At 72.2% G+C, this 55873-nt stretch carries 62 protein-coding genes and 1 tRNA gene (1 of these 63 cut by a window edge); 30 read left to right on the top strand and 33 right to left on the bottom strand.

Going from position 1 to position 55873, the window contains the following annotated elements; all coding sequences use genetic code 11:
• Positions 1-174 precede the first annotated feature (174 nt).
• The 3 genes from AB0A74_RS11775 to AB0A74_RS11785 form a co-directional block, all read right to left on the bottom strand.
• The gene (locus AB0A74_RS11775) at positions 175-1200 is read right to left on the bottom strand and encodes a glycerophosphodiester phosphodiesterase (protein ID WP_358248796.1); all 1026 of its coding nucleotides are present in this window, start codon (positions 1198-1200) and stop codon (positions 175-177) included.
• A gap of 79 nt (positions 1201-1279) precedes the next feature.
• Complete coding sequence (locus AB0A74_RS11780; RefSeq protein ID WP_358248797.1) at positions 1280-1465, bottom strand: DUF397 domain-containing protein; 186 nt, start codon at positions 1463-1465, stop codon at positions 1280-1282.
• Positions 1466-1487: 22 nt separating this feature from the next.
• Positions 1488-2354, bottom strand: coding sequence for a helix-turn-helix transcriptional regulator (locus AB0A74_RS11785; RefSeq protein ID WP_358248798.1), 867 nt, complete (start codon positions 2352-2354; stop codon positions 1488-1490).
• 100 nt (positions 2355-2454) lie between these two features.
• Here AB0A74_RS11785 and AB0A74_RS11790 point away from each other — a divergent pair, with 100 nt between their 5' ends.
• Together AB0A74_RS11790 and AB0A74_RS11795 are read left to right on the top strand one after the other, a co-directional pair.
• Positions 2455-2955 carry a SigE family RNA polymerase sigma factor gene (locus AB0A74_RS11790; protein WP_343933702.1) on the top strand — a complete coding sequence of 167 codons (501 nt, stop codon included), beginning with the start codon at positions 2455-2457 and terminating at the stop codon, positions 2953-2955.
• Positions 2948-3355, top strand: a complete 408-nt coding sequence (locus AB0A74_RS11795) for a hypothetical protein (protein WP_358248799.1) — start codon at positions 2948-2950, stop codon at positions 3353-3355. The genes AB0A74_RS11790 and AB0A74_RS11795 overlap by 8 nt, the downstream gene beginning before the upstream one ends.
• Positions 3356-3388: 33 nt before the next feature.
• Here AB0A74_RS11795 and AB0A74_RS11800 read toward each other — a convergent pair whose 3' ends face one another.
• From AB0A74_RS11800 to AB0A74_RS11820, 5 genes are all read right to left on the bottom strand, one after another.
• Positions 3389-3823: a hypothetical protein gene (locus AB0A74_RS11800; RefSeq protein WP_358248800.1), complete on the bottom strand. Its 435-nt coding sequence runs from the start codon at positions 3821-3823 to the stop codon at positions 3389-3391.
• Positions 3824-3894: 71 nt separating this feature from the next.
• Positions 3895-4797 (bottom strand): DUF4328 domain-containing protein, encoded by a 903-nt coding sequence (locus AB0A74_RS11805; RefSeq protein ID WP_358248801.1) that lies wholly within the window; start codon positions 4795-4797, stop codon positions 3895-3897.
• 1 nt (position 4798) lies between these two features.
• Positions 4799-5140, bottom strand: coding sequence for a rhodanese-like domain-containing protein (locus AB0A74_RS11810; RefSeq protein WP_358248802.1), 342 nt, complete (start codon positions 5138-5140; stop codon positions 4799-4801).
• Positions 5141-5225: 85 nt separating this feature from the next.
• Positions 5226-6815 (bottom strand): cation acetate symporter, encoded by a 1590-nt coding sequence (locus AB0A74_RS11815; protein ID WP_358248803.1) that lies wholly within the window; start codon positions 6813-6815, stop codon positions 5226-5228.
• Positions 6812-7168: a DUF485 domain-containing protein gene (locus AB0A74_RS11820; RefSeq protein WP_358248804.1), complete on the bottom strand. Its 357-nt coding sequence runs from the start codon at positions 7166-7168 to the stop codon at positions 6812-6814. The genes AB0A74_RS11815 and AB0A74_RS11820 overlap by 4 nt, the downstream gene beginning before the upstream one ends.
• A 506-nt stretch (positions 7169-7674) precedes the next feature.
• On the opposite strand from AB0A74_RS11820, the gene AB0A74_RS11825 reads away from it, so the two are divergent.
• From AB0A74_RS11825 to AB0A74_RS11840, 4 genes are all read left to right on the top strand, one after another.
• On the top strand, positions 7675-8598 hold the full coding sequence (locus AB0A74_RS11825) for an Lrp/AsnC family transcriptional regulator (RefSeq protein ID WP_358248805.1): 924 nt from the start codon (positions 7675-7677) through the stop codon (positions 8596-8598).
• Between the two features lie 238 nt (positions 8599-8836).
• Entirely contained in the window at positions 8837-9727 is an 891-nt protein-coding gene (locus tag AB0A74_RS11830) for a hypothetical protein (RefSeq protein WP_358248806.1), read from the top strand.
• A 13-nt stretch (positions 9728-9740) separates the two neighbouring features.
• On the top strand, positions 9741-10112 hold the full coding sequence (locus tag AB0A74_RS11835) for a roadblock/LC7 domain-containing protein (protein ID WP_358248807.1): 372 nt from the start codon (positions 9741-9743) through the stop codon (positions 10110-10112).
• A gap of 27 nt (positions 10113-10139) precedes the next feature.
• Positions 10140-10565, top strand: a complete 426-nt coding sequence (locus AB0A74_RS11840; RefSeq protein WP_343933712.1) for a hypothetical protein — start codon at positions 10140-10142, stop codon at positions 10563-10565.
• A gap of 49 nt (positions 10566-10614) precedes the next feature.
• Here the strand turns inward: AB0A74_RS11840 and AB0A74_RS11845 are convergent, their stop codons facing one another.
• The 4 genes from AB0A74_RS11845 to AB0A74_RS11860 form a co-directional block, all read right to left on the bottom strand.
• Positions 10615-12390: a cation acetate symporter gene (locus AB0A74_RS11845; protein ID WP_358248808.1), complete on the bottom strand. Its 1776-nt coding sequence runs from the start codon at positions 12388-12390 to the stop codon at positions 10615-10617.
• The gene (locus tag AB0A74_RS11850) at positions 12387-12827 is read right to left on the bottom strand and encodes a hypothetical protein (RefSeq protein ID WP_358248809.1); all 441 of its coding nucleotides are present in this window, start codon (positions 12825-12827) and stop codon (positions 12387-12389) included. Before AB0A74_RS11850 ends, AB0A74_RS11845 begins: the two co-directional genes overlap by 4 nt.
• Positions 12824-13669 (bottom strand): LytTR family DNA-binding domain-containing protein, encoded by an 846-nt coding sequence (locus AB0A74_RS11855; protein WP_343933716.1) that lies wholly within the window; start codon positions 13667-13669, stop codon positions 12824-12826. Before AB0A74_RS11855 ends, AB0A74_RS11850 begins: the two co-directional genes overlap by 4 nt.
• Positions 13670-13741: 72 nt before the next feature.
• Positions 13742-14605 (bottom strand): S49 family peptidase, encoded by an 864-nt coding sequence (locus tag AB0A74_RS11860; RefSeq protein ID WP_358248810.1) that lies wholly within the window; start codon positions 14603-14605, stop codon positions 13742-13744.
• Positions 14606-14659: 54 nt separating this feature from the next.
• On the opposite strand from AB0A74_RS11860, the gene AB0A74_RS11865 reads away from it, so the two are divergent.
• On the top strand, positions 14660-14827 hold the full coding sequence (locus AB0A74_RS11865) for a hypothetical protein (RefSeq protein ID WP_343933718.1): 168 nt from the start codon (positions 14660-14662) through the stop codon (positions 14825-14827).
• A 24-nt stretch (positions 14828-14851) separates the two neighbouring features.
• On the opposite strand, the gene AB0A74_RS11870 is transcribed toward AB0A74_RS11865, so the two are convergent.
• Positions 14852-16111 carry a histidine kinase gene (locus AB0A74_RS11870; protein WP_358248811.1) on the bottom strand — a complete coding sequence of 420 codons (1260 nt, stop codon included), beginning with the start codon at positions 16109-16111 and terminating at the stop codon, positions 14852-14854.
• Between the two features lie 85 nt (positions 16112-16196).
• On the opposite strand from AB0A74_RS11870, the gene AB0A74_RS11875 reads away from it, so the two are divergent.
• Genes AB0A74_RS11875 through AB0A74_RS11885 form a run of 3 tightly spaced genes read left to right on the top strand, consistent with a single transcriptional unit; the run spans position 16197 to position 18890 of the window.
• Positions 16197-16916, top strand: a complete 720-nt coding sequence (locus AB0A74_RS11875; protein WP_358248812.1) for a (Fe-S)-binding protein — start codon at positions 16197-16199, stop codon at positions 16914-16916.
• The gene (locus AB0A74_RS11880; protein ID WP_358248813.1) at positions 16895-18313 is read left to right on the top strand and encodes a LutB/LldF family L-lactate oxidation iron-sulfur protein; all 1419 of its coding nucleotides are present in this window, start codon (positions 16895-16897) and stop codon (positions 18311-18313) included. Before AB0A74_RS11875 ends, AB0A74_RS11880 begins: the two co-directional genes overlap by 22 nt.
• Positions 18303-18890: a lactate utilization protein C gene (locus AB0A74_RS11885; RefSeq protein ID WP_358248814.1), complete on the top strand. Its 588-nt coding sequence runs from the start codon at positions 18303-18305 to the stop codon at positions 18888-18890. The genes AB0A74_RS11880 and AB0A74_RS11885 overlap by 11 nt, the downstream gene beginning before the upstream one ends.
• On the opposite strand, the gene AB0A74_RS11890 is transcribed toward AB0A74_RS11885, so the two are convergent.
• From AB0A74_RS11890 to AB0A74_RS11900, 3 genes are all read right to left on the bottom strand, one after another.
• Positions 18883-19746 carry a DNA-formamidopyrimidine glycosylase family protein gene (locus AB0A74_RS11890; RefSeq protein WP_358248815.1) on the bottom strand — a complete coding sequence of 288 codons (864 nt, stop codon included), beginning with the start codon at positions 19744-19746 and terminating at the stop codon, positions 18883-18885. The genes AB0A74_RS11885 and AB0A74_RS11890 overlap by 8 nt on opposite strands.
• Before the next feature lie 27 nt (positions 19747-19773).
• Complete coding sequence (locus AB0A74_RS11895) at positions 19774-20208, bottom strand: DUF983 domain-containing protein (RefSeq protein WP_358248816.1); 435 nt, start codon at positions 20206-20208, stop codon at positions 19774-19776.
• A 93-nt stretch (positions 20209-20301) separates the two neighbouring features.
• The gene (locus tag AB0A74_RS11900) at positions 20302-21609 is read right to left on the bottom strand and encodes a sigma-70 family RNA polymerase sigma factor (protein WP_358248817.1); all 1308 of its coding nucleotides are present in this window, start codon (positions 21607-21609) and stop codon (positions 20302-20304) included.
• Positions 21610-21847: 238 nt separating this feature from the next.
• On the opposite strand from AB0A74_RS11900, the gene AB0A74_RS11905 reads away from it, so the two are divergent.
• The 3 genes from AB0A74_RS11905 to AB0A74_RS11915 all read left to right on the top strand — a co-directional run bounded on the left by AB0A74_RS11905 (position 21848) and on the right by AB0A74_RS11915 (position 22900).
• Positions 21848-22243: a hypothetical protein gene (locus tag AB0A74_RS11905; protein ID WP_358248818.1), complete on the top strand. Its 396-nt coding sequence runs from the start codon at positions 21848-21850 to the stop codon at positions 22241-22243.
• A gap of 26 nt (positions 22244-22269) precedes the next feature.
• A tRNA-Gly gene (locus AB0A74_RS11910) sits at positions 22270-22342 on the top strand.
• Between the two features lie 129 nt (positions 22343-22471).
• The gene (locus AB0A74_RS11915) at positions 22472-22900 is read left to right on the top strand and encodes an OsmC family protein (protein ID WP_358248819.1); all 429 of its coding nucleotides are present in this window, start codon (positions 22472-22474) and stop codon (positions 22898-22900) included.
• A 22-nt stretch (positions 22901-22922) separates the two neighbouring features.
• Here AB0A74_RS11915 and AB0A74_RS11920 read toward each other — a convergent pair whose 3' ends face one another.
• Positions 22923-23411, bottom strand: a complete 489-nt coding sequence (locus tag AB0A74_RS11920) for a hypothetical protein (RefSeq protein ID WP_358248820.1) — start codon at positions 23409-23411, stop codon at positions 22923-22925.
• A 26-nt stretch (positions 23412-23437) separates the two neighbouring features.
• On the opposite strand from AB0A74_RS11920, the gene AB0A74_RS11925 reads away from it, so the two are divergent.
• Positions 23438-23623 (top strand): hypothetical protein, encoded by a 186-nt coding sequence (locus AB0A74_RS11925; RefSeq protein ID WP_358248821.1) that lies wholly within the window; start codon positions 23438-23440, stop codon positions 23621-23623.
• 134 nt (positions 23624-23757) lie between these two features.
• Positions 23758-24600, top strand: a complete 843-nt coding sequence (locus AB0A74_RS11930; protein ID WP_358248822.1) for a hypothetical protein — start codon at positions 23758-23760, stop codon at positions 24598-24600.
• On the opposite strand, the gene AB0A74_RS11935 is transcribed toward AB0A74_RS11930, so the two are convergent.
• A complete protein-coding gene (locus AB0A74_RS11935; RefSeq protein ID WP_358248823.1) occupies positions 24554-25696 on the bottom strand; it encodes an acyltransferase in 1143 nt (380 codons plus the stop codon). The two genes, AB0A74_RS11930 and AB0A74_RS11935, sit on opposite strands and share 47 nt — an antisense overlap.
• A 115-nt stretch (positions 25697-25811) precedes the next feature.
• Between AB0A74_RS11935 and AB0A74_RS11940 the strand changes: the two genes are divergently transcribed.
• Genes AB0A74_RS11940 through AB0A74_RS11950 form a run of 3 tightly spaced genes read left to right on the top strand, consistent with a single transcriptional unit; the run spans position 25812 to position 29615 of the window.
• Positions 25812-26972, top strand: coding sequence for an SHOCT domain-containing protein (locus AB0A74_RS11940; RefSeq protein WP_358248824.1), 1161 nt, complete (start codon positions 25812-25814; stop codon positions 26970-26972).
• On the top strand, positions 26969-27886 hold the full coding sequence (locus AB0A74_RS11945) for a hypothetical protein (RefSeq protein WP_358248825.1): 918 nt from the start codon (positions 26969-26971) through the stop codon (positions 27884-27886). Before AB0A74_RS11940 ends, AB0A74_RS11945 begins: the two co-directional genes overlap by 4 nt.
• A gap of 25 nt (positions 27887-27911) precedes the next feature.
• Positions 27912-29615: a methyltransferase domain-containing protein gene (locus AB0A74_RS11950; protein WP_358248826.1), complete on the top strand. Its 1704-nt coding sequence runs from the start codon at positions 27912-27914 to the stop codon at positions 29613-29615.
• Here the strand turns inward: AB0A74_RS11950 and AB0A74_RS11955 are convergent, their stop codons facing one another.
• Positions 29616-30923 carry a hypothetical protein gene (locus AB0A74_RS11955; protein WP_358248827.1) on the bottom strand — a complete coding sequence of 436 codons (1308 nt, stop codon included), beginning with the start codon at positions 30921-30923 and terminating at the stop codon, positions 29616-29618.
• A gap of 52 nt (positions 30924-30975) precedes the next feature.
• Positions 30976-31965 carry a GDP-mannose 4,6-dehydratase gene (gene gmd, locus AB0A74_RS11960; protein WP_358248828.1) on the bottom strand — a complete coding sequence of 330 codons (990 nt, stop codon included), beginning with the start codon at positions 31963-31965 and terminating at the stop codon, positions 30976-30978.
• 390 nt (positions 31966-32355) lie between these two features.
• Between gmd and AB0A74_RS11965 the strand changes: the two genes are divergently transcribed.
• Positions 32356-32730 (top strand): hypothetical protein, encoded by a 375-nt coding sequence (locus AB0A74_RS11965; protein ID WP_121001064.1) that lies wholly within the window; start codon positions 32356-32358, stop codon positions 32728-32730.
• Between the two features lie 198 nt (positions 32731-32928).
• Here AB0A74_RS11965 and AB0A74_RS11970 read toward each other — a convergent pair whose 3' ends face one another.
• Together AB0A74_RS11970 and AB0A74_RS11975 are read right to left on the bottom strand one after the other, a co-directional pair.
• A complete protein-coding gene (locus AB0A74_RS11970) occupies positions 32929-33573 on the bottom strand; it encodes a response regulator transcription factor (protein WP_343934210.1) in 645 nt (214 codons plus the stop codon).
• Complete coding sequence (locus AB0A74_RS11975) at positions 33455-34387, bottom strand: histidine kinase (protein WP_358248829.1); 933 nt, start codon at positions 34385-34387, stop codon at positions 33455-33457. Before AB0A74_RS11975 ends, AB0A74_RS11970 begins: the two co-directional genes overlap by 119 nt.
• A 161-nt stretch (positions 34388-34548) precedes the next feature.
• Between AB0A74_RS11975 and AB0A74_RS11980 the strand changes: the two genes are divergently transcribed.
• Positions 34549-34875 (top strand): hypothetical protein, encoded by a 327-nt coding sequence (locus tag AB0A74_RS11980; protein ID WP_358248830.1) that lies wholly within the window; start codon positions 34549-34551, stop codon positions 34873-34875.
• A gap of 85 nt (positions 34876-34960) precedes the next feature.
• Here the strand turns inward: AB0A74_RS11980 and AB0A74_RS11985 are convergent, their stop codons facing one another.
• Positions 34961-36757, bottom strand: coding sequence for a gamma-glutamyltransferase (locus AB0A74_RS11985; protein ID WP_358248831.1), 1797 nt, complete (start codon positions 36755-36757; stop codon positions 34961-34963).
• A gap of 76 nt (positions 36758-36833) precedes the next feature.
• Positions 36834-38129, bottom strand: coding sequence for a UDP-glucose/GDP-mannose dehydrogenase family protein (locus AB0A74_RS11990; RefSeq protein WP_358248832.1), 1296 nt, complete (start codon positions 38127-38129; stop codon positions 36834-36836).
• A gap of 294 nt (positions 38130-38423) precedes the next feature.
• On the opposite strand from AB0A74_RS11990, the gene AB0A74_RS11995 reads away from it, so the two are divergent.
• The gene (locus AB0A74_RS11995) at positions 38424-39176 is read left to right on the top strand and encodes an SDR family NAD(P)-dependent oxidoreductase (protein WP_343933742.1); all 753 of its coding nucleotides are present in this window, start codon (positions 38424-38426) and stop codon (positions 39174-39176) included.
• Positions 39177-39520: 344 nt separating this feature from the next.
• Here the strand turns inward: AB0A74_RS11995 and AB0A74_RS12000 are convergent, their stop codons facing one another.
• Positions 39521-41158 (bottom strand): TM0106 family RecB-like putative nuclease, encoded by a 1638-nt coding sequence (locus tag AB0A74_RS12000; protein WP_358248833.1) that lies wholly within the window; start codon positions 41156-41158, stop codon positions 39521-39523.
• A 127-nt stretch (positions 41159-41285) separates the two neighbouring features.
• On the opposite strand from AB0A74_RS12000, the gene AB0A74_RS12005 reads away from it, so the two are divergent.
• On the top strand, positions 41286-41717 hold the full coding sequence (locus tag AB0A74_RS12005) for a DUF6474 family protein (protein WP_358248834.1): 432 nt from the start codon (positions 41286-41288) through the stop codon (positions 41715-41717).
• On the opposite strand, the gene AB0A74_RS12010 is transcribed toward AB0A74_RS12005, so the two are convergent.
• Positions 41698-43365, bottom strand: a complete 1668-nt coding sequence (locus AB0A74_RS12010; protein WP_358248835.1) for a BCCT family transporter — start codon at positions 43363-43365, stop codon at positions 41698-41700. The genes AB0A74_RS12005 and AB0A74_RS12010 overlap by 20 nt on opposite strands.
• A 91-nt stretch (positions 43366-43456) precedes the next feature.
• Between AB0A74_RS12010 and AB0A74_RS12015 the strand changes: the two genes are divergently transcribed.
• Genes AB0A74_RS12015 through AB0A74_RS12035 form a run of 5 tightly spaced genes read left to right on the top strand, consistent with a single transcriptional unit; the run spans position 43457 to position 47177 of the window.
• Entirely contained in the window at positions 43457-43978 is a 522-nt protein-coding gene (locus AB0A74_RS12015; RefSeq protein ID WP_358248836.1) for a hypothetical protein, read from the top strand.
• 45 nt (positions 43979-44023) lie between these two features.
• Entirely contained in the window at positions 44024-44776 is a 753-nt protein-coding gene (locus AB0A74_RS12020) for a YcnI family protein (protein WP_358248837.1), read from the top strand.
• On the top strand, positions 44773-45318 hold the full coding sequence (locus AB0A74_RS12025; protein WP_358248838.1) for a copper resistance CopC family protein: 546 nt from the start codon (positions 44773-44775) through the stop codon (positions 45316-45318). Before AB0A74_RS12020 ends, AB0A74_RS12025 begins: the two co-directional genes overlap by 4 nt.
• Positions 45315-46337 (top strand): CopD family protein, encoded by a 1023-nt coding sequence (locus tag AB0A74_RS12030; RefSeq protein WP_358248839.1) that lies wholly within the window; start codon positions 45315-45317, stop codon positions 46335-46337. Before AB0A74_RS12025 ends, AB0A74_RS12030 begins: the two co-directional genes overlap by 4 nt.
• A gap of 51 nt (positions 46338-46388) precedes the next feature.
• Positions 46389-47177 (top strand): NAD(P)H-binding protein, encoded by a 789-nt coding sequence (locus tag AB0A74_RS12035; protein WP_358248840.1) that lies wholly within the window; start codon positions 46389-46391, stop codon positions 47175-47177.
• A 73-nt stretch (positions 47178-47250) separates the two neighbouring features.
• Here the strand turns inward: AB0A74_RS12035 and AB0A74_RS12040 are convergent, their stop codons facing one another.
• The 3 genes from AB0A74_RS12040 to AB0A74_RS12050 all read right to left on the bottom strand — a co-directional run bounded on the left by AB0A74_RS12040 (position 47251) and on the right by AB0A74_RS12050 (position 49893).
• Positions 47251-47568, bottom strand: coding sequence for a hypothetical protein (locus tag AB0A74_RS12040; protein WP_309110056.1), 318 nt, complete (start codon positions 47566-47568; stop codon positions 47251-47253).
• A 93-nt stretch (positions 47569-47661) separates the two neighbouring features.
• Positions 47662-48552, bottom strand: a complete 891-nt coding sequence (locus AB0A74_RS12045; protein WP_358248895.1) for an aminoglycoside phosphotransferase family protein — start codon at positions 48550-48552, stop codon at positions 47662-47664.
• A 15-nt stretch (positions 48553-48567) separates the two neighbouring features.
• On the bottom strand, positions 48568-49893 hold the full coding sequence (locus AB0A74_RS12050) for a helix-turn-helix transcriptional regulator (protein WP_358248896.1): 1326 nt from the start codon (positions 49891-49893) through the stop codon (positions 48568-48570).
• Positions 49894-50169: 276 nt separating this feature from the next.
• Here AB0A74_RS12050 and AB0A74_RS12055 point away from each other — a divergent pair, with 276 nt between their 5' ends.
• Together AB0A74_RS12055 and AB0A74_RS12060 are read left to right on the top strand one after the other, a co-directional pair.
• Positions 50170-50490 carry a hypothetical protein gene (locus AB0A74_RS12055; RefSeq protein ID WP_343933752.1) on the top strand — a complete coding sequence of 107 codons (321 nt, stop codon included), beginning with the start codon at positions 50170-50172 and terminating at the stop codon, positions 50488-50490.
• 13 nt (positions 50491-50503) lie between these two features.
• A complete protein-coding gene (locus tag AB0A74_RS12060; protein ID WP_121223852.1) occupies positions 50504-50863 on the top strand; it encodes a hypothetical protein in 360 nt (119 codons plus the stop codon).
• Between the two features lie 255 nt (positions 50864-51118).
• Here the strand turns inward: AB0A74_RS12060 and AB0A74_RS12065 are convergent, their stop codons facing one another.
• The 3 genes from AB0A74_RS12065 to AB0A74_RS12075 are packed head-to-tail and all read right to left on the bottom strand — an operon-like array spanning position 51119 to position 54359.
• On the bottom strand, positions 51119-51910 hold the full coding sequence (locus AB0A74_RS12065) for an SDR family NAD(P)-dependent oxidoreductase (RefSeq protein WP_358248841.1): 792 nt from the start codon (positions 51908-51910) through the stop codon (positions 51119-51121).
• An 11-nt stretch (positions 51911-51921) separates the two neighbouring features.
• Positions 51922-53088, bottom strand: a complete 1167-nt coding sequence (locus AB0A74_RS12070) for an MFS transporter (protein WP_358248897.1) — start codon at positions 53086-53088, stop codon at positions 51922-51924.
• A gap of 50 nt (positions 53089-53138) precedes the next feature.
• Positions 53139-54359 carry a family 1 glycosylhydrolase gene (locus AB0A74_RS12075; protein WP_358248842.1) on the bottom strand — a complete coding sequence of 407 codons (1221 nt, stop codon included), beginning with the start codon at positions 54357-54359 and terminating at the stop codon, positions 53139-53141.
• Positions 54360-54478: 119 nt separating this feature from the next.
• Here AB0A74_RS12075 and AB0A74_RS12080 point away from each other — a divergent pair, with 119 nt between their 5' ends.
• Positions 54479-55093: a TetR family transcriptional regulator gene (locus AB0A74_RS12080; RefSeq protein ID WP_343933755.1), complete on the top strand. Its 615-nt coding sequence runs from the start codon at positions 54479-54481 to the stop codon at positions 55091-55093.
• Between the two features lie 4 nt (positions 55094-55097).
• Here AB0A74_RS12080 and AB0A74_RS12085 read toward each other — a convergent pair whose 3' ends face one another.
• Positions 55098-55873 carry the 3' portion of an amino acid deaminase/aldolase gene (locus AB0A74_RS12085; RefSeq protein WP_358248843.1) on the bottom strand. 412 nt of this gene lie beyond the right edge of the window, so only the last 776 of its 1188 coding nucleotides appear in the window; its start codon lies off the right edge, out of view; the stop codon is at positions 55098-55100.

A 55873-nucleotide genomic window follows, 5' to 3' on the forward strand; every position in this document is an offset into this window, starting at 1 on the left:
GAGGCGCGCGGCCGGCGAGGCGCGCGGTCGGCGAGGCGCGCGGCCGGCGAGGCGCGCGGCCGGCGAGGCGCGCGGTCGGCGAGGCGCGCGGTCGGCGGCCTCCGGCCCCCGCTCCAGGGTCTCACGGGCCACCGACAGATTGCGGCGGTGGCGGGAGGTGGGGCTGTGGGTGGGTTAGTGGCGCTTGAAGGGCTTGGGCAGTTTGAAGCCGCGGTCGGACATGACGTCGCGGAGGCGGTTGGGGTAGTCGGTGATGATGCCGTCCACGCCGTCGTCGATGAGCTTGTGCATGGTGGCCGGGTCGTTGATGGTCCAGGGCACGACCTTCAGACCGTGCGCGTGGGCCTCGTCCACCAGGGCCTTCGTCGTGAACGGCACGTAGTTCGGGTCGCCGACCTTGCCGTTCTGCGGGTTGCCGTGCACCGGGGACAGGGCGGTCGCGCCGAACGACTTGACCGCCTTCACCACGCTGCCGCCGAAGTCCGCCAGGTCCAGGCCGCCGGTCCACGGGGAGCCGGGACGCAGGAACTCCGGTTGGGTCAGCGCCACCAGCGGCAGGCCCGGTTCGGCCTTGCGCCACAGCATGAGCGTGCCCCAGTCGAACGACTGGATGGTCACGTTGCGGGAGAAGCCCGACTTGCGGATCTCGCGCCGGGTCACCTCGACGAACTGCTCGCGGGGCGCGGTCTCGTGGGGAGCGGCGGCTTCGACCTTCGTCTCGATGTTGAACTTCACCGTGAACGCCCGGTACTCGCGCGCCAGCGCGAAGACCTCCGCCAGGGTGGGCATCCGCGCGCCCGGCGACAGTTCCTGGTCCGGGTACTGCGACCACCGGCGCGACCCGCAGTCCAGCGTCCGGACCTGCGCGAACGTCAGGTCCTTCACGTACTTGCCCGCGTACGGGAACGCCGGGTCGCCGGGGAACGCCGGCGCCGTGTCGACGCACTTGTTCGGGTTGGTCCGACGGTCGTGCGTGACGACCTCGCGGCCGTCCTTGGTGATCTGGACGTCCAGTTCCAGCGTGGTGACGCCGAGTTCGAGCGCCTTCGCGAACGCCGCCAGGGTGCTCTCGACGGTCAGGCCGATCCCGCCGCGGTGCGCCTGCAGGTCGAACTTCCGGTGCCCGCCGGCGTTCGCCGACCCGGGGGCCGGCAAGAGGACCAGCAACGCCGAAACGACCGCCACCACGAGTGCCCGCATGCGACCACCGTGGCACGCCGCCGCCGCGCGACCCAAGGCCGTTCGGGCGAAGTGTGCTTGAACAGCCGGGAAAACCCGGTCAGGACCGCACGCCCCGCAGGAACGCCGCCCACCGCGCCGCCGGGAAGCTCAGCGGTGTGGCGGGGTTCTTCGAGTCCCGCACCCCCACGGACCCGCCCGCGCGCGCCACCTCCACGCAGTTGGCGTTGGTGGCCGCGGTGCTGCGGCTGCTCTTGCGCCACTCGCGCGAGTCCACAGTGGACACAGCCGGCACGGTGGACACCCCCTCACTCCGCCAGGATCCGCTGGACCAGGGCCACCGACTCGTCGAGCCCCAACGCCTGCGTGGTCAAGTGCTCGAACGCGACCCTGGCCTCGATGGTCAGCCCCTCGTCCTCGATGTGCACGGCCCCGAACGGGTGCTCCACGTACAGCACCGGCGGGTCGGTCGGGTCGGCGAAGGACAGCAGCGTGAACCCGCCGCCCATCGCGCCGTGCGCCCCGCCCTCGTGGGCCAGCACGCGGAACCCCACGTTCGGCAGTTCGGCCACCTCCAGCAGGTGCTCCAACTGCGCGCGCATGACCTCCCGACCGCCCGGCCCCTTGCGCAGGGCCGCCTCGTCCACGACCACCTCCAGCCGCAGCAGGTGGTCGGGGTCGGTGAGCCGCCGCTGCCGCTCCTGCCGGGCCCGGACGTCGCGCTCGTCCTGCTCCCGGTCGCCGGTGAACGGGCGCGCGGCGCACAACGCCCTCGTGTACTCGGCGGTCTGGAGCAGGCCCGGCACCAGCAGCAGCGACACGTCGCGAACCTCGGCGGCCTCGGTCTCGACGTCGATGTAGCCCTGGTCCTCGACCCCGAGCGCCGTCCACCACCCGCGTTCCCGGGCGCGCAGGGCCTCCAGCACGATGTCCGGGTCGTAGTGGTCGTAGAGGTCCATCATCGACTTCACCAGGTGCGGGTCGACCAGGGTCTCCCCCTTCTCGATCCGGTGGAGCGCGGACTTGGTCTTGAACAGGGCGGTGGCGGCGCCGTCGAGGGTCAGTCGGGCGTCGGCGCGCATGCGGGCCAGCTTGCGGCCTAGCCTGCGCCTGCGAAACGGTGGTTGCGTACTCACAACATCGAGTATGCCGGCGAGATCGTCCGAAAACTTCACCGCAACGGGTGTATTCGACCTGGTCAGCGAGCGGTGCAACAGAATCGCGGCGGGCCGCGTATTGGTGGTGCCGGGGTGTGTCACGACAGGAACGGGGTCGGTGTTGGACGAAGGGGCGTCCTTCGACGAGTTCGTCCACGAGCACCAGCAAGGGCTGGTCCGGTACGCGGCGCTGCTGTCGGGCAGCCGCGCCGAGGCCGAGGACCTGGTGCAGGACGTGCTGGTCCGGGTCTACCAGCGCTGGGGTTCGCTGGACGGCCCGGTCTACGCGTACGTCCGGCGGGCGGTCACCAACGAGTACCTGTCGTGGCGGCGGCGCTGGCACACGCGCAACGTCCGGCCGGCGGGCGACGACCTGCCCGACCGCGCCCACCACGACCCGCCCTACCGGGAGCGGGACGAGCGGCTGTGGCGGCTGCTCCAGGGGTTGCCGCGGCAGCAACGGGCGGCCGTCGTGCTGCGCTACTACGAGGACCTGGCCGACGCGGAGATCGCCGAGGTGCTCGGGTGCCGGCTGCCGACGGTCCGCGCGCACGTCAGCCGCGGCCTGTCGGCGCTGCGGTCGGCACTGCCGGAACACGCGTGGAGGGGCCATGACTGACACCGAGGACGAGCTGCGCCGCATGCTCGCCGCCCGCGCCGGCCGGGTCCGCTCGACCCTCACCGGCCCGGCCATCCGCGCCCGCGCCGCCGCCCGCCCGCGCGCCCCGCGCCGGTTCGCGCCGCTGGTCACCGGGGTGGCCGTGGTGCTCGCGGTGGTCGTGGCGAGCCTGCTGCTGGTGCCCGGCCCGCGCGGGGAGGACCGGCCGGCGACGAGCGTGCCCGCCGGCGACCCGCGCCCGACGGTCACCACGACCACCGAGCCGCCGACCACCGAGTCGCCGACCACGACGTCCCGCCCCACGACCACCACGCCGGCCACGACCACCACGCCCGCCACGACGACGTTCCGCCCCACGACGACCTGGCCCGGCTACCCGACGATCACCACGACGCGGTGAGGTGCAACGGATCCGGGCCGGGACGCATGGAGATCACGTGGGCAGGAGGGCCCACCAGCACGAGGAGGACTCCATGCGCTTCACCTTCCGCTCCCGCCGGACCGCGGTCGCGACCGCGCTGGCGCTGGGCGTGGTGGCCGCCGGTGGCGTGACCTGGACGGCGCTCGCCTCGGGGTCGGCGGACGGGGGCGTGGTCGGCACCACGACCCGGCCGACGACCACCACCACGAGCCCGACGACCACCACCACGAGCCCGGCGTCCACGCCGCTCCCGCCGACCGTCACCACCAGCCCGCCGCTCACCACGACCCGACCGGGCGAGCCGACGACGCACTGGCCGACCACCACCCCACGCCCGACCACCACGACCGAGCTGCCGACCACCACGACCCGGCTACCGACCACCACGACCCAGTGGCCGACCACCACGACGCAACGGCCGACCACGACGACGCACTTGCCGACCACGACGACCCGCTGACCGGAAGGGCCGGCCGCGCGGGTCCGCGGGCCGGCCCCACCGGCGGGTTCGGGAAGACCTAGCGGGGCGAACCGTGCGAGCGGACGGCCCGCAGCTCGGGGGCGGGCGCGTCGCGCAGCTCCACCACCCGCATCCGGCGCAACGTCGAGGGCGCGACCGGCAGCAGCAACGTCGTGATCCGCCGCACCAGCAGCATGGTCAGCACCACCACGGCCGTGGCCAGCAGGTCCGAGACCGCGTGGAACAACACCCCGTCGGCCAGCGCCTGCACGCTCGACCGGAACGACCACGCCACCGTGAACACCGCCCACAGCCCGGCCGCCACCCACAGCCCCCACCACCAGCGCACCAGCCGGGACGGCGACGGCCGCGCCGACGCGGGCAGCCGCAGGGCGGCATGCTCCAGCTCCGCCGCGACGGACCCGGCCATCACCAGGTTCACCCCCGGCACCAGCACGCCGACCAGGACCTCGGTGTCCGACCGGGACGGCGCGTAGCCGGCGGCCGACGCGGCGGCGGCACGCGCTCGGCGCAGCCACAGGAGGGTGAACACCACCCCGCCCACGACCATGATCAACGCCAGGATCGACGCGGACCGCAGCATCGCGTCCGACACGTCGACGGTGGTCGGCGACAACGCCCCGTACCGGCTCTGCAGCAGCAGCACGTACCGCCAGACCTCGCTGCCCGCCGCCCACAGCAGGGTCAGCGCGGCCAGCCCGAGCACGTGGAACGCCGTGCGCGCCAGCCGCTGGACCTGCTCGACCGAGTCGACCTCGGCGGCGTCCCCGGCCACCGACGTCGGCCAGCGCCACGCCAGCAGCGGGAAACCCCACCGGGGCGGCACCGGGTAGGACGGCGGACCGGCGTACGGGCGGGGCGGCGGGGCCAGCCGACGGTGCGGGTAGGCGCCGGCCGGCGGGCTCGCCACCCAGTCCACGCGCATCGGCTGGAACGCCACGTCAGATGACCTCCGGCTCCGCGCCGGCCCTCTCGCTCACCAGCGGACGGCCCTCGGTGGCCCACACCTGCATGCCGCCGTCGACGTTGGTGGCGTCCCAGCCGTTGGCGTTGAGGTACTGGGTCACGCGCGCCGACCGGCCACCCGCGCGGCACACGACCAGCAGCTCCGCCTCGGGGAGCTCCTCCAGCCGGCCCGCCAGCTCGCTCATCGGGATGTGCAGCGCGCCGGGGGCGTGGCCGGCCTCCCACTCGTCGGCCTCGCGCACGTCGAGCAGGACCTTGCCGGCCGGCAGCTCGGCCGGCACCGACGACACATCAACGCTCGGGATCACGGCCACCATGCTGCCATGCGAGGGGGTAAACAGGGGATAAGCGCCGAAGGGCCGCCCCCGCGCGTGGCGGAGGCGGCCCCGGGCCGGTCGTCGATCAGTGCGAGATGGCCTTCTCCGCACCCACACCGGTGAGCGCGCGGACCTCCATCTCGGCGTACTTCGCCTTGTCGTCCTCCTTGGACAGCACGGTGCCGAGCCAGCCGAGGAAGAACGCCACCGGGATCGACACGATGCCCGGGTTGGACAGCGGGAACACGTCGAAGTCGGCGGTCGGGAACATCGCCTTGGCGTTGCCGGACACCGCCGGCGACAGCACGATCAGCGTGATCGTCACCGCGAGGCCGCCGTAGATGCTCCACAGCGCGCCGGAGGTGTTGAACCGCTTCCAGAACAGCGAGTACAGGATGGTCGGCAGGTTCGCCGACGCCGCCACCGCGAAGGCCAGCGCCACCAGGAACGCGATGTTCTGGCCGTTGGCCGCGATGCCGCCGAGGATCGACACGATGCCGATGACGATGGCGGTGATGCGGGCGACCTTGACCTCGTTCGCCTTGTCCTCGGCCTCGCCCTTCTTGATGATGTTGGCGTAGATGTCGTGCGCGAACGACGCCGACGCGGTGATCGTCAGACCGGCGACCACGGCGAGGATCGTCGCGAACGCCACCGCCGCGATCAGGCCCAGCAGCAGCGGGCCGCCGAGCGCCTCGGCCAGCAGCGGGGCCGCCGAGTTCGCGCCGCCGGGCGCGCCGGCGATCTTGTCCGGGCCCACCAGCGCCGCGGCGCCGTAGCCCAGGACCAGCGTGAACAGGTAGAACAGGCCGATCAGCCAGATCGCCCAGACCACCGAGCGGCGGGCCTCCTTGGCCGTGGGCACGGTGTAGAAGCGCATCAGGATGTGCGGCAGGCCGGCGGTGCCCAGCACCAGCGCCAGCGCCAGGGACAGGAAGTCCAGCTGGGACGTGGCGGTCTTGCCGTACTGCAGGCCCGGGCCGAGCAGCTTCTCGCCGGCCTTGGGCGCGTTGTCGACGGCCGCGCCGAGCAGGCCGGACAGGTTGAGCCCGTACTTGCCGAGCACCCAGAGCGTCATGACGCCCGCGCCGACGATCAGCAGGACGGCCTTGATGATCTGCACCCAGGTGGTGCCCTTCATGCCGCCGATCAGCACGTAGGCGATCATCAACGCGCCGACCACGGCGATCACGAGCGCCTGGCCGCCCTTGCCGGTGATGCCCAGCAGCAGCGCGACCAGACCGCCCGCGCCGGCCATCTGCGCCAGCAGGTAGAAGAAGGACACGGCCATGGTGGACGTGGCCGCCGCGGCGCGCACCGGGCGCTGGCGCATCCGGAAGCTCAGGACGTCGCCCATCGTGTACTTGCCGGTGTTGCGCAGCAGTTCGGCGACCAGCAGCAGCGCGACCAGCCAGGCGACGAGGAACCCGATGGAGTACAGGAACCCGTCGTAGCCGTTGACCGCGATGGCGCCCGCGATGCCGAGGAACGACGCGGCGGACAGGTAGTCGCCCGCGATCGCGATGCCGTTCTGGGGACCGGTGAACGCGCGGCCGGCGGCGAGGTAGTCCGCGGCGGTCTTGGTGTTGCGGCTCGCGCGGATCACCACGAACAGCGTGGCGACCACGAAGATGCCGAAGATGCCGATGTTGAGCAGGGCGTTGTTGTTGTTCACGCCTGACCCCCTTCGAGCTCCTCGCGGATCGCTTCCGCACGGGGGTCGAGGTTCTTGTTGGCGTGCCGCACGTAGAGCGTGGTGATCGCGAACGTGGACACGAACTGGAGCAGGCCCAGGATGAGGCCGACGTTGATGTTGCCGACCACCTTCTGCGACATGAAGCCGTGCGCGTAGTCGGCGAGGAGGACGTAGAGCAGGTACCAGGCCAGGAACAGGCCGGCCATGGGGAACACGAAGGAGCGCAACCTGCGGCGCAACTCCTTGAAGTCCGGGCTTTCCTGCACTGCGACCCAGTCGTGGGTCGCCCCAGCGGGGGTGGCGCCCCCTGAAGCGTTTTCAGTGGTGCTCACGTTCCCCTCCTCGCACTTGTCGGCGGTGTGAACGGCACGTAACCCCTCCTGGTGCGTTCCTGATACGCGCAGCACCGTAGGGAGACGTGGCTCACGCCTGAAAGACCCCGGACGTGGACTTGCGCTCAACAGTCGAGTGATGCGATGAGCGGTAGGAATGCTGAGACGAAGTGCCGTTGGGGTGACGGACCTCACCGATAACCGGATCGGTGGTTCCAACTTCACCCGATCGAGACCTTTTCGGACCTCTGAGTGATCAAAGCGCAGGTCCGAACGGGGTCGCGCGCACACGACAGAGGACGCCGCCGGCTTCTCGGGACCATCCGGAACCCGGCGCTCACCCCCTCCCTGGTGGCGAAGAACACACCGCCACGACCGACCGCCACGGGTGCGGCCGGACCCGTGGCGCTCGTGACCACAGGTCGCGCCCGCGCTACGGACACAATGCCATCCGGCCCAACCGATCTGCGAATTTTTTCCACCACGGCCCGCTAGGATGCGGATTTGTGCTGGACGACCTGGACCGCGCGCTGGTGCACGCGTTGCACGTCAACGGCCGCGCCCCGTTCAACTGGATCGGCGCGGTGCTGGGCGTGTCCACGCAGACCGTGATCCGCCGCTACCGCCGGCTGCGCGCGGAGGCGGGGCTGCGGGTCGTCGGCCGGACCGACCCCGCACGCACCGGCGGGAACCGGTGGCTGACCCGCCTGACCGCCGGTCCCGCGACCACCCGGGACATCGCCGAGTCGCTCGCCCGGCGCGACGACACGTCGTGGGTCAAGCTCGCCTCCGGCGGCACCGAGATCTTCGCCGTCGTCACCGGCGACTCCCTGCCGCTCCAGGACCTCCCGCACGCGGCGGGCATCACGGCGGTGTCCGCGCACCTGGTGCTCAACACCTACCTGGGCGGCCCGACGGCGTGGCACGGCCGGGCCCGCGCCCTCACCCCGGAGCAGGTCGCGGCGCTCTCGCCCCCGCGCACCGAGGCCGAGGGCCGCCCGCTCGCCGACACCGACGCGCCCCTGCTCGCCGCGCTCGCGGAGGACGGCCGCACCGGGCAGGCGGCGCTCGCCGAGGCCACCGGGTGGTCGCCGGTCACCGTCGCGCGGCGGCTCAACGCGCTCCAGGCCGCGGGCGCGGTCTTCTTCGACGTGCGGGTGGACGAGCGGCTGTTCGAGCCGAGCACGCACGCGCTGCTGTGGATGTCCGTAGCGCCCGCGCACCTCGACGCCGTGGCCCGGACCCTCGCCGGGCACGGGGAACTGGCCTTCGTCGGGGCGACCACCGGCCCGACCAACCTGTGTGCGCTGGCCCTGTGCCCGACCCCGGCCGCCCTGCACCGCTACCTGACCGAACGGCTCGGGGCGCTGGAGCACGTCCAGGGCATCGAGACCTCGCCCGTGCTGCGGACGGTCAAAGCACTCGATTGAGTGACGTCACCCCGCGGCCGTTCCCTCGTTGATCCGTGCGCCGGGATGAACGGTTTCATCACCCATGAATCGTCCATAGGGGTTCATTGTCCCGCAAAACCCGGCCCGGAAATTCTTTTTTCACTCCATCGTGTAATAGCCGAAACGATGCCTGTGCGCTTTTCGATGAACGGGCATCCCGTCGGACTGAGCCACCCCGGAGTGACTCCTGAAAGACCAGCACCGAGCCGCGTTCGACGTGCTCGCCGACACCCTCGCGCGGTGCCGCGCGCAGCACGTGTCCGGCACCCTTCACCTGGTCGGTGACCTGGGCGGACGGTGCCACCTGCGGCAGGGGGCGGTGATCGCCGCGGACAGCCCGGGAGCGCCGGGCGCGGACGCGCTGCTCATGCGGTCCGGGCGGGTCGCCGAAACCGATTGGACCGCCGCGCTGCGCGCCGCCGCGAACCGCGGGTCGCACCGCGCGGAACTCGTCGCGCGCGGGTGCACCACGTTTTCGGAACTGAATGTCACCGCTTTGATGGTCGCCCACGACAGCACGTTCGCGGCGGTCGTCGGCGGCATCGGGAAATGCGTGCTCGACCCGCGCGAAACGGACGTGGCGCTGCCGGTGGACCGCGGGATCGACCCGGACGTGCTGCTCGCCGAGACCCACCGCCGGCTGGTCGCGCTCGCCGCGCTGCGCGTGCCGGTCACCCCGCACCGCGACCGCCTGGCCCGGCTCGGCCCGCCGGAGGACGCCCACCCCGGGCGGCGGGCGATCCTCGCCGAGGCGACCGGCCGGCGCACCGCCCGCGACATCGCCTTCCTGGTGGGGCGCGGCGTGTACGCGGTCACCGTGGACGTGTCGCGGCTGATCGCCGAGGGCCTGCTGGAGATCGTCCCCGCGCACCGGCAGATGACCGGCCCACCACCACGCGGCCCCGGCGCCCGAACCCCGTCGCGGTCCACAAAGGACACCGTGACCGCCACCCCGCTCGCCCCCGACGCCGCGCCGACCGTCCCGAACACCGCCGCGGTCGCCCCGCCGTCCGACCTGCCGCGCCGGAACGCGCCGGCTCCCCGACCACCGGTCTGGCAGGCGTTGCCCCGCCTGCTCGGCCGCCGGAAGAACCCGCCCACCCCCTGAGAAAGGACCAGCAGTGGACTACGACGCGCTGACCGCGGAGCTGTGCTCGTTGCGGGAGCGGGTGTCCGGGGTGACCGACACCCTCGTGGCGGCCATCGACGGACTGCTCATCGCGGCCGACACCGCGCCGACGCTCGACCCCGAGGGCGTGTCCGCGCTCGCCGCCGCCGACCTCGGCCTCGCCCGCCGCACCACCGCCGCGATCGGCCAGGGCACGTTCCGGCAGACCGTCGTGCACAGCAGCGGCGGCTACATGGCCGTCTACGCCGTGGGCCCGATGGCGCTGATGGTCGTGCTCGGCGACGAAGGCCTCGACATCCACCGGCTGCACCTGGAGTCCCAGCCGGTGATCGAACGCATCGACTCCCTCCTGTCCACCCTCTGACCCGGGAGGAACACCGAAGTGAACGCGATGGCGAAAGGCCAACGGCACCTGTCCGACCACGTCGGGGCGGTGGTGAAGCGCCTGCGCCAGGAGGTGCCCTCCTGCGTCGCCTCCGGCGCCGTGGACATGGCCACCGGCATGCTCCTGGCCTACGAGACCACCGACAGCCACCCGTCGGAGGTGCTGGACCTGCTCGCGGGCGCGACCCTCGACCTGTTCCAGGGCCGCACGGTGACCATGATCGAGGACATCTTCAAGGAGCGCCGCGGCGTCAGCACCGCCGAGCACTACTTCCAGGAGATCCTGGTCAACAGCACCAACCTGACCCACCTGTTCATCCGCAACAACGAGGAGGACGACGTGGTCGCCGTCGTCGTCTGCCCCAAGTCGGTGAACATCGGCATGTTGTTCGCCTCCGCCCGCCGCGTGATCCGCGAGCACGGCGGCTTCTGACCGGCGTCCGCCTCCCCGCCGCACCGCGCCCGGCGGGGAGGCGCCGCCCTCAGCCGCGAGGCTGGGCGCCGTCCCGGGAGTCCTCGCCCGTCCCGAAGCGCTGCACGTCGCGGTCGCGCATGAAGCCCAACGGGTCCGGGGCGTGCAGGCGCAGCAGGATCTGGTTCACGTCGTCCGGCCGCCGCCGGCCGGTCAGCTTGCTGATCATCACCATGGTCAGGAACGCCACCGGCACGGTCACCAGCGCCGGCTGCAGCGACAGCGCCGGCGTCGACCAGCCCGACAGGGTGCACACCACGTTCACCGCGAGCGCGACCAGCACCAGCCCGCCGCCGACCAGCATGCCCGCCATCGCGCCCACCCACGTCAGGCCGCGCCACCAGATGCCCAGCAGCAGCAACGGGCAGAACGTCGACGCCGCCAAGGCGAACGACATCGCCACCGTCAGCGACGCGTCCCCGCGCGGCAGCAGCAGGGCCAGGCCGATCGCCACCGCGCCGGTCAGCACCGTCGCCCACCGGAAGTCGCGCACCTTGCCCGGCAGGATGTCCGTGGACACCACCCCCGCGACGCTCACCACGAGCCCCGACGAGGTGGACAGGAACGCCGCGAACGCGCCCGCCGCCACGACCGCGCCGAGCACCTGCCCCAGCAGGTTCGGCTGCATCGTGCCGGGCAGCAGCAGCACCGCCGCGTCGGTCTTGCCGGTCACCAGCAGCTCCGGCAGGTACTGGCGGGAGATCACGCCCAGCACCGTGGGGAACAGGTAGAACAGCCCCAGCAGGTACATCACGTGCAGCGCCGTGCGGCGGGCGGCCTTGCCGTCGGGGTTGGTGTAGAAGCGGACCAGGACGTGCGGCAGGCCCATCGTGCCCAGGAAGGTCGCCAGGATCAGCGAGTACGTCTCGAACAGCCCGCCCAGCCCGCCGGTCTGGGGGCGCAGCCACTGCTCGTTGCCGGTCGGCGCGCCCTCCACCACCGGGACCGGCGAGCCCCGCTCGAAGCGCAGTTCGGTGTTCTTGCCGATGGTGTAGGTGCCGACGTCCCAGTACGCGCGGCCGTCGGCGGGCGCGCCGTTGACCGTGCCGCGCGCCGTCAGCTCCATCGGCTCCACGACCCGGACCCGCACCGGCTCGGCGGTGGTCACCTCGACCGACTCGTGGAACCGCAGCACCCCGCCCTCGTCCACGCCCTGCGCCCCGTTGCCCGGCGCCGCCAGGAACACGGTGAACAGCACGAACGTCGGCGCGGCGATGGCGAACAGCTTGCCCCAGTACTGGAAGGCCTGCACCAGCGTGATCGCGCGCATCCCGCCGCCGAGGACGTTCACCGCGACGATCACGGTCACCGCCACCGCGCCCAGCCACGTCGGCAGGCCGGTGATCGTGTTCAGCGTCAGCCCCGCGGACTGCAACTGCGGCACCAGGTACAGCACGCCGATGCAGATCACGAAGAACGTGCAGAAGCGCCGCAGGTTCGCCGAACCCAGCCGCGCCTCGGCGAAGTCCGGCAGCGTGTAGGCGCCCGACCGGCGCAGCGGCGCGGCGACGAACAGCATCATCGCCAGGTAGCCCGCGGTGAAGCCGATCGGGTACCACAGCGCGTCGATGCCGTCCTTGAGCACCAGCCCGGCGACGCCCAGGAACGACGCGGCGGACAGGTACTCGCCGGAGATCGCGGCGGCGTTGCGGGTGGCCGGGATGGCGCGGCGGGCCACCAGGAAGTCCGGTGTCGTGTTGGCGCGGCGGGAACCCACGTAGCCCAGCAGGAAGGTCAGCGCCGCGACGACGACCACCAGCCCGAGGCTCCACAGGTTCCCGGTCACCGGTCCACCGAGCTGACGAAGTCGTGTTCGTGGCTCTCGGCCAGTCTTCGGTACGCGTACCCCACCGCGTACAGCAGCGGGAACGGCAGCAGGCCCAGCAGCACCCACGGCAGCCGCACGCCCAGCAGCTCGACCTCGGCGATGGCGGGCACGAGGTAGAACAGCACCGGCAGCGACGCCAGCAGCAGCAACGTGCCGCCGCCGAGCAGGAACGCCGTCTTGAGTTGCTGCTTGATCAGGTCGCGGATCAGCTTCTCACCGACGCTGGTCTGCTCCTCCAGCTCGATGATCGTGCGCAGCACCCGGCCGCGACCGCGCGGATCGGCGAGCACGACCCGCCGGCGGCGGTTCTTGCGCGCCGACACCGCCAACCAGGCGTCCCGCTCCCCTGGCTGCGGTTGGTCCGGCTGGCCCGGCGGCCCGGAGTGCCTGCTCATCCCCAACTGCTCTTGGGGGGTCGCACGATCCGTTCCTTCAGCTCACGGGTGTGCCGCCGGCTGACCGGCAGCTCCTTCGCGGACTCGCCCGAGCCGATCACCACCGCGTAGCCGTTGGACGTCATCCGCAGCTCGGTCACCAGCGGCAGCGCCACCAGGAACGACCGGTGGATGCGGACGAACCCCGCGTTCTCCCAGCGTTCCTCCAACTGGGCCAACGGGATGCGCACGAGGTGGCTCTGGCCGTCGTTGGTGTGCAGGCGCGCGTAGTCGCCCTGCGCTTCGACGTACCGGACGGTGGCTCGGGGCACGAGCTTGATGGTGCCACCCAGCTCGACCGGGATGACCTCTTCGTCGGCGGGTTCCTGCGGCGCGGGTTCCGGCTGGGCGGCCGGGGTCGCCGACACGCGGTCCACCACGCGCGAGATCGCCTTGTTGATGCGGTCCTCGTTGATCGGCTTGGTGACGAAGTCCAGCGCGCCGACCTCGAAGGCCACCACGGCCTCCGAGTGCTCCACGCCGGTCACGAAGACCAGCGCGGGCGGCGCGCGGAACGCGCCCAGCACCCGGGCGAGGTCGGTGCCCGACAACCCCGGCATGTTGATGTCGGCGAACACCGCGTCGACCGGTGGGCGGCCCGCGCGGGTGCGGTCCATCACCTCGACGTCGTAGTCACCCCGGAGGATGCGCAGGGCCTCGGCCGCGTCGAAGGCGGTGAGCACGCGGCGGATGTGCGGGCTGCTCTCAAGCAGGTACTTGATCTCGCTCAGACCGGGCGCCTCGTCGTCCACCGCCAGAACGAGGAGGCCGGCGTTGTCCTGGGTACTCACTGTGCCGCGCATCTTGCCCAGTCGCGCGGGGTCGTGTCTACGCGGGGTCGCGCGACACGACCCCTCAATGACCTGGGTGAACGTTCACAAGCCGAATCGCGACCAGCGCGCGCGCTCTTCCAGCGCCGCCAGGCCCTCCAGCAGGAAGTCCCCCGATCGGGTGGCGCTGCCGGCGAGTCCGAGGCGCGCGAGGAGGGGGCGGCGGGGCTCGGCGACCGACACGTCGGCGTCCGGGTAGCGCTTGGCGACGACGCCGCGGAGGGTGCCGACGCCGTCCACGAGCCCCAGTTCGGCGGCCTTGGCGCCGGTCCACACCTCGCCGGAGAACAGGTCGGCGTCCGCGCTCAGCTTGGCTCCACGGCGTTCCTTGACCCACTCGACGAACTGGCCGTGCAGGTCGGTGTGCAGCCCGCGCAGCCACTCGACGTCCTCGGGCTTCTCCGGCTTGAACGGGTCGAGCCGCACCTTGTGCTCGCCGGCGGTGTAGACGCGCCGCTCGACGCCGTGGCGCTCCAGCAGGCCGTTGAGGCCGAACCCGGCGCTCACCACGCCGATCGAGCCGACCAGGGACGTCCCGTGCGCGTAGATCTCGTCGGCCGCGCACGCCAGCCAGTACCCGCCGGAAGCGGCCACGTCCTCGCAGAACGCCAGCACCGGCACGCGCTTCTTCGCGGCCAGCTCCCGGATGCGCTCGGCGACCAGCGCGGACTGCGTGGGCGCGCCGCCGGGCGAGTTGACCAGCAGCGCGACCGCGACCAGCCGGTCGTGGTCGAAGGCCCGGGTGAGGGCGCTCTCGACGTTCTGGATGTTGATCGTGTTGCGCGCCATCGGCGTCGGCGTCGGCGTGATGACGCCGTGCAGGCGCACCGCGGCCACCACGGGGCCGCGGTCGGCCCGGTCGGCGACGATCTTCGGCAGGCGGGCAGCGATCTTGTCCGTCACGCTCATGCCTTCGACCTTACGTGTGCCCACGATCCGGGGTGGTGCGGCTAACATCGGTCGGTGACGTTCAACCCGATCCGGTGGCTGGAGCGGTACGTCGAGTGGTGGGACGAGCGCGGCAGGCGCAACGCCGACGGCCCGACACCCATGCACATCTACTGGATGTGGATCATCTGGTCGGTCGTCGCCGTGATGGTCTTCGCCTCGCTGTCCCTGGCCGCCGCCTGACGCCGGTCCGCCGCCCGGGGCCGGTCAGGCCCGGACGACGGGTTGCTCGGCGGTCTCGTCCAGCCTGGGCGGGACCAGGGGCAGGTTGGTCCGGACGCCCGGCGAGTACTTGGGGACCTTGAGGATGATCTTCATGCCGGCGTCCGGGGCGGTCTCCACGACCAGGGCGTAGGCGTCGCCGAAGACGGCCCGCATCCGGTGGTTGATGTTGCCCAGGCCCACGTGCGCGCCGGTCTGGTGGGCGTCCTTGAGGTCCTCGAACAGCCGGTCCGGGTCCATGCCGACGCCGTCGTCCTCCACCGAGATCAGCGCTTCCGCGCCGTTGTCCTCGGCGATGATCGTCAGCAGCCCGCCGCCCGGCTTCTTCGCCAGGCCGTGCCGCACGGCGTTCTCCACCAGGGGTTGCAGCACCAGGAACGGCATCACGACCTGGAGCACCTCGGGCGCGATCTTCAGCCGCACGTTCAGCCGGGGGCCGTACCGCGCCTGCTCGATGGTCAGGTAGCGGTGGATGTTGGTCAGCTCGTCGGCCAGGGTCGTGAAGAAGCCGTCCGTGCGGAACGAGTAGCGGGTGAACTCGGCGAACTCCTGCAGCAACTCCCGCGCGTGCGCGGGGTCGGTGCGGATCAACGACGAGATGGTGTTCAGGGCGTTGTAGACGAAGTGCGGCGAGATCTGCGCCCGCAGCGCCTTGACCTCGGCCTGCGCCAGGGCCTGCCGGGACTTCTGCAGGACTTCCAACTCCAGTTGCGTGGACACGAAACGCGCTGTCTCCTCGGCCATCCGGATCTGGCGCTTGTTCGCCACACCGCTGACGACGATCAGTGTGCCCGCCACGTCGTTCTCCACGATCAGGGGAACGACCACGGCCGAGTGAAGGGTGCACGGACCCGGCAGTTCGCAGTCCAGCTTGCGGTGCTCGACGTGCTCCTTGCGCACCTCGCCGATCGCGCGCTCGATGAAGGGCCGCAGGAACTCGTAGTGGTCGTTGGCGCCGCCGTCCCAGGACAGCAGGGTGCCCTCGTGGTCGGTGATGCCCACCGCCACGCACCGCAGCATCTCGCGCAGGTGCGGGGTGGCCTTGTCGGCGGCTTCCTGCGTCAGACCCTCGCGGAGGTCGGCGGACGCCTTGGACATGCGGTGCAGCATGTCCATCACGGCGTCCTCGACGGAGGTGCTCACCCTGCGGGCGCGGCACAGCATCACGAAGAGGCCCAGGACGGCCAGGGTCGCGATGACACCGAGGACCGCGCGCTCGGTCAGGAGGTCACGCACGGCGTCCATGCTGTTCCGTGTTGTGCCCTCTCGGCAAGGGGGCGTCCACCGGATCGGGTAGACATCGGATGAATATCGGGTCACAGTGGTCGGCGTGCACAAGGTCGCCCTGTTCGCCACCTGCCTGACGGACACGCTGTACCCGGCCACGGCCCGCGCGACCGTGCGGCTGCTCGAACGCCTCGGGTGCGCCGTGGACTTCCCGCTCGACCAGACGTGCTGCGGTCAGATGCACTTCAACACCGGCTACCGCGCGCACGCCGTTGACCTCGCGGTTCGGTTCGCCTCGGTGTTCTCCGGGCAGGACGCGGTGGTGGTGCCCTCCGGGTCGTGCGCGGGGATGGTGCGGCACGTCCAGCCGGGCCTGGGGGCGGCCCCGCCGCCCACCTACGAGCTGTCCGAGTTCCTGGTCGACGTGCTGGGCGTGACGGACGTGGGTGCATACTTCCCCCATCGGGTGACCTACCATCCGACGTGTCACTCTCTGCGCATGCTGGGTGTGGGCGCGAAGCCGCTCGCGCTGCTGCGGGAGGTTCGGGGTCTCGAACTCGTGGAGCTGCCGCAGGCCGAGTCGTGCTGCGGTTTCGGCGGCACGTTCGCGCTGAAGAACGCCGACACGTCCACCGCCATGCTCGCCGACAAGATGCGGTGCGTGCTCGACACCGGCGCGGAAGTGCTGACAGCCGGTGACAACTCGTGTCTCATGCACATCGGCGGCGGCCTGTCCCGGCTGCGCACCGGCGTCCGCCCGGTCCACCTGGCGGAGATCCTCGCGAGCACGGAGGAGGAGCCTTGGGCACCCGCAACCCGGTGACCTGGCTGGGCAGCCCGACGTTCCCGGAGGCGGCCCGCACCGCCCTCGCCGACACCCAGCTGCGGCGCAACCTCCGCAACGCCACCACGACCATCCGCGGCCGGCGGCTGGACGCCGTCGGCGAACTGCCCGACTGGGAGCAGTTGCGCCGCGCCGGCGAGGCGATCAAGGACGACGTGCTGCACCACCTGGACCGCTACCTGGAGCGGCTGGAGGAGTCGGTCACCGCGCGCGGCGGGGTCGTGCACTGGGCGCGGGACGCCGCCGAGGCCAACGCGATCGTGCGCGACCTGGTCGGCGACGCGCGCGAGGTGGTCAAGGTGAAGTCCATGGCCACGCAGGAGATCGGGCTCAACGAGGCGTTGGCCGAGGCCGGGACCACCGCCGTGGAGACCGACCTGGCGGAGCTGATCGTGCAGCTCGGCGACGACCGCCCGTCGCACATCCTGGTGCCCGCGATCCACCGCAACCGCAGCGAGATCCGGGAGATCTTCCGCGCCGCCGGGCTCGACCCGTCCTCCGACGACCCGCGCGTGCTCGCCGAGGCCGCCCGCGCCCACCTGCGCCGCAAGTTCCTGTCCTGCGAGGTGGCGATCTCCGGGGCCAACTTCGCCGTCGCCGACACGGGTTCGGTGGTGGTGCTGGAGTCCGAGGGCAACGGGCGGATGTGCCTGACGCTGCCGCGCCGGCTGATCACCGTGATGGGCCTGGAGAAGGTCGTGCCGACGTGGCGGGACCTGGAGGTCTTCCTGCAGCTGCTGCCCCGCTCGTCCACGGCGGAGCGGATGAACCCCTACACCTCGGTGTGGACCGGCGTGACGCCCGGCGACGGGCCGGAGGAGTTCCACCTGGTGCTGCTGGACAACGGCCGCACCGCGACCCTCGCGGACCCGGTCGGGCGGCAGGCGCTGCGGTGCATCCGGTGCTCGGCGTGCCTGAACGTGTGCCCGGTCTACGAGCGCACCGGCGGCCGGTCCTACGGGTCGGTCTACCCCGGCCCGATCGGCGCGATCCTGACGCCGCAACTGGTCGACGACCCGCACGACGAGCAGGCCGCGTCGCTGCCGTTCGCGTCCTCGTTGTGCGGCGCGTGCTTCGAGGTGTGCCCGGTGCGCATCGACATCCCGTCCGTGCTGACGCACCTGCGGGCGGAGGCCGTCGAGGCGAAGGGGCGCAGCGCGGAGTCGGTGGCGATGGCCGCCGCCGCGTGGGTGTTCGCGTCGGCGTCGCGGTACGAGAAGGCGCAGAAGCTGGGGTCCCTGGCGGGGTTGTTCGCCCGCGACGGCCGCGTGTCGTGGCTGCCGGGGCCGGGCGCGGCGTGGACGTCGTCGCGGGACGCCCCGGTGCCGGCCCGTGAGCCGTTCCGCGAGTGGTGGAGGAAGAACCGTGGCCGGTAGTCGTGCGGAGATCCTGGGACGGGTGCGGGCCGCGTTGCGCGACAGGCCCGCGACGCCGCCGGTGGTCCGTGATTACGTCCGCACCGGCGAGGCGTCCGTGGAACTGCTCGCGGAACGCATCGCGCACTACCGCGCGACAGTGCACGTCGTGACCGAACAGGAAGTGCTGCCGCTGCTGGCGAAGCTGTTGGCGGGCAAGCGGATCATCGTGCCCGAGGGTCTGCCGTGGGACGTGCCGGGCATGACGGTCCTGCGCGACCCGCTCACCGTGGAGGAGTTGGACGCGGCGGACGGCGTGCTGACGGGGTGCGCGGTGGCCATCGCGCAAACCGGCACCATCGTCCTGGACGGCGGCCCGGGCCAGGGCAGACGCGCACTGACCCTGCTCCCCGACCACCACGTGTGCGTGGTCCGGGCGACCCAGATCGCCGGCACGGTCCCGGAAGCCCTGGACCGCCTGGACCCGGTCCGCCCGCTGACCTTCATCAGCGGCCCGTCGGCGACCAGCGACATCGAACTGGACCGCGTCGAGGGCGTCCACGGCCCCCGCCGCCTGGAGGTCGTGGTCGTCACTTGAGCAGGCGCGACAACCGTCGGTCGGCGAGGGGTTTGCCGCCGGTCTGGCAGGTCGGGCAGTACTGGAACGCGCGGTCGGCGAAGGAGACCTCGCGGACCGTGTCACCGCACACCGGGCACGGCAGGCCGGTTCGCGCGTGCACCCGCAGGCCCGAGCGCTTCTCGCCCTTCAGCCGGGCCGCCGACTGGCCGACCGAGCGGGCCACGGCGTCGGTGAGCACGTCCACCATCGCGACGTGCAGGCGGTCCAGGGACTCGGCGTTCAGCTTGCCCGCCGTCGCGTAGGGCGACAGCTTCGCCGTGTGCATGATCTCGTCGGAGTAGGCGTTGCCGATGCCGGCCATGAGCGTCTGGTCGGTCAACGCGGTCTTCAGGCGCTCGGTGCGGCCCTTGAACAGCTCCTCCAGCCGTTCCCGGGACACCGACAGCGCGTCCGGACCCAGCCGCGCGACGCCCGGCACGTCCGTCGGGTCGGCCACGATCCACGCCGCCAGGCCCTTCTTGGTGCCCGCCTCGGTCAGGTCGAACCCCGGGCCCTCCCCCGGCGGACCCAGGTGGACGCGCAGCGCCAACGGTCCCTTGCCCGGCTTCGGGGGGGCCGCCGACAGGGTGTCCGACCAGCGCAGCCAGCCCGCTCGGGCCAGGTGGACGACCAGGTGCAGGCCGTCGCAGTCCAGGTCCAGGTGCTTGCCGTGCCGGCCCACGCCGGTCACGGTGCGGCCCTGCAACTCCGTCCACGGCGGGCTGAACGTCTTCAGGACCTGCAACGACGCCACGTCCAGGCGGTGGACGACGCGCCCCACGGCGTGCTCGCGCAGGTGCTCGGCCAACGCCTCGACCTCGGGTAGTTCCGGCACCCGACCAGTGTCACCCGGGATCGGCGATCAGTCGACCGGTTGCAGCGGGCCGTCCAGGTCGGGCAGCGAGTACATCTCGATCTTGCGCGCCACGTTCGCCATCTCGTTGCGCACGGTCAGGTAGCCCCGCACGGTGCCCACCCAGCGCTCCGGCGGCAGCTCGTCGGTCTTCTTCGACTCCGCCGCCACCAGCCACGGCCGGCGCACCGCCCAGCGGGCCGGGAAGAACAGGAACAGCAGCACCAGCGCGAAGATCAGCCAGCCGGGCACGACGACCTGCTCGGGCGTCCACGCGACCAGGACCACGGCCATGACGATGACGATCGCGAGCATGAGCACGCCCGGCCCCTGGCCGCCGCTGACGTCGTGCTCGAAGTCGGCGTCCTTCGCCGGGTTGCGCCACTCGATCTGGCTGCGCACCGTCCACATCCGGCCGTCCGCACCGCGCACCAGCCGCGTCATCACCGTCTCCTCGCGAGCGCCTGCCTGAACGATCTCAACGCTACCGGCAAACCCCTGCATCCAGTGGGTGAACCGGGCGGTCGCGGTTCGTGGTCAGGTGGCCTTGAGGCTCGGCGAGGTGGGTACCAGCGTCACCGTGGTGGGTGTCACCGTCGGCGTGGACGAGGTGGTGCTGACGAACGCCGTCCGCGTCGGCTCGGCGGTGGTCGTGGTGGTCTCCGCCGGCTCGCTGGGCGGGTCCTGGAACAGCCGGATGTCGCTGGACGTCGTGGGCGCGCCGGTCGGCAGCGGTACGGCCAGGACCTGCTCGGACGTGGTGGTCGCCGGCGGGAGCGCGACGGTCTCGGTCACCACGCCGGTCATCGTCCGGGTGTGGTCGACCCGGTGGACCCGGGGGGCGGACGGCGACGGCGCGCTGGTCGGCGCGCCGGTCACCGTCGCGGCGGTCGAGCACAGGGCCAGCACGTTCTCGCCGTCGGCGCCGTTGGGGCCGGGCTCGACCAGCGCCGGGCCGGGACCGCCGGTGAACGCGCCCGCCAGCGCCCCGAACAGGCCCACGGCGGCGGCCGACGCGGCGGCGGCCAGCACCAGCTTCACGCGTCCGGTGAGCCACGCCGCCTTGCCCAGCAGGACCGGCGCGACCAGGGCGGTCGCCGCGACCGGCACCGCGATCGAGGCCGCGTGCGCCCGCAGCGACGAGCACACCTCGGTCAGCTCGGCGTGCAGGGCGTTGCAGGAGGAGCAGGTCTGGAGGTGCTTGCGGATGCGCCGCTGCTCGGCGCCCTGCACCCCGCCCGCGGTGTACGTGCCCAGCTTGGACAGCACCGAGCTGCACGCGCGCGGCCCGGAGTCCTCGGCCAGGTGCGCCTGGAGGTAGGCGGCGCGCAGCCCCTCCCGGGCCCGGCGGGCCAGCGCGGCCATCGCGTTCGGGCTCAGACCGAAGCTCGGGGCGACCGCGGCCGGCCGCGCGCCCTCCACCTCGACCTGCCACAGGACGCTGCGCCACCGCTCGGGCAGGCTGGTGAACGCGCGCGAGATCAGCGTGTGCTCGGCGCGCGCGGCGGTCGCGTCGGGGAACGGCTCGACCCGGCGGGACAGCTCCTCGTCCTCCACCGGCACGTCCCGGCGGCGCCCGCTCCACTCCCACGCCACCCGGCGCGCGACGGTCAGCAGGTAGGTCCGCACGTGGTCGGTCGGTCCGGTGCCGCGGCGGATCGCCTGCAGCACCCGGAAGAACGCCTCGGCGGTCAGGTCGTCGGCCTCGGCGTGTTCACGGACGTGCCGGAGGGCGAACCGACGAACGGCGTCGGCGTGCCGGCTGAACAACTCCCCGAAGGCCGCGTCGTCGCCCGCCCTGACCCTGGCGAGCAGTTCCCGGTCGAAATCGGCATCTCCGGCCATCCCGCCCGGCACCTCCCGCCCACCGCAGTCGTACCCGGTCAAGATGCCACAGCTGGATCGAACCGCCCCGAAGCGATAGCGACCCGATACCGAAGACCAGCCGACCGGCGTGGGCCGTTCGGAGCAACGCGACCCGCCGGGCACCGGATCGCGGTCGGTGACGACCCGGTCACGGGAAGGCGTCAGCTGGCTGCGGAACCCGCCCCGCGCGCGGCGGCGGCGAGTAGTCTCCTGCCGCGTGGTCGATTGGCGCGCAAGGGCTTCCGCCCTCCTCCCCGAGCTGGGCGCCGTCATCGAGCGCGAGTCCTGGTCGTGCCACGTGTTCCTGTCGGAGCTGTGGCAGCTCGCCCTGGAGGCGCACCGGGACGACGACCGGGACACGTTGACCCGGGTGTACGGGTTCGCGCACTGGTGCTTCCAGCAGGAGCAGTTCCTGTCCAACGCGTCGGTGGTCAGCTTCTACGAGCACGTGTTCGACGAGTGGGAGCTGCGGCACCTGGTCGCGCCGTGGCTGCCGGGCGAGGTCGTGGACCGGGTCCGGCCGCTGTGGGAGTGGCGGTGGCCGGCGGAGCGGTTGTCCGAGGTCGACCGGCTGTTGGAGGAGGTCCGACCCCCCGGTCGAAACGCGGTTTGAGGCTCCTGTATAGTTCTTCGTGTCAGGCGGATGTAGCGCAGTTGGTAGCGCATCACCTTGCCAAGGTGAGGGTCGCGAGTTCGAGTCTCGTCATCCGCTCGCTGGAGAAGGCGGTCACCCACGGGTGGTCGCCTTCTTCCTTTTCCCCTCCCGCGACGGCGCGCGGGAGCGGCCGGTCACCGATAGGTTGGCCGGGTCCACCGCTTCCGCTTCGGATGGAGTCGCAGCATGCCCAGCACGCGCAAGGCGAGCACCCACTGGGAGGGCAACCTCCTCCAGGGCAACGGCACCGTGGCGCTGGAGTCGTCGGGCCTCGGCTCGTACGCGGTGTCGTGGCCGGCCCGGACCGAGCAGGACGCCGACGGCCGGACCAGCCCCGAGGAGCTGATCGCCGCCGCGCACTCGTCGTGCTTCTCGATGGCGTTCTCGCACGCGCTGGACCAGGCCGGCACGCCGCCCACCCGGCTCGACACGACCGCCGAGGTCACCTTCCAGCCGGGCAAGGGCATCACCGGCGTCCACCTGACCGTGCGGGGCGAGGTGCCGGGACTGGACCAGGACCAGTTCGCCGCGGCGGCCGAGGACGCCAAGAAGAACTGCCCGGTGAGCCAGGCGCTCGCGGGCACGACGATCACCCTTTCGGCCGAGCTGGCCTGAGGCGTTCGCCGGTACCGGGTCGCTACCACGCGTACCGACCCGGTACCAACTCATGCGAACGATTTGACCCGGTTGAGTGAGGCCGGTAGTCAAGGTCAATGCTCACCGCTGCGGGTGGCCCGGCGCGACTCGCCGTCGGGGCCTTGATCGGCGTCGTGATGGCCGCCCTCTTCGCGAACGGCACCACCGACGACCCGCTGCCGCCCTCGGGCCTGCCCGCGGACGGAGCGGACATCGTCGTGGTCACCGGCGCCTCGCAGCCCGGCCGCACCACCACGACCACCGCCGCCACCACGCGGACGTCGTCGAGCGGCACGTCGTCCAGCACGACCACCTCGACGACGTCCACGACGACCACCACCGAGTCGTCCACCACGACCACCGCGGCCCCGACGACCACCACGACGAAGCCGCCGACGACGACGAGACCGCCGACCACGTCCCGGACCACGACCACCACGACGACGAAGCCGTGCGGGTTGATCTTCTGCTGATCCGCCCTGCCGCTCACGCAGCGTGGTTTGGCAGGATCGCCGCGTGACGTTCAGCCAGGATCCCCTCCAGTCCCAGCCAGGCAACGACGCACCGACCCTCCGCATCAGCCCCGTCACCACCACCCCGCCCCCCGCGAAGCAGCTACCCACCCCGCCGCAGTCGAAGAAGAGCACCCTGCGCCGCCTCGCGCGGCGGATCGTCGGTCCGACGATCCTGACCAAGAAGTGACCCCCGGGGCGGCGTCATCCCCCGGCGCCGCCCCTCCGCCCGCCCTCGGTGCGTCCGCAAGGTGGGACCGCGATGGCCCGCCGTAGGCGAGAATCCCTGCGATCACACTTCCGGGGCTCGCGGAGGACCACCCGATGGAATGGCAAGACGCTCTGCGTCGCCTCGACCAGGACCTGGCGGCGGGTCGGATCGGCCGACCCGAGCACACGAAGCGCCGCGACGAGATCCTCGCCGCGGCGGCGGGTCCCCGCCCGCACAGCCGCCTGGGCACCAGCCCGCTGGACACCGAGGCGACGCAGGTGATCCGACCGGTCCCGGCGCCGTACCCGTCGATGGCCCCGCCGGTCGACGGGCACGTCGTGTTCGCGACCGCGAGGAAGCGCAAGGGCCGCTGGACCGGCCTCCTGCTGATCGCGCTGCTCGGCGTGACCGCGGCTGGCGTCTGGTGGTTCGTCGGCCGCGACAGCGGCACCGCCGGCGCGGCCGCGACCACCACCGTGACCACCACCACTGGCACCACCACGGCCGCCACACCCGCCGCCGCGGGCCTCCCGGCGCTGCCGGGCGCCGCGACCGTGCCCGACCGGACCATGACCGTCGACGAGGCCGTCGCCGCGAAGCTGCTCTCGCTGACCGAGTCGGACGTGTTGCGCGCCGGCGGGGTGGACGAGGTCCGCTACGCGGCGTCCACCGCCGGCAAGACGTCCTACGCGGTCGTCGTCGCGCGCACGAGCGGTCCCGACCAGGCGCGGAAGGTCGCCGCGGGGCTGGCCCGGCACCTCAAGAACTCCGGCTACGCCGAGACGCCCGAAGGCCACCTGCGCAAGGCCGAGCCGACCACGGTGGTGCGCGGCGTCTACACGTCGGGCGACCACGTCGTCCGCGTCGGCGTCGCCGAAGCCACGCCCGACGCGGACCTCACCGCACCGGTCACGGACGTGCTGGGGACGGTTCGGCGGGCTTTTCCACCGGACTAGGAGCGGGCGGCTCGGGCGCGCGGCGCTTCAGGAGGAACCGGCGCAGCTTCATCCCGGGGCTCTCGACGACGTGCCAGGACAACAGACCCAGCACCAGGGCGACCGGCACCGAGATCAGCGCGACCGTCCACTTGGAGTCCGCGCCCAGGGCCACGACGGTCTGCTCGGTCGGGAAGCCGTAGAGGTAGACGCCGTAGCTCGACATCGTCAGCCAGGACGGCAGCCACAACCGCTGCGGCAGCAGGGTTCCGATCGCCAGCACGACGTAGGGCACCGTCACCAGGCGGGTGACCTCCGTCATCGCCGAGGCGTGCATCACGTACTCGACGCCGACGCACACCAGCACGCCGAACCAGCTGTAGCGGATCTTGTCCCGGTACAGGTAGGCGAGCATCCCGACGCAGTAGACGGCGAGGTACTGCACCAGCGGCACCGTCGGCACCATCAGCAGCACCTTGGGCAGCACGAGCTGCCGGGTCAGCAACCGCTGGAACACCACGGCCAGCGCGAACGCGGCCACCAGCACGATCCACCGCCGCCGCACCGCGCCCAACAGGCCGAACACCGCGATCAACGCGTAGCCGAGCACCTCGACCGGCAGGCTCCACAGCGAACCGTTGACGGCGTTGGGGTACGGGTTGTCGGCGAACACCCCGGGCAGCACGTACTGCTGCGGGAACACCTGGGCGTTGCGGGTGATGTAGCTCCACGTGGCCGGGTGGTCGAAGTACGCGCCGGTGGTCAGCGTCGTCAGCACCGGGCCGAGCACGAGCGCGCTCAAGCACAGCACGACGATCAACCCGGGCATGATCCGCAGCGCGCGTTTCACCGCGAAGCGCCACAGGTGCGGATCGCGTTCCCAACTGCGGATCACCAGGAAGCCGCTCATCGCCATGAACGCGGAGACCGTGACCGCGCCCAGATCGACACCGAACCGAGCCGGCAGGATGCTCCCACCGCTCTTGGTCAGCGGCGCCGCGTGATCGATGATGACGAAGAACGCGGCGAACAGGCGGACGGTCCCGAAACCGTCGGAGGCCCGCTTGCGGCCGTTCGGCGCAGCACTCGCCCGGCGTCGAAGCCCGAAGCCGACCACTTTGCCTCCTCACGCCGACGGAGGGCCGGCGGACCGTAGGATAAGCCCACCGCAAAGCCGTCGGAGCGTGTTCCGCCGCGTGCGTGACAGGTGTGGGTGTCAAGGGAGGACAGCGGTGACCTGGCAGGTACAGCTCCAGCAGCTCGACGCGGCGCTCGCCGCGGGCAAGGTCACCCCGGACGAGTACAGACGGCAGCGCGACGAGCTGCTGTACCAGGCGCAGAGCGGCGGGAACCCACAGCCCGCGGCCCAGACCGGCCCCCCGTCCGACCCGTTCCCGGCGCCGTTCAAGTGGTCGGCGCAGCAACCGCCCGTGGCGCAGCCCGAGGCCGCGCAGAACCAGGGTCAGACCGCGGACTCCACGCAGTTCATCAAGCCGGTGACCCCGCCGCAGGGTGAGGCGGATCGCACCCAGGTCGTGCCGGGCGGCGCGCGGGTCGAACCCGATCGCACCCAGGTGGTGCGGCCCGCGCAGCAGGGCCAGTGGCCGCAGCAGCAACCGCAGCAACAGCAGGCCGGTCAGGGCTGGCCGGGCCAGCCGGACCAGGGCGGCTACCCGGCGACGCCGTGGGGCGAGGGCGACTTCGGCAGCGGTGCCGGGTGGAACAGCGGCGGCTTCGGCGTCCAGGGCCCCGAGGTGTTCGAGGACGTCAAGTCGGGCAAGGGCAAGATCTTCGCGATCGTCGGCGTCGTGGTCGTGCTGGCCGCCGCCGCGGTGTTGTACTTCACGGTCTTCAACAAGGGCGACGACCCGAAGCCCACCGAGACCACGACGGCCGCGCCGGCCCCGACGACGACCACCAAGAAGAAGCCGGACCCGTTCGGCACGCTGATCGTGCCCGAGGGCCGCACGTCCGGTCCGAAGACCTACAACGCCGACCAGTTGGCCACCGCCAAGCCGCTGCCCACCCCGGACCTGGTGGTGCTCAAGCAGGGCGGCGTGACCGAGGCCCGGTCGGTGGTGGTCGTGGAGAACGAGATCACCAGCAGCCTGTGGGGGTTCAAGACCGCGGACCCGGCCACGTTGCTGACCGCGATCGAGACCGACCAGAAGCGCTTCGGCTTCGCCGAGGACCCGACGGCCAAGCAGGGCAACGTCAGCGTCTACAAGTCGGTGCAGACCAGCAGCGCCAAGACGATCACCGTGTTCCGGGCGCACTACGCGACCGCGAACGAGGTCATCCGGATCGAGGTGTTCGCCCAGGACGAGGCGGCCGCGAAGGCCCGGTTCGACCAGGTCCTCAAGGAGCAGTTGGAGCACGAGGCGCCCAAGTGACCGACAGCACCGACAACGCCCCCACGACGCTGCGCGTGGCCGTCGTCCTGTACCGCAACGACCTGGGCACCGTGTGGCGGTGCGTCCGCGCGCTGAACCGGGCGGTCGGGGTGGCGCTGGACACACCGGGCCTGAAGCTGTCCTCGGTGTCGCTGGCGCTCGGCGACTGCTCGGACCGGGCGGTGCTCAGCGAACGGGAACTGGGCGAGATCCAGGAGAACCTGGACCCGCGGATCAAGGTGGACTACACGTTCTTCGCCGCCAACCTCGGGCACAGCGCGGGCTGCAACGCGTTGGCCGAGGGCGCGGCGGAGGACGTGCTGCTGCTGCTCAACCCGGACACCTACGTCGCCCCCACGCTGGTGGTCCACCTGCTCGAAGCGCTGCGCGACCCGACGGTGGCGGCGGTGGACGGGCGCCAGATCCCGTGCGAGCACCCCAAGCACTACGACGAGCACCGCGGTGACCAGAGCTGGGCGAGCGGCGCGTGCCTCGCCGTCCGGACGGCCGTCTACCACGAGGTCGGCGGGTTCGACGCCGAGTGGTTCCCGTCCTACGTCAACGACGTGGACCTGAGCTGGCGCATCCGACTGCGCGGCCACCGGGTGGTGCACGAGCCGAAGGCCGTGCTGTTCCACGACAAGCGCCTGGACGAGCAGGCCCGCGTGCGGACGACGGCGATCGAGCCGTACGCCGGCATCCTCGGCCGGCTGGTGCTGGCGACCCGGTACGGCCGCGAGGACGTCGTGAAGGAGACGATCGACGTCATGCGGGTCCACGGCAGCGAGGAGCAGCGGCGGGCGGTGGCCGAGTTCGAGCAGCTCCGCGCCGCCGGGAAGCTGCCCGAGGTCGTGCCGAACGCCTCGGACGTGGCCGAGTTCATCGACGGCGAGTACGGCAGGCGTCGGTTCTGACGCCCTTCTGGGGGGTTACCAGCACGTGGGCAACTACGACTTCCACTACAACGAGGCCGGGCCGTACGGCGCCGTGGTCCGGCTGCTGTCCGACGCCGAGCTGGGCGGCCGGGTGGTCCTCGACCTCGGGTGCGGCGTGGGCGCGGTGGCCGAACCGCTGCGCGAGCGCGGTGCCGAGTACGTGGGCGTGGACGTCGACGAGGAGTCGGTCGCCAAGCTCGCCGCGCGCGGGTTCGAGGCGCACGTGGTGGACCTCGCGCGGCCCGACTTGCGGGAGGCCCTGGAGGCCGTCCTGGCGGGCCGGCCGCTGGGCGCGGTGCTGGGCTTGGACGTCTTGGAGCACGTGGTCGAGCCGAAGGCCGTCGTCGAGGCGCTGGCCGAGCTGTCCGCGGCGCACCAGGACGTGGAACTCGTGGTGAGCGTGCCGAACGTGGGGCACGTCGACCTGGCCCGGCAGCTGCTCATGGGCCGGTGGGAGATGACCGAGTCGGGCTTGCTGGACCGCACGCACGTGCGGTTCTTCACCGAGCGGACGCTGACCCGGATGATGACCGGCGCGGGCTGGTACGAAGCGGCGCGGGAGGACTTCCGGCTGGGGCGGTCCGACCAGAACATCGCCGGGCACCCGCTGTTCGAGACCAAGGCGAACCTGGGCGGGTTGCTGGACCGGGTGCGGTTCGGGGTGGACGATTTCGGCACGGTGAACCAATTCGTGCGCCGCTACCACCGGGGCGTGCGGCGCCGGACCGAGGAGCCCGTCCCCGCGCAGCCGTTCGTGAGCATCGTGGTGCGCACCCGCGGCGTCCGCACGCACACGCTGGTGGACGTGCTGTGCTGCCTCGGCGCGCAGACCGACCTGGACTTCGAGGTCCTGCTGGTCGTGCACGACTCCACCAAGGCCGAGGGGGTGCGCCGCCTGGTCGACACGTTCGAGGGCAACGTGACGCACCGGGTCCGGGTGATCCCCTGCGACGGCGGCACCCGCAGCCGGCCGGCGAACGTCGGCCTGCGCGCCGCCACCGGTGAGTACGTCGTGTTCCTGGACGACGACGACCTGGTCACGGCGGACTGGGTGGAGAACATCAAGGCGGGTGCGACGGCCGCGCCGGGCACGGTGGTGCGCTGGTGGGCCGCCGAGCAGCGCCGGTCGTGGGCCGACGAGTCCGCGGTGGCCACGCACGCGGCGACCGGTCCGCTGACGCCGCAGTACACCACCGCCTTCGACCTGGTGCGGCACCTGCGGCAGAACGAGACGCCGTTCCACTGCTTCGCGGTGCCGCGGGTGCTGGTGGAGTTGGGCCTCGCCTTCGACGAGACGCTGACCGTGTGCGAGGACTGGGGGTTCCTGCTGCACGCCGCGTCGATCTGCGGCGTGCACGACACCAACGCGGTGACCAGCATCTACAGCAAGTGGACCGAGAAGTCGTCGTCGCACGAGGTGGTGGCGGACGAATGGCTCGCGATGCGGTCGTTGGTGCAGGTCAAGTTGGACGCCCACCCGTTGCTGCTGCCGCCGGGTTCGGTGCGGGTGCTGGACGGCGTGCAGGAGCGGGTCGAGATCGCCGAGCAGCGCGTCGCGGCGCTGGAGGCGGAGCTGGCGGCGACCCGTGAGGCGTCCGACAACGCCCACCGCGCGCTGTACGAGCTGCGCGCCTCCACGTCGTGGAAGGTCAGCGCGCCGGTGCGGATGGCGGGCGCGGCGGCGCGGAAGCTGCGCAAGCGCCAGTGACTAGCGGCGCGGCTTCTTGGCCAGCTCGGTCTTGATCGCGTCGATCGTGGTCCTGGACAACACCGGGTTGATGCCCGACACCAGGCTGCGCTCGGCGGCCTCGACCACGACGATGTCGTGCTCGGCGAGCATCCGGGCGACCCCCGTCGGGTCGGTGCCCGCGGTGTCGCTGTGCACGACGGTCAGGTCCGCGAAGCCGCCGCTGAGGTACTGGGTGGCGAACAGCGTGAACGAGTCGGCGACCATGCCGACCTCGCGCGCGACGACACCGCGCCCGCCCGCGCCGGTGAGCCGCAGCGGGTCCCGGAACGCCTTGTCGATCGCCCTGCTCTGCACGGTCACGCCGTCGGGTGCGAGGTCGTAGGTCTGGAGCGGGAAGTTCGCGGACTGGCCGAGCAGCGGCGGCAGGTCGCCGGCGCGCTGGACCACGGCGGCGGGGGTCGCCTTCCAGGCGGCGGTGACGCCCGGCTGCACGGCCTCGGCGAGCGCGCGGGTCATGACCAGTCCGCCCTCGTGCGTCCAGTGGGTGTCCACGCGGGAGTAGACGGGCGTGCCGCGCCGTTCGCCGGCGGTGGTCAGGGCGGGCCGGAGGTCGAGCGCCCCGCCTTCCCCCACGACCCGCCGCCAGAACTCGTCGCGGGCGTCCTTGGCGCACGTCTTGCCGACGTACTCCGCCGGCATGTTCTCCGGCACCATCGTGGACTTGTCGGGCGCGACGACGAACACCAGCTTGCGGCCCGAGGACTCGACGGCCGACCGCAGGTCCTTCACGGCGTTGACGACGTCGTCCATCGGCCGTTCCGGCAGGCACGCGCCGAGCACGTCGTAGCCGAGGTAGAGCCAGCCGTCGCGGCCCTCGATGACCTTGGGGAACCCGCTGGCGCGCAGCTTGTCCCGGTCGATGTCGCCGGGACCGGGCTGGGCGGGCGGCTGCACCGGACCGGTGTCGCGGCGGCCGGGGAACTGCGGCGGCTCCCCGAACACCCCGCGGCTCACGCCGTCGACGGCGCGCACGGCGGCGTCGCGCAGCGGGAGGTTGTCGTTGGCCCACCCCTCCATGCCGGTGAAGAAGCCCCAGCCGTCGGTGATCGACGGGAAGGCGCGCAGCGGCCGGTTCTCGAACTCCGGTGGCCGCACGCCGACCACGAAGAGCAGCAGTGGCACCGCGAAGAACACGGTGGCGACCACCTTGGCGACCCGTTGGCGGTCGCTGTGGCGTGGGCGGTAGCCGACGTGCTCGCGCGGCAGCATCGACTCCGGGACGGGCGGGAGGCCGGTGGTCGATGTCGTGCGCGGCCCACTGGTCATGGTGCTCCAGCCTACGGGCCCGTCGGGTGCGGTGAGGCGCGATCCGGTGAGGTCAGGCCAGGCCGGCCTTGCGGGCCTCCACCTCGATGTCGTTGTCGACCATCATCGCGACCAGCTGGTCGAAGTCGACCTCGGGCTTCCAGCCGAGCTTCTCGTGCGCCTTGGTGGCGTCGCCGACCAGGAGGTCGACCTCGGCCGGGCGGAAGAAGCGCGGGTCCTGGGTGACGTGCTTCTCCCAGTCCTCGATGCCGGCGTGGGTGAAGGCGGCGGCCACGAAGTCGCGGACGCGGTGGGTCTTGCCGGTGGCGATGACGAAGTCGTCGGGCTCGTCCTGCTGGAGCATCTGCCACATGGCCTGCACGTAGTCGCCGGCGAAGCCCCAGTCGCGGCGCGGCTCCAGGTCGCCCAGGGCCAGCGTCTCCTGCAGGCCCAGCTTGATGCGCGCGACCGCGTTGGTGATCTTGCGGGTCACGAACTCCAGGCCGCGGCGCGGGGACTCGTGGTTGAACAGGATGCCGGAGCAGGCGTAGAGGCCGTAGCTGTCCCGGTAGTTGACGGTGATGTCGTGGCCGAAGACCTTGGCCACGCCGTAGGGCGAGCGCGGGTAGAACGGGGTGGTCTCGCGCTGCGGGGTCTCGCGGACCTTGCCGAACATCTCCGAGCTGGACGCCTGGTAGAAGCGGATCGGGTTGTTCTGGCTGCCGCCCGCCATGCGGATGGCCTCCAGCATCCGCAGCACGCCCAGGCCGGTGACGTTCGCGGTCAGCTCGGCCTGCTTGAAGCTCAGCGCCACGAACGAGATGGCCGCGAGGTTGTAGACCTCGTCGGGCTGGGTCTGCTCCAGCGCGGCGACCAGGCTCGGGAGGTCCTGCAGGTCGCCGGAGACCAGTTCGACGAACGGCAGTTCCTGTCCGATGAGTTCGGCCCGGGGGTTGTTCTGCCCCTTGACCAGGCCGAACACCTCGTAGCCCTTGCTGTTGAGCAGCTCGGCGAGATACCTGCCGTCTTGACCGGTGATACCGGTGATCAATGCACGCGCCACCGCGCAAGGATGCCACGGGGGACCGGCCCGCCGACCCGCGCCCCCTCACCCGATGCGGCGGATTCTCCGAGGTAGGGGTTCGATCATGGTCGCCGGGGGCAACCCCCGCGCCATGCGCGGCGTCTGCAGAGGTGACCCCGAACCACCCGATCCACGCGGAGACAGACCATGTGGTTGGCTGTGAGCCTGGTCACTTTGGGAGCGGTCGCATTTTCGGTGCGAACCGTTCGGGTGCTGCGGTCCGTATCGAAAACCGACCGGAGTCACCCGCCCATTGGGACAACAACGTCCACCTAGGCCCTATGGCGGATTGTGCGAATGCCGTACGATCTTTTCCGGGTCACAAGACCTGTGCCTGCTAGGGGACCTCACAACAGAGGTAGGTGCGTCATGGATCTCGCACTGAGCAAGGTGATCGAGCTGCGCGAGAGCGGTTTCCAGTTCCTCCACCTCCGGGACGAGGACGGGCAGCTCGACCGCATCATGGCGTTCAAGCAGCGCAGAGGGTTCATCGACTCGATCCTCTTCTGGTCCGAGACCGAGGCCCGCGCGGGTCGTCTACCTGCGGTTCGGGACTCCACGCGGGCCGCCCAGGCGGTCTGGATCTACGAGGGTCCGCTCGTGGAGGCGGTCGACCGGCTGCTCGACCTGCCGGAGCCGGGTACGCGGAACGCGCCGACGCTGATGAAGCGGACGGCGTCCGACCTGGCCGTCGTGACGACGCTCCCGTTCAAGCTGAAGTTGCCCCCGGGCGCCATCGCCTAGGCGCGCGCAACAGTTGCGCAGCCCCGCGTGGAGATCGCGGGGCTCTTCGCCGTGGTGACACTCCGTACATTTCTCGGCACTTCCGCTTGCTTTCCGTGACGAGAATATGCACCCTTTCCTGCGCGCACGACAATGTTGCGACCAAAACGACCAATACTCCGGGTTACGAAGGGGATAACAATTCCTCATACCATCCGGTTATGCCCTGCGCGGTGTCACCAAACCGGATTCGTAGGCGAGCACGACGAGTTGCGCCCGGTCCCGCGCGCCCAGTTTCACCATCACCCGGGAGACGTGGGTGCGCGCCGTCGCCGGGCTGATGACCAGGTGATCGGCGATCTCCTCGTTGGACAGCCCGCCCGCGACCAGGGCCAGCACCTCCCGCTCCCGGGCGGTCAGCTCGCGCAGGGCGGCCGGGTCGGGGCGGCGGTGCTCGGGCCGCGCCGCGAACTCCTCGATCAGCCGCCTGGTCACGCTCGGGGCCAGCAGGGCGTCACCCTGCGCGACGACGCGGAGGGCGTGCAGCAGCTCGACGGGGTCGGTGTCCTTGAGCAGGAAGCCCGAGGCGCCGGCCTTGAGCGCCTCGAAGACGTACTCGTCCACGTTGAACGTGGTGAGCACGAGGACCTTGACCTCCGGCAGCTCCGCCTTGACCCGGCGGGTGGCGGCCAGGCCGTCCACGCCGGGCATCCGGATGTCCATCACCACCACGTCCGGGCGGTGCTCATGCGCGAGGCGGACCGCCTCCGCCCCGTCGCCCGCCTCGCCGACCACCTCGAACCCGTCCTCGGTGTCCAGCAGCAGCCGGAACCCCGCCCGCACCAGCACCTGGTCGTCCGCCAGCAGCACCCTGACCACGTCCGCCCTCCCACGGCAGCACCGCACGCACCTCGAACCCGCCCTCCGGGTGGGGACCGGCCTCGAACCGGCCGCCCAGCGCCGCCACCCGCTCCCGCATGCCGCGCAGCCCGGTGCCCGCGCCCTGCCGGCCGCCCGCCGCGCCCGACCCGTCGTCGCGCACGGACAGGGTCAGCGCGTCCTCGGTCCGCGTGAACTCGATCGTGACGGCCGTGGCGTCGGGCGCGTAGCGCAGCGCGTTGGTCAGCGACTCCTGGACCACGCGGTAGGCGGCGGCGTCGACCGGCGCGGGCAGCTCGCCCGGCTCGCCGACCACGCGCGCCCCGGGCACCGGCCCGACCAGCTCGTCGAGCCTGCTCAGCGACGGGACGGGCGCGGTCCCCTCGCCGGTGCGCAGGACGCCGAGGGTCGCGCGGAGGTCCTCCAGCGCGTGGCCGGACGCCTCCTTGATCGCCTTCAACGCCTTCACGGCCTCCTCGGGCCGCCGGTCGGCGACGTGCGCCGCGACCCCGGCCTGGACGTTGATCATGGCGAGGCTGTGCGCGACCACGTCGTGCACCTCGCGCGCGATGCGCAGCCGCTCCTCCTCCACCTGCCGGTCCCGCCGCTCGGCGGTGCGCAGCCGACGCAGGGACAGCAGCGCGATCGCCGGCGCGACGATCAGCGGACCCCAGTGCCCGGTGACGTAGTACAGCCACGTGGACGCGCCGGTCACGGCGACGACCGCGATCGGGAACCGGCGACGCAGGAGCAGCGGGACGAACGTCGCCGCGAACCAGACCCACGCCAGCCATGCCACGAGCCGACGGTACGGGAGGAGGACCGGTCGGGACATCGGTCGACGGGCGGTCCTCCGGCCTACGTCAGCGGACGTACGCGCCACCGGGACGGGTGAAGAATTCCACTCGCCGGAGTTAGCGAGCTTGAACCGGACACCCGAACTACGAAACTTTCCGGCCCATGAACCTCAGGAAGACCATCTCGGGGGCCGCTGTCGCCCTCGGCAGCACCGCCGTCATGCTCGGCCTGGGCGGCACCGCGCACGCATCCGGTGTGGACCTCCAGAGCGACCCGACCTTGGACACCGAGCTGGGCAAGGTCGGCGGCGTCGGCAAGCTCGCCAGCGTGGACACCGACGACCCGCACGGCCGGTTCCAGCTCGTCAACCAGCAGCGACCGGACGTCAAGGCCGTGATCACGGACCTCGACGCGCAGCAGGTCGGCACGATGCTGGGCTACGGCAAGCAGGACCAAACGTCGCACATCGACACCGGTCTGGGCATCTGACGCCCCACTGAGCCGGAACGGTCCCGGCCCCCTCCCCCTCGGGTCGGGGCCGTTCCAACCCCGTCCCCACCGCACCCCGCCCGCGTCAGCGGCCGACCGCGTAACCCTGGTTGCCGCGCGGGTTGGCGGCGGCCCGCAGGAAGCCGTCGCGGGCGTCCCGGGCGACGGCCGACATGCGGCCCAGCGTCCACCCGCCCGCCTCGACCACCTTGTGGCCGCGCGCGCTCAGCTCCGCCAAAGCCGCGGTGCCCAGCCTGGTCTCCGCGACCAGCTCGCCCGGCGTCCAGCCCCGTGGCGCGAACGAACTCGGGAACGCGTTCGTGTGCCACATGGGCGAGTCGATCGCCTCCTGGAGGTTCATCCCGCCGGCGGTGTGCGCGAGCCAGAACGCGAGCTGCCACTGGTCCTGCTGGTCGCCGCCGGGGGTGCCGAAGGCCACGGCGGGCCGGCCGTCGCGCAGCGCGAGCGACGGCGACAGCGTGATCCGCGGTCGGCGGCCCGGCACCAGCGAGTTGGGCAGGCCCTGGTCGAGCCAGAACATCTGCGCCCGGCTGCCCAGGCAGAACCCGAGCGAGGGGATGGTCGGCGAGGACTGGAGCCAGCCGCCCGACGGGGTCGCCGAGACGATGTTGCCCCACCGGTCCACGACGTCGACGTGCACGGTGTCGCCGCGCGACACCCCGGTCCGCTCGACGGTCGGCTCGCCCAGCGCGCCGCCGCCGCGCTCCCCGCCGGCGGCGTCGTGGCCGGCCCGGATGTGCTCGGGCAGCACGACCTCGCGCCCGCCCGGCGACCCGGGCCGCAGGTCCATCGACGCCGTGTCGCCCACCAGGGCGCGCCGCTCGGCGGCGTACTCGCGGGACAGCAGGACGTCCAGCGGCACCTCGCCGGTGTCGCCGTACCAGGCCTCGCGGTCGGCGAAGGCGAGCTTGGCGCACTCCACCGCCAGGTGCACGGTCGCCGCGGTCGGCACACCGTCCACATAGGACAACCGGTCGCTGAAACCTTCCAACAGCAGCAGTTGCTGCAGCAGCACCGGCCCCTGCGACCAGCCGCCGACCTTGGCCACGGTCCACTCGCCGAAGTCCACCGCTACGGCGTCCTCGTAGGTCGCCTGCCACGACGCCATGTCCTGGCCGGTCAGCACGCCCGCGTGGTCGCGGCCCGACTCGTCGCGGAACGCGGTCTTGCAGAACTCGTCCACCTGCGCCGCCACGAACCCCTGCGACCACGCCCGCCGCGCGGCCTCGATCTGGGCCTCGCGGTCGGAGCCCGCGGCCTCGGCGGCGGCCAGCAGCCACTCCCAGGTGTCGGCGAGCTTCGGGTTGCGGAACCGCGAGCCCGGCTCGGGCGCGACGCCGCCGGGCATCCACAGCGCGGCCGACGACGTCCAGTGGTCGCGGAACAGGTCGGACACGGTGTCCACGACCGCCGAGACGCGCTCCAGCAGCGGGAACCCGTCGCGGGCGTAGCCGATGGCGTGGTCGAGCACCTCGCGCAGCGTCTTCGTGCCGTGGTCGCGCAGCAGGGTCAGCCAGCCGTCCCAGGCGCCCGGCACGGTCGCGGCCAGCAGCCCGCTGCCCGGCACCAGGTCCAGGCCCAGCGACCGGTAGTGCTCGGCGGTGGCCCCGGCGGGCGCGACGCCCTGGCCGGCGAGGACCCTCGGCGTGGGGTCGCCGGCCGTCGCGAACAGCACCGGCACCTCGCCGCCCGGTCCGTTCAGGTGCGGTTCGACGACCTGGAGCACGAAGCCCGCGGCGACCGCGGCGTCGAACGCGTTGCCGCCGTCCTCCAGGACCGCCATGCCCGCGCTGGAGGCGAGCCAGTGCGTGGAGGCGACCATGCCGTGGGTGCCGACGAGTTCGGGTCGGGTGGTGAACACGCGGACAACCTACGTGGGCGTCACCCGGTTGGTTAACCCGGCTAACTAAATTGTGTCCTGATGGTTCAGGTCCCCTTCAGCCCGCGGTCGCGGGCAGCTTGCGGCCGAGTCCCTCGCGCAGGAGCCCGGCCCGGTGCAGGGCGTCGTCGTCGAGGTGGTTGCGGGTGTCCAGGACCAGCGCGCCGTTCATCAGGTCGGCCACCCGCGCCCAGTCCAGCGTGCGGAACTCGGGCCACTCGGTGAGCAGCACGACCGCGTCGGCGTCCCGCACCGCCGAGTACGCGTCGTCCACCACGGTCATGCCCACCAGCGGCTCGCGGATCTCCGGGTCGTAGGCCACCAGCTCCGCGCCCTCGAACGCGAGCAGCTCCGCCACGGCCAGCGCCGGCGAGTCGCGCAGGTCGTTCGTGCCCGCCTTGAACGCCAGGCCCAGGATGCCGACGCGCGCGCCGGCGAGCGTGCCGCCGACCGCGTCCCGCACCTTGTCCACGACCCGGCGCTGCTGTCGGTGGTTGGTGTCGATGGTGGCCTTGACCAGCGCGAAGTCCACGCCGACCGACTCGGCGATCTGGACCATCGCGTGCGTGTCCTTGGGCAGGCACGACCCGCCCCACCCCGGTCCGGGCTGGAGGAACGACTGACCGATGCGCCGGTCGTAGCCCATGCCGTCGGTCACCGACGACACGTCCGCGCCGACCAGTTCGCACAGCTCGGCCACCGCGTTGACGTAGGAGAGCTTCATCGCGAGGAAGCAGTTGGCGGCGTACTTGACCATCTCGGCGCTGGCCGCGTCCATCAGCACGGTGGGCGCGCCGAGCTTGGCGAACAGCGCCGCGACCCGTTCGGCGGCCTGCGGGGAGTCCGAGCCGACGACGATCCGGTCCGGGTGCAGGAAGTCGCGCACCGCGCTGCCCTCGCGCAGGAACTCCGGGTTGGACACGACGGCCACGTCCTCGCGGCCGAGCAGCGCGGCGACCCGCTGCGACGTGCCGACCGGGACCGTGGACTTGCACACCACTACCGTCCCGTAGGGCAGCACCCGCCGCAGGTCGCGGGCGACCGACTCGACCGCCGAAAGGTCCGCCGCGCCGCCCGCGCCCATGGGCGTCGGCAGGCAGAGGAACACCACCTCGGCGTCCGCGACGGCGTCGGTGAGGTCGTGCGTGAAGTGCAGGCGCCCGGCCGCCTGCCCTTCGCCGACCAGCTCGGTGAGGCCGGGTTCGAGGATGTCCACCTGCCCGGCGCGCAGGCGGGCGACCTTGACCACGTCCACGTCGGCGCACACGACCCGATGACCGAGGGAGGCCAGGCAGGCCCCCGTCGTCAGGCCCACGTAACCCGTTCCCACGACCGCGATCCGTCGGACGAACATGCCTGTGACGGTCGCAGCCGAAGTTTGCCGTGGGCCAAACGCCAGTTGTATGCGGAGAGTGAGGTGGGTAGTCCCCTGGGTGTACCCCGACACCCCTCTCGCGGCGGACGCGGTGCGACGGGCGCGGCGGGCATCGTGCAGGTATGGAACTCCTGCTGATCACGCTGCTGTTCGCGGGACTGGCCCTGCTCGCGGCCGTGCCGTTGGTCGCATTGCTGCACCTCTCCGCGCACAAACCGCTGAACGACCGTTAACCTCCCTTTCCGGCACTGCGGCCGGGTGATGGAGGTTGGCATGAAGATCGAGGGAACCGCGGCGATCGTCACCGGTGGCGCGTCCGGTCTGGGCCTGGCCACGGCGCGGGCGCTGGCCGCGAAGGGCGCGTCGGTGTTCGCCCTGGACCTCAAGGTGGACGGCGCTCCGGAGGTCGAGGGCGTCACGCACCTCGCGGCCGACGTCACGTCGGAGGAGGACGTGCAGGCGGCCGTCGACACCGCCGCCGGCTCCGGCCACCCCCTGCGGATCGTGGTGAACTGCGCCGGCATCGGCCCGTCCACGCGGACGGTGGGCAAGTCCGGCCCGCACCCCCTGGACCTGTACCGCAAGGTCATCGACGTGAACCTGGTCGGCACGTTCAACGTGCTGCGCCTGGCGGCGGCGGCGATGGGCAAGACGGAGGCGCTGGAGCACGGCCAGCGCGGTGTCGTGATCAACACCGCGTCGATCGCGGCGTTCGACGGGCAGATCGGGCAGGTGGCGTACGCGGCGTCGAAGGCGGCGGTCGTGGGCATGACCCTGCCGGCGGCGCGGGACCTGTCGTCGGTGGGCGTGCGGGTGATGACCATCGCGCCGGGCATCGTGGACACGCCGATGCTGGCGACGGTGTCGGACGAGTTCCGCGCGGGCCTGGCGGCGGGCGTGCCGTTCCCGAAGCGCCTGGCGCTGCCGGAGGAGTACGCGCAACTGGCCGTGTCGATCGTGGAGCACGACTACCTGAACGGCGAGGTCATCCGCATGGACGGCGCCCTGCGCATGGCCCCGCGCTGACAACACCCCGCTCGCGGCGGGCCGCGCCGGCACTCCACCCCGGCGCGCCCGCCGGCAACAGCTCGCCGGCGCACCTTCGCCCAGCGGGCCGCCGAGCACGCCGACCACTTCACCCGCCACACCCGAGCCACGCCGGCCACACCCGAGCCACGCCGCTTGCCACGCCGGCCACACCCGAGCCACGCCGCTTGCCACGCCGAGCCGCGCCCGAGCCACGCCGAGCCACGCCCGAGCCGTGCCGGCTGCCGATCGATCTGGCCCGAGCCGGTCGGCCCGCGCCTCGTCCGCCGGTCCTGAGCGGGGCGTTGCCTGCCGTGGTTCCGCGCTCCTTCGCCGACGCCCCCTCAGAGGTCGCCGGCGAAGGGGAGGTTGTTCATGGCGTCCGACGTCATCCACTCGCGGAGGGCGTGGGTGGCTCGGACGTCGTCCTCGTTGTACTCCAGCAGGCGGCGGCGTTGGGCCGGGTTCGGGGGTGCGCCGTCCATGCCCACCGCGTCGCGGTACCAGCGCATCGAGTTCTCGCCGCCCGCCTCCGGGTCGCGCCACGCGAAGCCCGCGACCGGCGCGATCGTCTTCAGGCCCTTGCCGTGGGCGCACAGGAACTGGTCCTGCACGATGCCGAACAGGTCCACCCACGAGTCCGACGAGATGAACTCCTTCACCTGCCCGACCGTCGGGATGCCCGGCCGGCCCTTGAACCGCTCCGCCGACCCGATCAGCCACCGGTTCTCGGCCAGCTCGTTGTAGCAGTACGCCCGGAACGTCAGGCCCCTCGCGCGGGCCCGCAGGCGGACCCCCGTCAGCCAGCCCCAGAACTCCGCGAACGACCTCGCCTCGTCGTCGCACGGCAGCGGGTCCCAGGTGGCGAAGGCGCGGTACCCGTGCTCCTCGCCGACGTCCGCGCCGGACAGCCAGCAGCCCCACATGTACGCGCCCAGGTCGCCGAAGCTCTCCATGTCGACGTCCACCTCGACGTCGGCGCGCGGCACGTCCATGTACGGCACGCGCCGCACCACGGTCAGGTCGCGCAGCCACGCCCGCGCCAGGATGACGGCGTCCGCGTGCAACATGCCGACCAGCGGGGTGGCGGGCTCGTCCTGCGGGTCCAGGGCCGCGAGGTCGTCCACCGTGGACACTCCGGCCTTGCGCAACGCCACCGCGTCCTCGCCGCGCACGACCAGGCTCACGTCGCGCGCCGACCGCAGGTCCTCCTCGCACACCGGCCACCACGGGCAGCTGCGGCACTCGACGATCCGCGACGGCCGGGCCAGCGGCGTGCTCCCGGACAGCGCGGCGGCGGCCACCGCCAGCCGGTCGGAGAAGCGGGAGTCGTACTCGGCCAGCGCGGTCCGGCCGCCGGGCCACGTCGGGGCCTCCAGGTCGTGCCACACCACGACGTCGCCGTCCATGCCGACCACGCCGCCGTACGACCGGCCCCGCGCGGCGAACCCGGACGCCTGCAGCTGCCGCTGGGCGTGCGCCAACCGGAGCTGGTCGCGCGGCTGGGGCCGGACCTTGCGCAGGGGATCCACGCGCGCGCCGCCGGGCAGCGGGTGCGACAGCGGGGACGTGCGCGCGCCCGAGCCCGGGTCGGTGACCTTGTGCCGCACGACGAGCACCGGCACGTACCCGGTGGCGTCCTTGACCAGCAGGTCGATGCCGCCGCGGCGGCCGCCGCGCTCGTCCCTCGGCAGGGCGGCGCCCCAGATGTAGGGCACGCCCGCCTGCATCGCGGACGCCGTGACGCGCTCGCGGTCGGCGGTCGGGACGTCGTGCGGGATCTCCATGAGGTCCGAGCCGACCACCCGGCCCAGGGCGGCCGCGACCGCGCGCCGGTGTTCGGTGGCGTCGGCCTTGCGGAGCTGGCCGGTGGGGTCGGGGGCCGCCTTGGGGGCGTCCCGCATCGCTGGATCGTGTTCGAGGTGCACCCGCCGCCGGCAACGAGTGACCACGCCGGCGTCGAGCTGCACCTGGGAAGTCACGGTTGAAGCGTATGACGACGCACCGACGCTTGTACCGGCAACCTCGTGGACGGCAGTGGATCTTTTGTGCGCCGACCCGGGCCGACCTCTAGGGTTCGGGGTGAGTTGTCTGGAGGTGGCGCGGGCGATGGCACGCGAACGGAGCAAGGGCTTGACCCCCGGCAGGGCGAAGAACCTGGTCGGTGTCGCGAAGGTCGTCGCGCCGGCGCTGATCCCGGTGGTGGCGCCGCTCGCGGCGCGCGCGGCGGCGTTGCTGGGCGACCGCTACGACCACTACCGCGCCCGCCGGCTCGGCGTGCCGGTCGACGAGCTGACCCGGTACTCCGGCCGGGGCGCGAAGCTGCACGCCCGCATCGCCGGGTTCAGCGAGGCCCTGACCCAGGTCGAAGCGACCGACCGGCCGTTCGTGGAAGCCACCCGGACCCGGTTGTCCCAGCTCATGGCGGCGGTGCGGGCGTCCGAGCGGATGCCCGCACCGCGCCGCAGGGCAGCGCACCGCGCGGTCGGCGCGGACCTCGACGCGCTGGAGGCGGAGCTGCTCAAACGCCTCGGGGTGTGACCAGCCGCTCGACCGTCCGCAGCGCCGTCTCCTCGGGTCCGAGCCGCGCGGTGACCTCCTCCATCACCTCGGCGACCCGTTCCTCGCGCCGGATCAGCGGGTCGCTGCGCAGGTCGCGGGCCAGCGACACGCACAGGCCGACCATCACCACGGCGAACGGCAGCGCCGCGATGATCGTGAGGTTCTGCAGGCCGGTCAACGCGTTCGAGCCGCCGACCAGCAGCATCACCGCCGCGACCGCGCCGGTCAGCACGCCCCAGAACACGACCACGCCCTTGGTCGGCGCGATGGACCCGCGCTGCGAGAGCGTGCCCATGACCACCGAGGCGGCGTCCGCGCCGGACACGAAGAAGATCGCCACCAGCACCATCACCACCACGACGGCGACCGCGGCCAGCGGGTAGTGCTCCAGGACGGCGAACAGCCGGCCCTCGGGCGTGGCCGCGCCCGCCACGTCCACGCCCTCGCGCTGGAGGAACACCGCCGTGCCGCCGAACACGCAGAACCACACCAGGCTCACCAGGCTCGGCACGCCGATCACGCCCGCGACGAACTGCCGGATGGTCCGGCCCCGGCTGATCCGCGCGATGAACATGCCGACGAACGGCGTCCACGAGATCCACCACGCCCAGTAGAAGATCGTCCAGCCGGACAGCCAGGTCGCGGTCGCGTCGCCGCCGGACGCGGCCGTGCGGCCCGCCATGTCGGCCAGGTCGCCGAAGTAGCCGCCGATCGCGGCCGGCACGAGGTTCAGCACGAACACCGTCGGCCCGACCACGAACACGAACAGCGCCAGCACCACGGCGAGGACCATGTTGGTGTTGGACAGCCACTGGATGCCGCGCGCCACCCCGGACACCGCGGACGCGACGAACGCCATGGTCAGCACGGCGATCACGCCCACCAGCACGGCGTTGCCGACGCCGCCGGCGCCCGCCGCCCGCAGGCCGCTGCCGATCTGGAGCGCGCCGAGCCCGAGGGACGCGGCGGAGCCGAACAGGGTGGCGAAGACGGCCAGCGCGTCGATCGCGCGGCCGGCCGGGCCGTTCGCGCGGCGGGTGCCGAGCAGGGGCGCGAAGGCGGCGCTGACCAGTTGGCTCCGGCCGCGGCGGAAGCTGCCGTACGCGATGGCCAGGCCGACGACCGCGTAGATCGCCCACGGGTGGACGGTCCAGTGGAACAGCGTGGTGGACATCGCGGTCCGCAGCGCCTCGTCGGACCGCGCCGGCGCGGTGCCCGGTGGCGGGTTCACGAAGTGCGAAAGCGGCTCGGTGACGCCGTAGAACATCAGGCCGATGCCCATGCCGGCGCTGAACATCATCGCGACCCACGACACCGTGCGGAACTCGGGCCGCTCGTCGTCGCGGCCCAGCGGGACGCGGCCGTACCGGCTGACCGCGAGCCACAGCGCGAACACCACGAAACCCGACGCCACCAGCACGAACGCCCACCCGAGCCGGTCGATGACCCAGTCCAGGACGGTGCCCGACACGCTCGCGAGCGAGTCGGTGCCGAACACCCCCCAGGCGACGAACCCGAGCGCGACGGCCGCCGCGACCCCGAACACGACGGGGTCGGTGCGGCCGGGGCGGTCGGCGCGGGGTTCGCCGGGCAGCGGTTGGTCGATGGAGTCCTGTGCGGTTTTCACCGGCCGCCTGTTCCCCCGTTCGGAGCATTCAAAACATGCGGTTCTCGGCGGCGACTCACACCTTCGTGCAGCGGTCTCCTACGCTCTGTGCATGACCAGACGTCCGGCACCGACCCGCCTCGCGCGGGCCGTGTTGCTGGCCGTCACGTCGGCGGCACTCAGCGTCGCCGCGCACGGCGCCGCGGGCGGCGAGGTCACCGAGTTCGCCCCCGCCCTGCCTCTCACCGTGCTCATCGCGCTGGCGAGCACGGCGGTGCGCGGGCGCGGGCCGTGGACGCTCCTGCCGACCCTCGGCGTCGCCCAGCTGGCGCAGCACACGCTGCTCAACCTGGGGCACCACGAGGACGTCGGCGCCGGGCTGGGCTTCGGCCCGGTCGCCATGACGGCGGCCCACGTGGTCGCCGCGCTGCTGACCGGTCTGCTGCTGGTCCGCGCGGACGCCGTGCTGGACGCCCTGGTGTGGGCGGTGTCGCGGCTGCTGCCGGTGCTGTGGTCGTTCGTGCCCGTGGCCGCGCCGAGGGCACCCGTCCGGATGGCCCCCGTCCCGGACGTGTGGATGTCGGTGCTGCTCAGACGCGTGCACGGCCGTCGCGGTCCCCCGTCGCGCTCCTGATCCCCCGGACACCCACATCCCTCTGGCACCAGGAGCCATACCTTCATGTCGACAAATCGCTTTGGCGTGCGCACGCTCGCCAAGGGCGGCGCCGTGCTGGCCGCCGCCGCTTTCGCCCTCGCGGGCACCGCGGGCCTCGCGTCCGCGCACGTCACCGCGTCCACCCCGAAGGACGCCGTGCAGGGCGGCTACACCAAGGTCACCCTGCGGGTCCCGAACGAGCGGCCCAACAACGGCACGGTCAAGCTCGAACTGACCCTGCCCGCCGAGTACCCGCTGGCGTCGGTCAGCACCAAGCCCACGCCGGGCTGGAAGGTCGAGGCGGTCAAGGCCAAGCTCGACACCCCGGTCAAGAGCCACGGCCGCGAGGTCACCGAGGCCGTCCGCACGGTGGTGTGGACCGCTGAGCCGGGCGTGCGCATCGAGCCGGGCCAGTTCAACGAGTTCGACCTGTCCATCGGGCCGCTGCCGGACAACACCGAGCAACTGCTCCTGCCCACCAAGCAGACCTACGACAACGGCGAGGTCGTGGACTGGAACGCGCCGCCGCCCGCCGAGGGCGCCGCGGAGCCGGAGAAGCCGGCCCCGGTGCTCAAGCTGGTGAAGAAGTCCGGCGGCGACGCGCACGGCAGCGCCGTCACCGCGTCCGCGCAGGAACCGCCGGCCGCCGCGCCGTCCTCGGACAGGACCGCCCGCTGGTTGGGCGGCGCGGGCCTCGCGGTCGGCGCGCTCGGGTTGGGCATCGGCATCGGCGCCGTGCTGCGGTCCCGCCGTTCGACGGGTACTCCTTCGGCATGAGGCGCGCGCTCTCCCTGCTGCTGGCCGGCCTGCTCGCGGGCGGCCTGGCGCTGACCACGTCCGGCACCGCGTCGGCGCACAACGTGCTGGTCAGCAGCAACCCCAAGGACGGCGAGGCCCTGGCGGCCGGGCCGGCGGAGATCACCCTGACCTTCGACCAGCCGGTCCAGGCGGGCGAGAAGTTCAACACCATCACGGTCATCGGCCCGGACGAGTCCCACTGGGAAGCCGCGGAAGAGCCGACGGTGAAGAACAACTCGGTGGTCTTCAAGGTCCGCCCGCTCGGCCCCGCGGCCGAGTACAAGGTGGGCTACCGGGTCCTGTCCGCCGACGGCCACCCCGTCACGGGGTCGCTGAAGTTCACGCTCACCACCGCCGGCGACGGCACCCCGGCGCCCAGGTCCACCGCGGCGGCCCCGTCCGAGGGCTCCGGCTCGGGTGACGGCGGCGTGCCGATCTGGGTGTGGGTCGTCGGCGCCGTGGTGCTGCTGGGCGGCGGCGTGTACTTCGCGTTGCGCGGCGGGACGGGCGCCAGGCGATGACCGTGAACCGGACCACCACCCCGACGTCCCGGTCCTGGATCGTCGGCGGCCTGCTCGCGGGCGGGGCCGTCGGCGTGTTCCTGGGCCTGGGCCTGTCGAACACGCCGGAAGCGGTGGGCGTGGCCGAACCCGGGGCGGTGGTCCGGTTCGCGCACCCGCTGGTCAGGACGGTGCTGGACCTGGCCGCCACGATCGTCGTCGGCCTGTCGCTGCTGCCCAAGCTGCTCGGCTTCGACCGACCCGCGGTGACCGAGCCGGTGCTGCGCGTCGCGCGGCCGGCGGCGGTGGTCGCGGCGGCGGTGTGGGCGTTCACGGCGTTGCTGTCGATCGTGATCCGGGCGTACGAGACGCGTCCGGACGTCACCGTGACCATGGGTTCCGTGGTCGATTACGTGCAACGGGTCGGCGCCGGGCAGGGGTTGCTGTTCAGCGCCGTGTGCGCGTTGGCGTACGTGGTGGTCGGGGTCATGGCGGCGCGGCGCGGCGAGTCCGTGCCGGCGGAGCTGCGCATCCTGATCTCGATGTTCGGCCTGCTCCCGCTGCCGGTGACGGGGCACGCGTCGAACTGGAAGTACCACGACTACTCCATGATCTCGATGGAGCTGCACGTGCTGGGCGCGGCGGCGTGGACCGGCGGCCTGGCGGCCCTGGTGGTGCTCGTCGCCCACCGCCGGGGGCTGCTGGCGGAGGCGCTGCCGAAGTTCTCCAAGCTGGCCACGATCAGCCTGGTGCTGGTGTCGGTGACCGGCCTGTTCAACGGCCTGCTGGAACTGGTCCTCAACCCGGTGGTCGGCCTGCCGGGTTCGCTGTTCACGACGTCCTACGGCTTGGTGCTGCTGGGAAAGGTCGTGTGCGCGGTGCTCCTCGCGTTGCTGGGCGCGAACATCCGGTGGCGCCTGCTGCCGCACATCGCGCAGCACAAGACGACCGCGATCGTCGGCTGGGCCACCGTCGAGGTGACGATCATGGGCATCGCCTTCGGCCTGGCCGTCGTCCTGTCCCGCGCACCGGTCGCCTAGGCCACGGCCGGTCGCCCCGGATTGTCGTACCCCGGTGGTCTACTCGACCGCATGGACGAGATCTTGGTGTTGGGAGCCACCGGCACGACCGGCAAGCGGGTCGTGCGGGAACTGGAAGCGCGTGGGCTCGCCGTGCGGGCCGCGGCACGGGGCGGTCGGGTGCGGTTCGACTGGGGCGAGCGGGACACGTGGGCGCCGGCGTTGACCGGTGCCCGCGCGATGTACCTGATGGCGCCGCACGAGCTGCCGATCGACCCGGAGTTCGTGCACGAGGCCGTGGCGCGCGGGGTGCGGCGGGTCGTGCTGCTGTCCAGCCGGGGCATCGAGGAGATGGGGGACGAGCGGCTGCTCGGGGCCGAGGCCACCGTGCGGGCGTCGGGTGCGGAGTGGACGGTCGTGCGGGCCGACTGGTTCGACCAGAACTTCGACGAGGGGTTCTTCCGGCCCGCGATCGAGGCCGGGGCGCTGGCCGTGCCGGTGGGGGACGTCCGGCAGGGGTTCGTCGACGCGGACGACATCGCGGCCGTGGCGGCGGTGGCGTTGACCGAGGAGGGGCACGCCGGGCGCACCTACGAGGTGACCGGGCCGCGCGCGTTGAGCTTCACGGAGGCGTTGGCGCTGATCGGCGAGGCGGCCGGGCGGCCGGTGCGGTTCCTCGGCACGGCGGAGGAGTACCGGGCGCAACAGGACTCCATCGGCATGCCCAGGGAGCGGACGGAGGCGGAGATCGAGGCGTTCGCCCAGCTCAAGGACACCGAGCCGACCGAGGACGTGCCCAGGGTGACCGGGCGGGCGGCCATCGACTTCGCCACCTACGCGGCTCGGGCGTGGACGACATGAGGTGACGGGCCGGCTTCGCCACGCGGCTCGTCGGTGAGTGGACCGTTCGGTGCGGTGAGCTGCACCGAACGGTCTAGTCGGTGATCAGTCGGGCCGTGGGGTCCTCGCGGAGCTTGCTCAGGGTCGCCATGGCGGCGTGGCCGCGGCGGTCCAGCTCGCGGGCGTCGATCCAGCCGTGGGCGTAGTAGCGGTAGTCCTGGGCGAGTTTCACCAGTTCGGCGAGGTAGTCGGCCGACCGGCGCCGGCGCTCCTCGTCGAAGGACGCCAACAGCGGCAACTGGGTGTCCACGACCTCGTCGAGCATCCGCGCGGCCTCCAGGGCGCGCTTGCCCTTCCACCGCCGCGCGCCACCCAAGGCGCCCAGCCGTGCACCCACCAGCCGTCCGATCACGCGCACCTCACCGCACGTCCCGCATCCCCGTCGATGCGTGATTCGGAAAAACCGGCCCGAGCGTTACCGGTTCGTTCCCCCGCGCCCGCGGTTTCAGCGGTAAGGCGTCCACGGGGTCGTGGTATCGCCCGCGCGCAGGGCCGCGAGGCGCCGCCTCAGCTCGGCCCGCACGTCCGGGTGGCTGCGCAGGATCGGCAGCACGCTGGTGGTCAGCTTCAGCTCCCGCACGTCCCGCAACACCGCGAACCCGGCCCACCGGGTCACGTCGAACCGGTACTCCCGGGCGAGCTGCCGGTACCAGCGGTCCGGGTGGCCGAACCGGGCCACGCCCACCGGGAGGGTGCTCAGGTCCCACTCGCGCGGCCCCACGCTGGTCGAGTCGAAGTCGCAGATCACCGGCCCGTCGGGGCTGGGGATGAGGTTGCCCAGGTGCGCGTCGCCGTGCAGGACGCCCTCCGGCAGCACGGTCCGCAGCCCGTCGAGGCGGTCCTCCAGCAGCGCGACCCGCTCCTCCAGGAACGACCGGTCGGGCGCGGACAGCTCCTCGGCGTCGGCGATGCGCCGGCGCACGTCGTCCAGCGGCGACCAGCGGGGCAGCGGGAAGTCCGGGGGCGGCAGGGCGTGCACGAGGCGCAGCAACCGGCCCAGGTCACGGCCGTCCACGGGCGGGCCGTCGGAACGCACGGTGTGCCAGATCGTGGCGAGGTGGTCGCCCACGGCCAGCGGTTGCGGGAACTGCTCCACCAGCCGCACCGCGGGCACGTCGTGGGCCTTGAGCCACCGCGCGACCCGCACCACCTTCTCCGCCCGGTGCCGCAACGCCATCGACCCGACGATCCGGACCACGACCCGGTCGGCGGGGAGGTCGAACACCGCGTTCGAGGTGAACTTCACCAGGCGCGCCGACCGGTGCGTCAGCCCGAGCTGGGCGCACAGCCGCTCCAGCACTCCGGTGAGCGCGGCGGGGGTGAACCTGCCGTCCAGGCGAGACTCCCCGGGTCAGGCCGCGCTGTCGTTGCCGGTGAACTTGGCCAGGCGGTCGGCCAACTCGCGCGCGTCGGCGTTGTTGCTGCGCTTCTCGGCCTCCAGCTGGAGCGGGCGCATGCGGTCCTTGGTGCGCACCGACTTCAGGCCCTCGGACAGGTCGATGGCCTGGCGGCCGACCTTCGCGCCGTGGTCGATGTCGCCTTCGAGCAGGTGGTTGATCGACAGCGACGTCAGGTTGAACGAGCGGCTGCGGCTCATGTCCTCGCCGTAACCGTTTATGGCCTTCGTCAGCGCCGGTATCGCTGTGCGGGTGTACTTGCGGGCGTCCACCGTCTGCGCCAGCTCGGTGTGCACCGTGCCGATCATCGCGGACAGGTCGTTGGCGTCGAAGAACTTCGCCCACGCGGGCGCCTCGTGCAGGTTGGCGCGGGCGAACTCGTCGCGCGCCCGGCCGAGCAGCTTGAGCGCCTGGTCGTCGGAGCCCATCTTCGCGTAGGCCCAGGCCTCGTTGGCGCACAGGATGCCCACGGCCAGCTCGGAACCGGAGTTCTGCGCGGCCAGCTGGCCGAGCTGGAACACCTTCAACGCGTCGTCCGGCGCGTCCTGGTGCAGGTAGACGCGGCCCATCCGGTACAGGATGTTCGCGACCAGCTCCTCCTTGCGGCCCTGCTTGGCGAGCCCGAGGGCCTGGCCGAAGTGGTTGCGCGCGGAGTCGTAGAGGCCGGTGTCGAACGAGGTCCAGCCGGCCAGGTTGTGCAGGTCGGCGAGGGCGACGTAGAGCCGTTCCTTGACCAGGTCGGTCGCGTTGGCGCCGAGCATCTGCTGTCCCCAGGACAACTGCGCGACCACGGCGTCGCGGCACGAGCCGCCGCCGTACTGGTAGTCCAGCGTGCGGAGCGCTCGGGTGGCCGCTTCCACCTGTCGGACGTCGGTCATGCCGATCCGGCCGGGAGCCGGCGTCTGCGCGGGCGACGAGGCCCAAGACCCGGAGTCCGTACCGAACACGGCCGCGCCGACGGTGATGGCGGCGGCGTGCGCGAGGAACTTCCTTCGCTTCACCGACTCGTCCTCCTCAGACTGGGGTGCCTCCGCGGTCGCGGCCACCCGCACTGCCGTGGCCTCGTCGTAGGCGAGGCCCATGTATCCCCTGGGGACACCCAAGCCGGCGGCGATCCGGGCCAGGACGTCGTAGGCCATGACCTGGCGTCCCTTGAGGATCTCCGACACTTCGGACTGCGACTGGCCCGTGAGCGCCGCGATCTGGCGCTGGGACACGCCGTGCCGCCGGAGCAGCCGGTAGACCGAGCTGATCTCCCGCTTCGCCAGCGCGTCCCGCATCTCCTGCTGGTCCCACACGTCGGGTGTAACAGGAGAGCCTTGCGAACCGATGGTGTTCAATTGCGCCCCCTCACAGTCCTTTGGGCGTCAACGGCAGAGTAGGGGCACTCCCCCAACTGCAGGAAGTGCTGATCGGCGAGGCTGATCGGCCCTGCCGAACTCCGATGACCGCTTACCGTGGAACGGCCACCGGCTAGCGCTGTGACGTCCCGATCCGGGTTGAATCATCGCAATCTGAGTCTCGGTAAGCGAGCGAACACGGAGAGGAAACCGGCAGTGGACCTGATCGAGCGGGCGGTGACCACCACGGGTGGGTCGGCAGCGCGCGCCGTCGCCACGGCCCCTTCTCCGTCTTCTCCGACTGTCCGGGAGTCGACCGACCTCGACTCCGGATGGCGCGGCTCGACCGGGCAACGCCGCTGGTGGCGCATCCGCTGCAGCGACGTGGTGGACCGGGAGCGCTGCCTCACCGTGCTGGTCGACCAGGGCCGCGTGGTCCTGGTCGGTCCGCCGGGTGAGACCGCGGTGCTGTCGGCCGACCAGCTCGTACAGCTCAGGGCTGCGCTACGCGAGGCCGCCGAGCAGGCGGAAAGGTGACGGTGACGTTTCGGTGGACGAGATCCTCGGACAAGTTCTTCGCAACGCGGTGTGGGAGCGGTTGGACCTGCTCACGGAGCTGGCCAACGAGGCCGACGCCCCGTCCCTCCTGTCGGTGGCCCGGTCCGAGCTCCCTCGGCTGACCGAGGGGTGGCGGGCGCTGCTCGCCGCGCACGAACCGGACGAGAAGGGCAACTGCCCCGAGTGCTCCGGTCGTTGGCGGCAGCAGAAGAGCCCTTGCTCGGTGTGGCGCGCCGCGTACGAACACCTGGTCGCGGGCGGACTCGCCCCGCGCCCGGCTCGACACCTGCGCTCGGCCCCGGTGACCCCTCCTGTCACCCGGACCCGACGCGCGGTGCTCCGAGCCCACTAACGGGCGGCCCCGACCTGTCGTTCCCCCGACGCGACACGGTCGAGCACCCGCCTACTGGCCGGCGGTCCGGGACGTGCGAACCCCCGACCGCGACGAACGGACCGCCGGCCGGCTAACAACTCAACAGACATCCGCGGGCCGGTGCTGTGCACCCACCCTCCCCGACCGGCACCGGTCCGCGGGCACCACGCCGGCCTGGCGTTGTCCGACCCTCCCGCGCGGACAACGCCAGGCCGTTCCCACGTGCGGCGCGGGTCAGCGGTGGGTGCCGGTGCGCCAGGTGAGGTACGCCGTGAGGCCGGGGAGCAGGCGGCCGGTCACGTCGAACGCCTTGAGCTGCCAGGGGAACACGACCTCGGACCGCTCCCGTTCCACCGCCCGCGCGATCTCCTCCGCCACCCGCTCCGGCGGCACAGTCGGGATCAGCCGCGCGACGGCCGGGATGCGTTCCTCCGCACCGGGGTTGTTGCGGAAGTACTCGCTGCTCACCTTCCCCGGCACGACCTCGCTGACCCCGATCCCGGTCCCCCGCAGGTCCTGGCGCAGCGCCGCGGTCAGGCCGCGCAGGGCGTACCGCGCGGCCGCGTACCCCGTCGCGCCCGGGATGGGCAGGCGGGACACCGGCGAGTTCACGTTCACGATCCGCCCCACGCCCCGTGCCCGCATGGCCGGCAGGAAACTCCTGGTCACGTGCAGGGCGGCGGCGAACGGCAGGGCCGTCATGGCGTCGAGTTCGGCCGCCGGGGTGTCGTCCAGGAACAGCCACCGGCCCGCGCCCGCGTTGTTCACCAGCACGTCCGGCGCGCCGAACTCGCCCACCACCCGTTCGGCCAGCGTGTCGATCGCGTCGACGTCCGCGAGGTCGGTGGGCACCGCGACCGCACGGCCGCCGAACGCCCCGATCCGCTGAACGACGGATTCGAGCGCTTCGGCGCTGCGGGCCACCAGCACGACAACCGAACCACGCCGCGCCAGCGTCAGCGCGGTCGCCGCGCCGATGCCCTGCGACGCCCCCGTCACCACGACGGTCCGCCCTGTCAAACGCACTCGAACTCCTCTCAGGACACCGCGCGGACGCGGGTCACCAACACCGCCGCGAGCAGGGTCGCCGACGCCGACACCGCGAACAGCCCGCGGTACCCGCCCAGCGACGCCAGCACGAACGTCGTCAACAAGGGCGCGACCACCTGCGGCAACGAGTTCGCGATGTTCACCACGCCCAGGTCCTTGGCGCGGTCGGCGGCGGCGGGCAGCACCTGGGTCAGCATCGCGAGCGCCACCGCCCAGTACCCGCCGAACCCGACGCCGAGCAGCGGCGCGGCCACCAGCGCTGCGGTCCACGTCGGCCACACCGCCAGCAGCAGCGCCGCCAACGCCATCACGAACGCCGACCCGTACACCCACGCCTTGCGCCGTCCACTCCGGTCCGACCAGACGCCGACGGCGAACGCGCCGAGCGTCAAAGCCAAGCCGTACAACAACATCAGCACCAGCAGCCCGTCCTCGGGCGACGGGTGGCGCACGACGTCGCCCAGGAAGTAGAGCAGGTACAGCGTCCCGAACGCGTTGCCCAGGTTGATCATGAAGTGCGCGCTCCACGCCCACGCGAAGTCCGGGTGCCGGCGCGGCGACACCCACAGCTCGCGCCACCGCAGCTCCGGCCGGACGGCGATCCGCGCGTCCGGCGTCAGCACGACGAACAGCACGGCGCCCGCGACGACCACGACCGCGCAGGCCAGGTACCCGGCTACCAACCCCGACACGACGGCGGTCACGAGGACCGCGCCCAGCACGGTCCCCAGCATCTGGCTCGTCCCGACCAGCCCGCCGACCTTCGCCCGCTGCCGCACCGGCACCCGGTCCGGCACGGCCGACGTCAGCGCGGCGAGCATCCCGTTCAACCCGGCCTGCACGAGGCACCACCCGACGACCACCACGCCGACCGAAGACGCCGACGCCAGCACCACGAGTCCGAGCGCGCCGACCAGCGCGCCGCCCAGCGTCCACGGGTGCCGCCGCCCGAACCGCGAGGTGGTCCGGTCCGAGGACAGCCCGATCACCGGGTTCGCGACCAGCGCCACCGCCGCGCCCACGCCGGTGACCAGCCCGAACACCGCCTCCTTGGACGTCCCCGCGAGCAGTTCGGCCTGTTGCGGCAGCAGCACCTGGATCGGCGCGTAGATCCCGAGCCACAACCCGAGGTTGGCCAGGAACAGCCACCCCATCCACGACCGCCGGACCGGGGTGACCGGCTCGGCCCACGGGTCGAGCGCGGTCACCGCCGGATCCGATCCCGGTACCAGGCGAAGGAGGCGCGCGGCGTGCGCTTCTGGGTCTCGTAGTCGACGTGCACCAGCCCGAAGCGCTGCGAGTACCCGGAGTCCCACTCGAAGTTGTCCATCAGGGACCACACGAAGTACCCGCGCACACCGGCTGCCAGCGCGGCCGTGATGTGCCCGTCGAGGTAGGCGATCCGGTCGGCGTCCTCGACGTCCTCGCCGAAGCTGCACCCGCTCTCGGTGACGTAGACCGGCGGCAGGTTCGGGTGCCGGTCGCGCAGCGCGGCCACCACCTCGCCCAACCCGCTCGGCACGACCGGCCAGTCGAACGCCGTCTTCGGGTACTCGTCGATGTCGACCAGCTCGAACGGCAGCGGGTTGCCCTCGCCCGGACCGCGCAGCCGGGTCGGGTTGTAGTAGTTGACGCCGTAGAAGTCGAGCGGCTGGGCGGTGATCGCCAGGTCGCCGTCCCGGACCGGCAGGCGGTCGGCCAGCTCCGCCGGGTACGTGCCCGCCAGCAGCGGGTCGGTGAACAGCCAGTTGTGCAGCGTGGAGTAGGCGTGCGCGGCCTCGACGTCGTCGGGGGTCGCGGGCCACGCGGGCGTGTGGTTGTTCGCGGTGCCGACCGCTCGCGCGCCGGACGCCCGGAGGGCCTGGACGGCGAGCCCGTGCGCGAGGTTGAGGTGGTGGGCGGCGGGCAGCGCGTCGTAGAGCAGCGCCTTGCCCGGCGCGTGCTGCCCGACGGCGTGGCCCAGGAGGGTGAGGATGGCCGGTTCGTTGATCGGGATCCACAGCGCGACCCGGTCGGCCAGCCGCGCGGCGACGGCTTCGGCGTACTCGGCGAAGCGGAACGCGGTGTCGCGGGCGAGCCAGCCGCCGGCGTCCTCGACGTGCTTCGGCGTGTCCCAGTGGTAGAGCGTGGCGACCGGCGCGATGCCGTTGTCCAGCAAAAGGTCGACCAGCCGGTCGTAGAAGCCGAGGTCGGCCAGGCGGGGCCACGCGACGGAGAACCGGTAGGCGCCTACGCCCAGCTCGCGCACGAGGGCGACGTCCTCGCGGTAGCGGTGGTAGTGGTCGCACGCGACAGCGGCGTGCTGCCCCTCGAACGCGGGGAAGTCGTCCCACACCGACGGGACGCGGCCGTCCTCGCCGAACGCCCCCTCGATTTGGAACGCGGACGTCGACACACCCCAGAGGAACCCGTCGGGCAAGGTCACGCGAGCCTCCCAGAACGTGAAACTGATTCGGATCGTAGGCGTGTTGGCCCCCAACGGGAAGTACTCCCGTCCCGGACCGGGCACTATGGAGACCCGCAACCCACCCAGCAGGAGTCGCCGTGACGAGTACGACCCCGTTGCGCCGCCAGCCGGTGCAACAGCGCAGCGCCAAGCGCGTCGAGCGGATGCTCGAAGCCTGTGCCTCGCTCATCGAGGAGGTCGGCTACGACGGGGTGACAACGACACTCATCGCCGAACGCGCCGGGGTGGCCGTCGGGTCGCTCTACCAGTTCTTCCCCGACAAGCGCGCGGTGGTGCAGGCGCTGACGCTGCGCAACCTGGAGAAGTTCATCAGCACGGTGGACGGCCGGTTCACGTCCAAGACGCTCGACCACTGGTGGGACGCCGTGGACACCATCTTCGACGTCTACGTGTCCATGCACCGCGAGGTGCCCGCGTTCAGCAAGCTGCACTTCGGCGACGTGGTCGACATGCGGCTGTTGGACGACCGGCGGGACAACAACACGGTCATCTCCGACCGGATCGCCGAGATGATCTCCACCAAGTTCGACATCCCGCTGGACAAGCTGCAACTGCCGATCTCGATCGCCGTGCAGGCGGCGGACGGCGTGCTGAACCTGGCGTTCCGGACGGACCCGGCGGGCGACCAGGCGATCCTGGACGAGGCGAAGGCGCTGGTCCGGGGCTACCTGTCGACAAGGCTCCCCGGCTAGGAGTTCACCCGAAGGACTGACCTTCGCCGCGGTAGGTGGGCGCGGCGCGCACGACCGCGTCCCCCTGCACCACGTGGTAGTGGGTGAACCGCTCGGCCAGCTCGCCGGCCTTGGCGTGCCGGAACCACACGCGGTCGCCCAGCGCGAGGGCGTCCGCGGCCCGGCCGACGACCGGCGTCTGGACCTCGCCCGCGCCCTCCAGCGGGGTCAGCCTCAGACCGACCGGCAGGTACGGGCTGGGCAGCCGGTCGGCCGTGGCGGTGCCGGACGCGAGGTAGCCGCCCGCGAACACGGTCGCCACGCCCGGGCCCGGTCGCCGCACGACCGGGAGCGCGAACAGCGCCGCGGGCCGGGGCCGGAACGCGCGGTAGCCGTCGAACAGGGTCGGGCCGATCAGCCCCGACCCGGCGGCCAGCTCGGTCACCGACGGGTCGGCGCCGGTGATCTCCAGGCTGCCGGTGCCGCCGCCGTTGACGAACTCCAGGTCCGCGACCCGCCGGATGGCCGCGACGGCCTCGACCCGCCGCTCGACCAGTTCGGCAGCCGACTTCCCCTGCATCCACCGGACCACGGCGCCGCGCACCGGCTTCCCGAGCGGGGAGTCACCCAGTCCGGCGATCTGCCCCTCGTAGGCCATCACCCCGACGAGCGAAAACCCGGGTCTCCGGGCGATGGTGGCGGCGAGCGCGCCGGCGTCCCGCGCGGAGTGGACGGGTGAGCGGCGGGGGCCGACGTGCAGGCCCGGCAGCGGTCGCCAGGAGACGTCGAGTTCGAGGCAGA

The sequence above is a fragment of the Saccharothrix sp. NPDC042600 genome (assembly GCF_040647305.1).
Taxonomy (GTDB): domain Bacteria; phylum Actinomycetota; class Actinomycetes; order Mycobacteriales; family Pseudonocardiaceae; genus Actinosynnema; species Actinosynnema mutabilis.

Bases quoted from the DNA above. Each gene is read 5' to 3' on its own strand.
- AB0A74_RS11855 (WP_343933716.1), bottom strand. From the start codon at position 13,669: ATGCGCGGCACAGTGAGTACCCAGGACAACGCCGGCCTCCTCGTTCTG.
- AB0A74_RS12025 (WP_358248838.1), top strand. From the start codon at position 44,773: ATGAGGCGCGCGCTCTCCCTGCTGCTGGCCGGCCTGCTCGCGGGCGGC.
- AB0A74_RS11895 (WP_358248816.1), bottom strand. From the start codon at position 20,208: ATGACGCGGCTGGTGCGCGGTGCGGACGGCCGGATGTGGACGGTGCGC.
- AB0A74_RS11995 (WP_343933742.1), top strand. From the start codon at position 38,424: ATGAAGATCGAGGGAACCGCGGCGATCGTCACCGGTGGCGCGTCCGGT.
- AB0A74_RS11930 (WP_358248822.1), top strand. From the start codon at position 23,758: ATGGAATGGCAAGACGCTCTGCGTCGCCTCGACCAGGACCTGGCGGCG.
- AB0A74_RS11810 (WP_358248802.1), bottom strand. From the start codon at position 5,140: ATGGTGGCCGTGATCCCGAGCGTTGATGTGTCGTCGGTGCCGGCCGAG.
- AB0A74_RS11850 (WP_358248809.1), bottom strand. From the start codon at position 12,827: ATGAGCAGGCACTCCGGGCCGCCGGGCCAGCCGGACCAACCGCAGCCA.
- AB0A74_RS11980 (WP_358248830.1), top strand. From the start codon at position 34,549: ATGAACCTCAGGAAGACCATCTCGGGGGCCGCTGTCGCCCTCGGCAGC.
- AB0A74_RS12020 (WP_358248837.1), top strand. From the start codon at position 44,024: ATGTCGACAAATCGCTTTGGCGTGCGCACGCTCGCCAAGGGCGGCGCC.
- AB0A74_RS12015 (WP_358248836.1), top strand. From the start codon at position 43,457: ATGACCAGACGTCCGGCACCGACCCGCCTCGCGCGGGCCGTGTTGCTG.
- AB0A74_RS11795 (WP_358248799.1), top strand. From the start codon at position 2,948: ATGACTGACACCGAGGACGAGCTGCGCCGCATGCTCGCCGCCCGCGCC.
- AB0A74_RS11955 (WP_358248827.1), bottom strand. From the start codon at position 30,923: ATGACCAGTGGGCCGCGCACGACATCGACCACCGGCCTCCCGCCCGTC.
- AB0A74_RS12050 (WP_358248896.1), bottom strand. From the start codon at position 49,893: ATGCGGGACGCGCTGGCGAAGCGGGAGATCAGCTCGGTCTACCGGCTG.
- AB0A74_RS11900 (WP_358248817.1), bottom strand. From the start codon at position 21,609: ATGGCCGGAGATGCCGATTTCGACCGGGAACTGCTCGCCAGGGTCAGG.
- AB0A74_RS11860 (WP_358248810.1), bottom strand. From the start codon at position 14,605: ATGAGCGTGACGGACAAGATCGCTGCCCGCCTGCCGAAGATCGTCGCC.
- AB0A74_RS12035 (WP_358248840.1), top strand. From the start codon at position 46,389: ATGGACGAGATCTTGGTGTTGGGAGCCACCGGCACGACCGGCAAGCGG.
- AB0A74_RS11915 (WP_358248819.1), top strand. From the start codon at position 22,472: ATGCCCAGCACGCGCAAGGCGAGCACCCACTGGGAGGGCAACCTCCTC.
- AB0A74_RS11990 (WP_358248832.1), bottom strand. From the start codon at position 38,129: ATGTTCGTCCGACGGATCGCGGTCGTGGGAACGGGTTACGTGGGCCTG.
- AB0A74_RS11775 (WP_358248796.1), bottom strand. From the start codon at position 1,200: ATGCGGGCACTCGTGGTGGCGGTCGTTTCGGCGTTGCTGGTCCTCTTG.
- AB0A74_RS11965 (WP_121001064.1), top strand. From the start codon at position 32,356: ATGGATCTCGCACTGAGCAAGGTGATCGAGCTGCGCGAGAGCGGTTTC.
- AB0A74_RS11870 (WP_358248811.1), bottom strand. From the start codon at position 16,111: ATGGACGCCGTGCGTGACCTCCTGACCGAGCGCGCGGTCCTCGGTGTC.
- AB0A74_RS12030 (WP_358248839.1), top strand. From the start codon at position 45,315: ATGACCGTGAACCGGACCACCACCCCGACGTCCCGGTCCTGGATCGTC.
- AB0A74_RS11840 (WP_343933712.1), top strand. From the start codon at position 10,140: ATGGCGAAAGGCCAACGGCACCTGTCCGACCACGTCGGGGCGGTGGTG.
- AB0A74_RS12005 (WP_358248834.1), top strand. From the start codon at position 41,286: ATGGCACGCGAACGGAGCAAGGGCTTGACCCCCGGCAGGGCGAAGAAC.
- AB0A74_RS12070 (WP_358248897.1), bottom strand. From the start codon at position 53,088: ATGGGGTGGCTGTTCCTGGCCAACCTCGGGTTGTGGCTCGGGATCTAC.